Annotated in this window: 50 protein-coding genes and 1 pseudogene (1 of these 51 cut by a window edge); 38 read left to right on the top strand and 13 right to left on the bottom strand. The window is 69.5% G+C overall.

Annotation, left to right across the window (positions count from 1 at the left end; genetic code table 11):
- Window positions 1–13 precede the first annotated feature (13 nt).
- Window positions 14–1,945, top strand: coding sequence for an N-acetylmuramoyl-L-alanine amidase (locus FB475_RS34685; protein WP_141862453.1), 1,932 nt, complete (start codon window positions 14–16; stop codon window positions 1,943–1,945).
- 10 nt (window positions 1,946–1,955) lie between these two features.
- Window positions 1,956–2,693, top strand: coding sequence for a nucleotidyltransferase domain-containing protein (locus FB475_RS34680; RefSeq protein WP_141862451.1), 738 nt, complete (start codon window positions 1,956–1,958; stop codon window positions 2,691–2,693).
- On the opposite strand, the gene FB475_RS34675 is transcribed toward FB475_RS34680, so the two are convergent.
- Window positions 2,680–3,150, bottom strand: a complete 471-nt coding sequence (locus FB475_RS34675) for a YbaK/EbsC family protein (protein ID WP_141862449.1) — start codon at window positions 3,148–3,150, stop codon at window positions 2,680–2,682. The two genes, FB475_RS34680 and FB475_RS34675, sit on opposite strands and share 14 nt — an antisense overlap.
- 415 nt (window positions 3,151–3,565) lie before the next feature.
- On the opposite strand from FB475_RS34675, the gene FB475_RS34670 reads away from it, so the two are divergent.
- The 6 genes from FB475_RS34670 to FB475_RS34645 all read left to right on the top strand — a co-directional run bounded on the left by FB475_RS34670 (window position 3,566) and on the right by FB475_RS34645 (window position 7,257).
- Complete coding sequence (locus tag FB475_RS34670; RefSeq protein ID WP_141862447.1) at window positions 3,566–3,958, top strand: DUF6504 family protein; 393 nt, start codon at window positions 3,566–3,568, stop codon at window positions 3,956–3,958.
- Window positions 3,955–4,428, top strand: coding sequence for an SAV_6107 family HEPN domain-containing protein (locus tag FB475_RS34665; protein ID WP_141862445.1), 474 nt, complete (start codon window positions 3,955–3,957; stop codon window positions 4,426–4,428). Before FB475_RS34670 ends, FB475_RS34665 begins: the two co-directional genes overlap by 4 nt.
- Before the next feature lie 30 nt (window positions 4,429–4,458).
- Complete coding sequence (locus FB475_RS34660) at window positions 4,459–4,689, top strand: hypothetical protein (protein ID WP_141862443.1); 231 nt, start codon at window positions 4,459–4,461, stop codon at window positions 4,687–4,689.
- 10 nt (window positions 4,690–4,699) lie between these two features.
- The gene (locus tag FB475_RS34655; RefSeq protein WP_202878685.1) at window positions 4,700–5,905 is read left to right on the top strand and encodes a DUF480 domain-containing protein; all 1,206 of its coding nucleotides are present in this window, start codon (window positions 4,700–4,702) and stop codon (window positions 5,903–5,905) included.
- A 37-nt stretch (window positions 5,906–5,942) separates the two neighbouring features.
- Window positions 5,943–6,689 carry a class I SAM-dependent methyltransferase gene (locus FB475_RS34650; RefSeq protein WP_141862441.1) on the top strand — a complete coding sequence of 249 codons (747 nt, stop codon included), beginning with the start codon at window positions 5,943–5,945 and terminating at the stop codon, window positions 6,687–6,689.
- Window positions 6,690–6,855: 166 nt separating this feature from the next.
- Entirely contained in the window at window positions 6,856–7,257 is a 402-nt protein-coding gene (locus FB475_RS34645) for a DUF3040 domain-containing protein (RefSeq protein WP_238332624.1), read from the top strand.
- A gap of 112 nt (window positions 7,258–7,369) precedes the next feature.
- Here FB475_RS34645 and FB475_RS34640 read toward each other — a convergent pair whose 3' ends face one another.
- The 3 genes from FB475_RS34640 to FB475_RS34630 are packed head-to-tail and all read right to left on the bottom strand — an operon-like array spanning window position 7,370 to window position 11,970.
- On the bottom strand, window positions 7,370–9,742 hold the full coding sequence (locus FB475_RS34640) for a transglutaminase TgpA family protein (RefSeq protein WP_141862439.1): 2,373 nt from the start codon (window positions 9,740–9,742) through the stop codon (window positions 7,370–7,372).
- Window positions 9,739–11,025: a DUF58 domain-containing protein gene (locus tag FB475_RS34635; protein WP_141862437.1), complete on the bottom strand. Its 1,287-nt coding sequence runs from the start codon at window positions 11,023–11,025 to the stop codon at window positions 9,739–9,741. The genes FB475_RS34640 and FB475_RS34635 overlap by 4 nt, the downstream gene beginning before the upstream one ends.
- 6 nt (window positions 11,026–11,031) lie before the next feature.
- A complete protein-coding gene (locus FB475_RS34630; RefSeq protein WP_420359246.1) occupies window positions 11,032–11,970 on the bottom strand; it encodes an AAA family ATPase in 939 nt (312 codons plus the stop codon).
- 439 nt (window positions 11,971–12,409) lie between these two features.
- Between FB475_RS34630 and mraZ the strand changes: the two genes are divergently transcribed.
- The 13 genes and pseudogenes from mraZ to ftsZ form a co-directional block, all read left to right on the top strand.
- Window positions 12,410–12,841, top strand: a complete 432-nt coding sequence (mraZ, locus tag FB475_RS34625; RefSeq protein ID WP_141862435.1) for a division/cell wall cluster transcriptional repressor MraZ — start codon at window positions 12,410–12,412, stop codon at window positions 12,839–12,841.
- A 233-nt stretch (window positions 12,842–13,074) separates the two neighbouring features.
- The gene (rsmH, locus tag FB475_RS34620; protein WP_141863143.1) at window positions 13,075–14,040 is read left to right on the top strand and encodes a 16S rRNA (cytosine(1402)-N(4))-methyltransferase RsmH; all 966 of its coding nucleotides are present in this window, start codon (window positions 13,075–13,077) and stop codon (window positions 14,038–14,040) included.
- A complete protein-coding gene (gene ftsL, locus FB475_RS34615; protein ID WP_141862432.1) occupies window positions 14,040–14,672 on the top strand; it encodes a cell division protein FtsL in 633 nt (210 codons plus the stop codon). Before rsmH ends, ftsL begins: the two co-directional genes overlap by 1 nt.
- 448 nt (window positions 14,673–15,120) lie before the next feature.
- Window positions 15,121–16,902 (top strand): peptidoglycan D,D-transpeptidase FtsI family protein, encoded by a 1,782-nt coding sequence (locus FB475_RS34610; protein WP_141862430.1) that lies wholly within the window; start codon window positions 15,121–15,123, stop codon window positions 16,900–16,902.
- 62 nt (window positions 16,903–16,964) lie between these two features.
- The gene (locus FB475_RS34605) at window positions 16,965–18,491 is read left to right on the top strand and encodes a UDP-N-acetylmuramoyl-L-alanyl-D-glutamate--2,6-diaminopimelate ligase (RefSeq protein WP_141862428.1); all 1,527 of its coding nucleotides are present in this window, start codon (window positions 16,965–16,967) and stop codon (window positions 18,489–18,491) included.
- A complete protein-coding gene (locus FB475_RS34600) occupies window positions 18,488–19,879 on the top strand; it encodes a UDP-N-acetylmuramoyl-tripeptide--D-alanyl-D-alanine ligase (RefSeq protein WP_141862426.1) in 1,392 nt (463 codons plus the stop codon). The genes FB475_RS34605 and FB475_RS34600 overlap by 4 nt, the downstream gene beginning before the upstream one ends.
- A 29-nt stretch (window positions 19,880–19,908) precedes the next feature.
- On the top strand, window positions 19,909–20,943 hold the full coding sequence (gene mraY, locus FB475_RS34595; RefSeq protein WP_420359245.1) for a phospho-N-acetylmuramoyl-pentapeptide-transferase: 1,035 nt from the start codon (window positions 19,909–19,911) through the stop codon (window positions 20,941–20,943).
- Window positions 20,940–22,373, top strand: a complete 1,434-nt coding sequence (gene murD / locus FB475_RS34590; RefSeq protein ID WP_141862422.1) for a UDP-N-acetylmuramoyl-L-alanine--D-glutamate ligase — start codon at window positions 20,940–20,942, stop codon at window positions 22,371–22,373. Before mraY ends, murD begins: the two co-directional genes overlap by 4 nt.
- Before the next feature lie 4 nt (window positions 22,374–22,377).
- Window positions 22,378–23,625, top strand: coding sequence for a putative lipid II flippase FtsW (ftsW, locus tag FB475_RS34585; RefSeq protein WP_141862420.1), 1,248 nt, complete (start codon window positions 22,378–22,380; stop codon window positions 23,623–23,625).
- Between the two features lie 34 nt (window positions 23,626–23,659).
- Window positions 23,660–24,748, top strand: a complete 1,089-nt coding sequence (gene murG / locus FB475_RS34580) for an undecaprenyldiphospho-muramoylpentapeptide beta-N-acetylglucosaminyltransferase (protein ID WP_141862418.1) — start codon at window positions 23,660–23,662, stop codon at window positions 24,746–24,748.
- A complete protein-coding gene (gene murC / locus FB475_RS34575; RefSeq protein WP_141862416.1) occupies window positions 24,745–26,205 on the top strand; it encodes a UDP-N-acetylmuramate--L-alanine ligase in 1,461 nt (486 codons plus the stop codon). Before murG ends, murC begins: the two co-directional genes overlap by 4 nt.
- An 18-nt stretch (window positions 26,206–26,223) precedes the next feature.
- Window positions 26,224–26,964, top strand: coding sequence for a cell division protein FtsQ/DivIB (locus tag FB475_RS34570; RefSeq protein WP_141862414.1), 741 nt, complete (start codon window positions 26,224–26,226; stop codon window positions 26,962–26,964).
- Window positions 26,965–27,123: 159 nt separating this feature from the next.
- Window positions 27,124–28,497 (top strand): annotated as a pseudogene (gene ftsZ / locus FB475_RS37960) (cell division protein FtsZ); the annotation flags it as partial.
- Window positions 28,498–28,729: 232 nt separating this feature from the next.
- Here ftsZ and FB475_RS34560 read toward each other — a convergent pair.
- Complete coding sequence (locus FB475_RS34560) at window positions 28,730–29,236, bottom strand: ArsR/SmtB family transcription factor (RefSeq protein ID WP_141862409.1); 507 nt, start codon at window positions 29,234–29,236, stop codon at window positions 28,730–28,732.
- 56 nt (window positions 29,237–29,292) lie between these two features.
- Between FB475_RS34560 and FB475_RS34555 the strand changes: the two genes are divergently transcribed.
- The 6 genes from FB475_RS34555 (at window position 29,293) to FB475_RS34530 (ending at window position 33,637) form a co-directional block, all read left to right on the top strand.
- On the top strand, window positions 29,293–30,288 hold the full coding sequence (locus FB475_RS34555) for a S41 family peptidase (protein WP_141862407.1): 996 nt from the start codon (window positions 29,293–29,295) through the stop codon (window positions 30,286–30,288).
- 9 nt (window positions 30,289–30,297) lie between these two features.
- A complete protein-coding gene (gene pgeF / locus FB475_RS34550; RefSeq protein ID WP_141862405.1) occupies window positions 30,298–31,026 on the top strand; it encodes a peptidoglycan editing factor PgeF in 729 nt (242 codons plus the stop codon).
- Entirely contained in the window at window positions 31,023–31,736 is a 714-nt protein-coding gene (locus FB475_RS34545; RefSeq protein ID WP_141862403.1) for a YggS family pyridoxal phosphate-dependent enzyme, read from the top strand. The genes pgeF and FB475_RS34545 overlap by 4 nt, the downstream gene beginning before the upstream one ends.
- Before the next feature lie 79 nt (window positions 31,737–31,815).
- Window positions 31,816–32,394 (top strand): cell division protein SepF, encoded by a 579-nt coding sequence (locus FB475_RS34540; protein ID WP_141862401.1) that lies wholly within the window; start codon window positions 31,816–31,818, stop codon window positions 32,392–32,394.
- Between the two features lie 50 nt (window positions 32,395–32,444).
- The gene (locus FB475_RS34535) at window positions 32,445–32,750 is read left to right on the top strand and encodes a YggT family protein (RefSeq protein WP_141862399.1); all 306 of its coding nucleotides are present in this window, start codon (window positions 32,445–32,447) and stop codon (window positions 32,748–32,750) included.
- 134 nt (window positions 32,751–32,884) lie between these two features.
- On the top strand, window positions 32,885–33,637 hold the full coding sequence (locus FB475_RS34530) for a DivIVA domain-containing protein (RefSeq protein ID WP_141862397.1): 753 nt from the start codon (window positions 32,885–32,887) through the stop codon (window positions 33,635–33,637).
- A 118-nt stretch (window positions 33,638–33,755) separates the two neighbouring features.
- On the opposite strand, the gene ileS is transcribed toward FB475_RS34530, so the two are convergent.
- Window positions 33,756–36,896, bottom strand: coding sequence for an isoleucine--tRNA ligase (gene ileS / locus FB475_RS34525; RefSeq protein WP_141862395.1), 3,141 nt, complete (start codon window positions 36,894–36,896; stop codon window positions 33,756–33,758).
- A 537-nt stretch (window positions 36,897–37,433) separates the two neighbouring features.
- Between ileS and FB475_RS37955 the strand changes: the two genes are divergently transcribed.
- The 4 genes from FB475_RS37955 to FB475_RS34505 are packed head-to-tail and all read left to right on the top strand — an operon-like array spanning window position 37,434 to window position 40,549.
- Entirely contained in the window at window positions 37,434–38,141 is a 708-nt protein-coding gene (locus tag FB475_RS37955) for a TraR/DksA family transcriptional regulator (RefSeq protein ID WP_141862393.1), read from the top strand.
- Complete coding sequence (gene lspA, locus FB475_RS34515) at window positions 38,114–38,860, top strand: signal peptidase II (protein WP_238332623.1); 747 nt, start codon at window positions 38,114–38,116, stop codon at window positions 38,858–38,860. The genes FB475_RS37955 and lspA overlap by 28 nt, the downstream gene beginning before the upstream one ends.
- Window positions 38,857–39,801, top strand: coding sequence for an RluA family pseudouridine synthase (locus FB475_RS34510; protein ID WP_141862391.1), 945 nt, complete (start codon window positions 38,857–38,859; stop codon window positions 39,799–39,801). The genes lspA and FB475_RS34510 overlap by 4 nt, the downstream gene beginning before the upstream one ends.
- A gap of 55 nt (window positions 39,802–39,856) precedes the next feature.
- Window positions 39,857–40,549 carry a DUF998 domain-containing protein gene (locus FB475_RS34505; RefSeq protein WP_185759567.1) on the top strand — a complete coding sequence of 231 codons (693 nt, stop codon included), beginning with the start codon at window positions 39,857–39,859 and terminating at the stop codon, window positions 40,547–40,549.
- Here FB475_RS34505 and FB475_RS38240 read toward each other — a convergent pair.
- Both FB475_RS38240 and FB475_RS34500 read right to left on the bottom strand, forming a co-directional pair.
- Window positions 40,543–40,914 carry a response regulator transcription factor gene (locus FB475_RS38240; protein ID WP_202878682.1) on the bottom strand — a complete coding sequence of 124 codons (372 nt, stop codon included), beginning with the start codon at window positions 40,912–40,914 and terminating at the stop codon, window positions 40,543–40,545. The two genes, FB475_RS34505 and FB475_RS38240, sit on opposite strands and share 7 nt — an antisense overlap.
- Window positions 40,881–42,113 carry an HD domain-containing phosphohydrolase gene (locus FB475_RS34500; protein ID WP_202878681.1) on the bottom strand — a complete coding sequence of 411 codons (1,233 nt, stop codon included), beginning with the start codon at window positions 42,111–42,113 and terminating at the stop codon, window positions 40,881–40,883. Before FB475_RS34500 ends, FB475_RS38240 begins: the two co-directional genes overlap by 34 nt.
- An 86-nt stretch (window positions 42,114–42,199) precedes the next feature.
- On the opposite strand from FB475_RS34500, the gene FB475_RS34495 reads away from it, so the two are divergent.
- From FB475_RS34495 to FB475_RS34475, 5 genes are all read left to right on the top strand, one after another.
- The gene (locus FB475_RS34495) at window positions 42,200–44,536 is read left to right on the top strand and encodes an ATP-binding protein (protein ID WP_141862387.1); all 2,337 of its coding nucleotides are present in this window, start codon (window positions 42,200–42,202) and stop codon (window positions 44,534–44,536) included.
- A 264-nt stretch (window positions 44,537–44,800) separates the two neighbouring features.
- On the top strand, window positions 44,801–48,349 hold the full coding sequence (dnaE, locus tag FB475_RS34490) for a DNA polymerase III subunit alpha (protein WP_141862385.1): 3,549 nt from the start codon (window positions 44,801–44,803) through the stop codon (window positions 48,347–48,349).
- Between the two features lie 23 nt (window positions 48,350–48,372).
- A complete protein-coding gene (locus tag FB475_RS34485) occupies window positions 48,373–49,002 on the top strand; it encodes a hypothetical protein (protein WP_238332622.1) in 630 nt (209 codons plus the stop codon).
- Between the two features lie 47 nt (window positions 49,003–49,049).
- On the top strand, window positions 49,050–50,681 hold the full coding sequence (locus tag FB475_RS34480) for a DUF3352 domain-containing protein (protein WP_141862383.1): 1,632 nt from the start codon (window positions 49,050–49,052) through the stop codon (window positions 50,679–50,681).
- Window positions 50,682–50,802: 121 nt separating this feature from the next.
- Window positions 50,803–51,183 carry a VOC family protein gene (locus FB475_RS34475; protein ID WP_141862381.1) on the top strand — a complete coding sequence of 127 codons (381 nt, stop codon included), beginning with the start codon at window positions 50,803–50,805 and terminating at the stop codon, window positions 51,181–51,183.
- On the opposite strand, the gene FB475_RS34470 is transcribed toward FB475_RS34475, so the two are convergent.
- On the bottom strand, window positions 51,180–51,881 hold the full coding sequence (locus FB475_RS34470) for an SDR family oxidoreductase (protein WP_141862379.1): 702 nt from the start codon (window positions 51,879–51,881) through the stop codon (window positions 51,180–51,182). The two genes, FB475_RS34475 and FB475_RS34470, sit on opposite strands and share 4 nt — an antisense overlap.
- A 101-nt stretch (window positions 51,882–51,982) precedes the next feature.
- Here FB475_RS34470 and FB475_RS34465 point away from each other — a divergent pair, with 101 nt between their 5' ends.
- Together FB475_RS34465 and FB475_RS34460 are read left to right on the top strand one after the other, a co-directional pair.
- A complete protein-coding gene (locus FB475_RS34465) occupies window positions 51,983–52,852 on the top strand; it encodes a LysR family transcriptional regulator (protein WP_141862377.1) in 870 nt (289 codons plus the stop codon).
- Window positions 52,853–52,871: 19 nt separating this feature from the next.
- Entirely contained in the window at window positions 52,872–54,011 is a 1,140-nt protein-coding gene (locus FB475_RS34460; protein WP_141862375.1) for a serine hydrolase domain-containing protein, read from the top strand.
- Here FB475_RS34460 and FB475_RS34455 read toward each other — a convergent pair.
- The 4 genes in view from FB475_RS34455 to FB475_RS34440 are tightly spaced (at most 35 nt apart) and all read right to left on the bottom strand, a layout consistent with a single transcriptional unit that may run on beyond the window.
- On the bottom strand, window positions 54,004–54,363 hold the full coding sequence (locus FB475_RS34455) for a dihydrofolate reductase family protein (protein WP_141862373.1): 360 nt from the start codon (window positions 54,361–54,363) through the stop codon (window positions 54,004–54,006). The genes FB475_RS34460 and FB475_RS34455 overlap by 8 nt on opposite strands.
- Window positions 54,364–56,196, bottom strand: coding sequence for a DNA helicase RecQ (gene recQ, locus FB475_RS34450; RefSeq protein WP_141862371.1), 1,833 nt, complete (start codon window positions 56,194–56,196; stop codon window positions 54,364–54,366).
- Window positions 56,197–56,206: 10 nt separating this feature from the next.
- A complete protein-coding gene (locus tag FB475_RS34445) occupies window positions 56,207–57,064 on the bottom strand; it encodes an AraC family transcriptional regulator (RefSeq protein WP_141862369.1) in 858 nt (285 codons plus the stop codon).
- A 35-nt stretch (window positions 57,065–57,099) separates the two neighbouring features.
- On the bottom strand, window positions 57,100–57,671 hold the 3' portion of the coding sequence (locus FB475_RS34440) for an SAM-dependent methyltransferase (RefSeq protein WP_185759566.1). Its footprint extends 448 nt past the window's final position; only the last 572 of its 1,020 coding nucleotides appear in the window; its start codon lies off the right edge, out of view — the gene reads right to left on this strand; it ends in the stop codon at window positions 57,100–57,102.

Raw genomic sequence — 57,671 nt, 5'->3', positions numbered from 1 at the left:
TCAGGAGATCATCATGCTGCGTCGTCCGAAGATTCTTGCCGCACTCGCTGCGGTAGCGCTGCCGACCGCGGTGGTCGGCGTGTCGTTGGGAAGTCCACCGGCCCAGGCCTCGCCGCCCGGCGTCGTCAGTAGCGCGAGCGCCGACGGCACCGCGGCGTACAGCGCGGCGGCCGCGAAGTACGGCGTACCGGAGTCCGTCCTGCTGGCCGTCTCGTACGCCGAGTCGCGCTGGGACGACCACGCCGGCGCGCCGAGCACCACCGGCGGGTACGGCCCGATGCACCTCACCGGTCTGGGTGCCTCCGAGGTGGCCGACCTGTCCGGCAAGCAGAAGGTCGCCACCGCCGAGTCGCTGCAGACGCTGAAGAAGGCGTCCGACCTGACCGGCATCGACCAGTCCACGCTGCGCACCGACACCGGAGCCAACATCGACGGCGGTGCCGCGGTGCTGGCGTCGTACCAGAAGTCGCTCGGCCTGCCGGTCGGTACGAGCACCTCACCGGCCCAGTGGTACGGCGCGATCGCGTCGTACGCCGAGGCCTGGGACAAGGTCGGCGCCGGCGGCTTCGCCGACGACGTCTACGCGATCATGGCCAAGGGCGCCGCCCGAACCACGAACACCGGCCAGCAGATCGTGATGCCGGCGCTCGCGGTCACGCCGGACAAGTCGCAGCTGAGCAAGCTGTCGCTGCCGGCCGGCGTCCAGCCGTCCAAGTCGGACGTGGAGTGCCCGCCGTCGCTCGGCTGCGAGTGGCTGCCGGCGCCGTACTCGACCTTCGGTACCGACGGCGACTACGGCAACCACGACCTCGCGAACCGGCCGAAGACCGGGAAGATCGACTACATCGTCATCCACGACACCGAGGGCACCTGGCAGGGCGTGCTGAACCTGGTGCAGGACCCGACGTACGTCAGCTGGAACTACACGATGCGGTCCAACGACGGCCACGTCTGGCAGCACGTGAAGGCCAAGGACGTCGCCTGGCACGCCGGCAACTGGTACGTGAACATGCACAGCATCGGCATCGAGCACGAGGGCTTCGCGCCGCAGGGTGCCACCTGGTTCACCGAGTCGCTGTACCGCAACTCGGCCAAGCTGGTGCGCTACCTGGCCGCGAAGAACGACATCCCGCTCGACCGCGCCCACATCATCGGCCACGACCAGGTGCCGGGCACGGTCCCGTCCACGGTCCGCGGCATGCACTGGGACCCGGGACCGTACTGGGACTGGGAGCACTACTTCGACCTGCTCGGCGCGCCGATCTGGGGCCACTCCGTGCTGCCGGTGAAGGCCGGTTCGATCGTCACGATCAAGCCTGGCTTCGAGGGCAACGTCCAGGTCGTCAACAGCTGCGACACTCCGGGTACGCCGTGCACCCCGCAGGGCACCAACTTCGTCTACCTGCGCCAGGCGCCGGACGACAACGCACCGCTGGTCAAGGACATCGGCCTGCACCCGGACGGCTCCAACGGTACGACCGAGGTGTCCGACATGGGCTCACGGGCCGCAGCGGGTTCGCAGTACGTCGTCGCCCAGCGCCAGGGAGACTGGGTGGCCGTCTGGTACCTGGGGGCTCTCGGCTGGTTCAAGAGCCCGGCCTCCGCGCCGGACGCGTTCGCCAAGCCCGGCCTGGTCGTGAAGCCGAAGGCCGGTCTCACCTCGGTACCGGTGTACGGAAGGGCCTACCCGGAGGCGTCGGCGTACCCGGCCGGGATCCCGTACCAGACGGTGACGCCGTTGCAGTACTCGATCGGTGCGGGTCAGGCCTACCCAGTCGGTGACCTGAACATCGAGACCGACTACTACCGGGCCGTGACGTTCGACGGGCAGCCGCCGACCGACCACGTCCAGGTGCTCGGCAAGGACAAGTACTACGAGATCTGGTTCGGGCACCGGATGGCCTACGTACGGGCTGCCGACGTGGACGTCCGCCCGGCCGTCTAGTCTTGCCTGGGTGATCGACGAAGCCGTCCAGCCGTTGCTGGACGGCTTCGTCCGTTCTGTCCGCTCTGCCGCCCCTGTCGTGGCCGTCTGGCTGCACGGCTCGCTCGCGCTGGGGGACTACCAGCCCGGGCGTAGCGACCTGGACGTGATCGTCGTGGTCGCGAAGCCACCCTCGTCGGCCGTTGCCGACGTACACCGGAAGCTGATCCGCACTGACCCGCTGGCGGCCAAGCTGCACTGCTCGTACATGGCGATCGGCCGGTTGGCTGATCCGTCGATCCGGCACCCGACCTTCGCCCACGGGCGGTACTTCGACCGCCCGGTGACGCCGGTGACCCGCCGCGAGCTCGCGATCGGCAACCGGACGCTGTTCGGGCCGGCGCCCGTGGAGTTGCTGCCGGCAACGACCGACGAGGAGCTGTTCGCGTTCGTCCGCCGGGACCTGCGCGAGTTCTGGCTGCCGGCGACCCGCAAACGCAGGCCCTGGTACGCCGACATCTGGGTCGACCTGAGCCTGCTCACGATCGCGCGGGCGCACGTGACGCTGGCGACCGGAGACCTGATCACCAAGCGCGCCGCGTTCGACGTGCTGCCCCGGCTCGGGGCGCCGGCGGACGTCGTCGAGGACATCCGGCGGCGCCGGTACACCGACGGGGTCCGGACCGGGCCGTGGTGGCGGCACACCCGCGCCGGGCTGACCCGGCGCTTCGTGCGGACCGCCATTCCACGGGTGCTCAGTTCACCGTGATCTCGGAACCTTCGGTCAGCGTCAGCAGCTCGGCGTAGCTGGTCGGGAAGACCGAATGCGGGATGCCCGCCGCGGCCCAGATCACCGGGTACTGCTCGAGGGCGCGGTCGACGTACGTCGGAACCGGGCCCGGGTGGCCGACCGGGGCGACGCCGCCGATCGCCTGACCGGTGTGCTCCTTGACGAACTCCGGCGTGGCCCGCTTCAGCTTCCCGATCCCGAGCTCGGCGGCGACCTTCGCGGTGTCCACGCGGTGCGCGCCCGAGGTCAGGATCAGCACCGGGGCGCCGTCGCCGTCGAAGATCAGGCTGTTCGCGATCGCGCCGACCTCGCAGCCGAGCTCCGCCGCGGCGGCCGCCGCGGTCGGCACCGCCTCGTCCAGGATCACGATCTCGCCGGTCGCTCCGGCCGCCCGCAGCGCGGCGGCCACTTTCTGCACATTGGGATGACTGCTCACCCCGGTGAGCTTAGGCGGCCCGGCCCCCCGATCCGGGCGCTGTCCGGAAATTGTCGGTGGCGTCGTCGACGATGACGTCATGGAGATCGGAACCGTGCTCAGCCGCCGGGCGCCCGGGCCTGCCCGGATCCCGGTCCACGGCGCGCCGATCCCCGCTCCCGTTGACGACTGTCGGCGGACGGCGATACGCTTCCAGTGTTCGAACAGATGTTCGATTGCTTCGGTCCCGGTTTCGTCGGGAGGCCGGCCCGGGGCGGATCGGACAGCTGAACGGCTCCGGTGCGGAGTTGCGGCCGCATCGGAATCCGGTGGCCCCGGCGGGCCGGGCACCGGGGTGGTCCTCGACCCCCACCCCGGTGCCACCCGCCGGGCCGCCGGCCAGGGGAAGCGTTCGGAGCGCAGGAGGAGATGGACCATGTGGGAGTTCGACGACGCCGTCGAGGTGCACTCGGTGAACGTTGACGGTGTGCTGACCCCCGACCAGTTCCTCTGGCGCGGCCGGTTGTGGCGGGTGCGCGCGGTCAGGTCGCAGTGGACCGAGACCGCCGCCTGGTGGGAGCGCGGCGTGATCGGCACCGGCCGGACGTACGACTCGCTCGCCCGGATCGACGCGACCACCGTCGCCGAGGTCTGCTCGGCGGCCCGGACGCCCGCCGCCACCGGCGTGCTGGACGCGGAATGGGGACCGGAGCGTTCGGTGTTCCGGGTGGAAGCCGGCTGCGGCCGGTTCGGGCAGCAGGAGATGTTCGATCTCGCCCACGACCCGGATTCGGGGCGTTGGCAACTGGAGAGGGTGACCGACCGATGACAGTTTCACCGGTGTCGCCGGCTGCGGCCGGCGCGGCCAGCCGCGAGCTGTTCCGTGCCCGGGCCGCGCTGGCCGAGGCAACCGAGACCAACGACCACCTGATCCGCTACTCGAGCGCGCATGTCGCGGCGCTCCGGGTCGCGGCCGCGGTGCTGGCCGTCCGCGCCCGCCCGGTCCGCTCGGGCAGCCGGCGGCGGGTCCAGCGCAACGCCTGGGTGCTGCTCGCCGAGGTCGCGCCGGAGTTCGGCGAGTGGGCGACCTTCTTCGCCGCCGGTGCCGCGCAGCGCGCCGCCGCCGAGGCCGGCCTGGAGCGTGCCGTCAGCACCCGCGAGGCCGACGACCTGGTCCGCGCGGTCGAGACGTTCTACACCCAGGTCGAAGCGAGCCTGCGGTTGTCCACCAGCCCGGTGCTGACCGCGACCACCGACCCGCAGTCCGTTCTCACCCAGTCCTGGATGCAAGCCAGCTGACGCACCACCGCACCTGAGGAGATCCCGACCGTGAGCGAACCCACCCGAGGCCTGGGCAAGGACCTGTGCGGTCGCGTCCACGCCGTCACCGGCGCCGAGTGCTACCTGCCCGACACCCACTACCCGCGGCCGCACCAGGCCCTGTCCGGCGACTCCTGGCACGACGGCCTCTGTAGCGAGTGCGCGGGCTCAGGCCTGGTGTCCGACATTCTCTGTCCGTCCTGCAACGGCACCGCGTTCGAGCCCCTCACGCCGTACTAGGGTCAACCGGGTGAGCGGACTTCCGGTATTGGATGTCGAGGAGCAGCGGGTTCTGGGGAGCTTGCTGGAGAAGCAGTTGACCGTGCCGGCGTCGTACCCGTTGACGGCGAACGCGTTGCGGACCGCCTGCAACCAGACCAGCAACCGTGAGCCGGTCGTGGACTACGACCAGGGCACGGTCGAGCGGGTCGCGCGCGGACTCCGCGATCGCGAGCTGGTGCGGATCGTCTGGGCGGACACGGGTCGCCGGACGCTGAAGTACCACCAGATCCTCGACGAGAAGCTCGAGCTCGCCGAGGACGAGCGGGCGTTGATCACCGTCCTGCTGCTGCGCGGGGCTCAGGCGCCGGGGGAGTTGCGGACGCGGACCGAGCGCCTGCACCGGTTCGACGACCGGGCCGACGTGGAGGCGTGCCTGCAGCGGATGGCCGCCCGCCCCGAGCCGCTGGTGCGTGAGCTCGAACGCCGGGCGGGGCAGCACGACCGGCGGTGGATCCACCTACTCGGCCCGGTGCCGGAGGTCGAGGCCGTCGCGGCGGTTGAGACGGTCGACCGCGACGCGGTGATCGCCGACGGGGCCGAGGCGCGTGACGCCCGGGTGCGTTCGGCGTACGACGCGGTCGCGACGGCGTACGCGGACGAGCTGCTCGACGAGCTCGACGGGCTGCCGTTCGAGCGGTGGCTGCTCGACCGGGTGGTTGCCCACGCGGACGGCCGCCCGGTGGTCGAGGTCGGATCGGGTCCGGGCCATGTGACGGCGTACCTCGCCGCTCGGGACGCGGATGCGACCGGAATCGACGTGTCGCCGGAGATGGTTGCCGAGGCACGCCGGCGGTTCCCCCAGCTGAACTTCGAGGTCGGCGACCTGCGCCGGCTCGGTCGCCCGCCGGCGAGCTCCGGCTGGTCGGCCGTCCTCGCCTGGTACTCGCTGATCCACCTCGCCGCTTCCGAGCTGCCCGGCACGATCGCCGCGCTGACCCGGCCGCTGGACCCTGGCGGCTGGCTCGTCCTCGCCGTCCACGCCGGTGACGAGGTGCGGCACGTCGAGGAGTTCCTCGGCCACGAGGTCAGCCTCGACTACGTGCTGCACAACCCCGCGCAGCTCGTCCAGCTGCTCGAATCCGCCGGCCTGACCGACATCGAGTGGTACCTGCGCGGTCCGCTGGCGTCGCACGCGGAAACCACCAACCGCTTGTACGTCGTCGGGCACAAGTAAGGTGTGGCGCGGCGGACTCGGCAGGGCTGGAGGCTTGATGGTGGAGCGGCGGCGGCGCGGTGTGCGGACGGCGTTGGTGGGTGAGGCGCTGCGCGTTGCGCTGGCGGCGCGCGAGCGGACCGATCCGGGCGCCGGGCTGGACATCGTCGACCTCGGCGGAGGTACCGGCGGGTTCGCCGTCCCGCTCGCGGTCGAGGGTCACCGGGTGACCGTTGTCGACCCGAGCCCCGACGCACTGGCCTCGCTCGAACGTCGGGCCCGCGACGAAGGCGTCAGCGAGCTGGTCCGCGGCGTCCAGGGTGATGCGGCCGAGCTGCTCGGCCTGGTGGGGGAGTCGAGCGCTGACGCCGTGCTCTGCCACGGTGTGCTCGAGGTCGTCGACGACCCGGCACAGGCGCTGCAGGCGATGGCCTCCGTACTGCGCGAAGGCGGCGTGCTGAGTCTGCTGGTTGCCCAGCGCAACGCGGTCGTCCTGGCGCGGGCGCTGGCCGGGCACCTGGCCGAGGCACGAGTTGCGCTGCAGGATCCGGACGGCCGCTGGGGCGCGACCGACCCGATGCCGCGGCGGTTCGACGAGGCCGGCATCATCGGGCAGCTGGCCGACACCGGGTTCATGGTGCACACGGTGCACGGCGTCCGGACGTTCGCCGACCTGGTGCCGTCCGCGTTCGTCGACTCCGAACCGGGCGCGGCCGACTCGCTCGCGGACCTCGAGCGTGCGGCCAGCCAGCACCCGGCGTTCCGGGCACTCGCGACCCAGCTGCACATCCTCGCCACTCGCTGAGCGGTCGCCACGGAGCGTGACGACGGCGCGTTGGTACGGCGCCTTGAAACGGGGCAGTTGCGGGACCGTGACGCGCTGGACAGGCGGTCAGGGTTTCGTGTGACGCGAGGGCGGCCTAGACTGAAGGCGGCCTATCGAGATCGCGCTCATCATGGAGGGATCGACGGTGCCCCTCTCGGAAGAAGAGCAGCGCCAGTTCGAGCAGCTCGAACGTGCCCTTGCTGCGGAAGACCCGAAGTTCGTTTCCGCCATGCGTGGGACAAATGTGCGCTTGTACTACCGGCGCCGCGCAGTGCTTGCCGGCGTTGGTTTCGTGCTGGGCATCGCGGTGCTGATGACCGGTGCCATCATTCCCAACACCATCATCGGAGTCATCGGCTTCGTGATGATGGTCGCCTGCTTGTACATCGCGGCGCTGAGCATGAAGCGGATCAGCAACGCGGGGGAGTCCGACGACATCCCACCGCCTCCGCCGACCAAGCGGCACCGGACCAAGCACGACTCCTCCGGCAGCTTCATGGAGCGCATGGAAGACCGCTGGCGCCGCCGCCGCGAGGAAGACCTCTGACGCTCAAAGCCTGATACCGACCACACCCGCGCCCTGCTGGGCCGGGTGTGGTCGTTTCTACACCGGCGGCATGACGCCCGGCTCTACGACCAAGTGGCGGAGAACCGGGGGTTCATCCTCTATGGGATCCCGTTGTAGGGCGTTTCGGGAGGACTAGCGAGCGCAGGCGGGCTAGTAGTAGGTCGAACTCGTCGAGGAGGTCCGAGGCTTCGTTGGTGCCGCGGCTGAGGTACCAGCGCCAGGACGGCGGGAGGAGGCGCGCCCGCCAGCGGCGGCGGGTCGGGGCCTGGGTCCACAGCGCCTTGCGTACGTCGGCCGCGTCGGCGCGTAGGTCGATCTCGCCGTACTCGTCACCGGCGTACCGGAGTGCCTCGATGCCACGGGCCAGCCGGCGGGCGGCCGGATGGACTTCCTCGGGGAGCTTCGACGCCAGCCACTGCCCGGACTGACGGGGGGTGGAGATTTCGGACCAGTCCAGGCCGAGGTCCCGGGACGTGTCCCGGATCTCCGCCCACAACCCTTCGGCCCCCGCCCGGCCCGGAGGCCGCAGGAAGCGTCGTCTGCGGGTCAGCGTCCGGATCAGCCACGGGACGCACAGCAGCAGCAGGACGCCGAGACCGATGGCGATCGCCTGCCCGCCGCCGCGGGTGAACCAGTTGCCGCCGCCGGCGGTCGTGATGCCGGTCTGATCGGGCAGGTTCGGGTCGTGCCGCGGCTTGTCGATCGGCCCGGTCGCCTTGTCGCCCGGCGTGGTCGGGCCGCTGGTCGGCGCCGTCGACGGTGTGTTCGACGGCTCGTTCGCGGCCACCGTCCAGCCCGGCGTCGTCGCGACCCGCGCGGACGGCGTCGGCTCGAACCGGACCCAGCCGACACCCTGGAAGTACAGCTCGGGCCAGGCGTGCATGTCGTGCATGCGGACCGTGTACAGGCCGTCCTTGTCGGAGGTGCCGGGCAGGAAGCCGATCCCGACCCGGGCCGGGATGCCGAGGATCCGCGCCATCAGCGCCATCCCGGTGGCGAACTGCTCGCAGTACCCCTTCTTGCTGTTCAGCAGGAAGTCCTCGATCGCGGACATCCCGCTGCCCTTGACGTTCTCCGTGCTGTACGTGAACTGGCCGCCGCTGCGGAACCAGTTCTGCAGCAGCACCGCGGCCTCGAACTTGTTGCTCTTGGCCGACTCCGTGAGGTTGTACGCGAGACGTTTGATCGAGTCCGGCGTCTTGTCCGGCACGATCATCGTGTACCGGTCCGGCGCGCCGGTGGTGATCGAGTCGTGCAGCTGGTCCGGCGTCGGCTCCAGGTCGTACGCGGTCAGCTTGTACTTCTTGCCCGCGATGATCCCGCCGTTGCTCGACATCACGTCCAGCGCACCGGAGTCGAACTGCCAGTCCTTCTTCAGCGAGATCGACTGCAACGGGTAGGGCACCGGGACGAGTTGCGAGCGCAGGTCCCGGGTGACGTTGATCTCCATCGAGGTGACCGGCACCTTCGACAGGTCGCCGTTGAAACCGGGCGGCGGCGTCAGGGTGCCGTTCAGTTTCTGTTCCTCGCCGCGCGGCGCGATCCGCCAGGTGTTGCCGTCGAACAGGTCGAGCGCGGTCAGCCGCAGGTACGTACCGCCGGTCGGGCCGCCCTTGTAGGTGAGCGCCACGACGTTGTCGCCGCGCTTGAGGTTGCGGCCCATGTCGAGCATCGGGTCGGTGGAGGAGATCGAGGCCCCGATCCCGGTACCGTCGCTGCCGCCGGCCAGACCGTTGCCGATCACACCTTCCGGCAGGGCCGGCAACAGGGCGGGCAACAGTGCGGCGATCGCGACCACGGTCAGCCCGATCCGGCGGCCGGCCTGGCCGAGCGCCGACGCCTCGACGGGCTCGGCCGCGTCGAGGTGTGAGACCCCGGAGATCCGGCGGCCCCAGCGGCTCAGCCGGCTGCGCCCCTCCGAGGACAGCAGCACGATGTACCCGATCGCCGGCGGGATGAACAGCAGCCACGGCAACCCGCCGTGCACGGTCGCGGCCGGCACCGTGTACATGATCAGCAACAGCAGCCCGGACCACGCCGCCTGACGGAGCTGTACGGCGATCACGTGGATCAGGAACCCGGTCGCGCAGATCACCGACACCGCGAACAGCGTCAGGTGCGGGTCCGGCGGCAGCGGCGCGCTGAACCGGTTGATCGAGTCCATCGCGTCGACCATCCGCGCGTTGAACTCGATCGCGGTCGCCCGCCACGGGATCAGCCCGAACTTCATCGTGCCGTGCAGGAAGAACAACGACAGCAGCTCGACGAGCACGAGCAGCTGGACGATCGGGACCACGATCCGCGGGATGCGCAGGTTCTGCAGTCCGACGCCGACCCCGGTGATCAGCGCACAGAGGAACGCGCTGATGAACAGGAACGGCCCGGAGAACACCGGGGTCAGCACCAGCGACCCGAGCGCGGTCGCGCCCCAAGCGGCTATCGAGATCCTCGCGTGTCCAGTCATGCGATTCTTCCGCTTCGTAGTCCGAGACCGGACCATACCGTCGGGAGGTGGTCGCCGCGGCGGACTCTGGCTACTCGCCAGCCGTTGCGGCGCAGTTCGTTCTCGGTGGCGTCCGTGGCGGCGGACAGGCGGGCCGCCTTCTCGGTCGCCTCGGCGCCGACCGCCCAGCTGGCCGCGTCCAGGACCAGAGCGACACCGGTCGCCTGGCTGGTCCGCCAGCGGTTCAGGGCGATCACGTCATCGGTACTGCACGCGCCGAGGATCGCGATCACCAGGCTCGGCTCCTGCGGGTGCCGGTCGACGGTCAGCAGCGGACCGATCTCGGCGTACCGGTGTTCCTCGACGGTCGCGCACTCGGTCAGCAGTTCCTGCTGCGAGAGCGGCTGATGCACGGCGGCCGATGTCCGGTGCGTGATCGCCGACAGCGTGGTCGGCCCGCCGAGCATCGTGGTGACGTACCCGCGGCGGATCCGGTCGATGCCGACCGACGCGGCCGCGCTGACCGCCCACTCCAGGCTCGACGACGGGCCGTGCCCGTGGTGCGAGATCGTGCGTGCGTCCAGGAACAGCGCGCACCGGCTCTGCCACGGCTGCTCCTCGCGGCGGACCATCAGCTCGCCGCGGCGGGCGGTGGACCGCCAGTGCACCCGGCGCAGGTCGTCACCGTCGCGGTACTCGCGGACCGTCGCGTCCTCCTCACCCGCGGACGCGATCGCCCGCGGCCGGTTCTCGCCGGCGCCGGCCCGGTCCGCGCCGAGGCGTACCTCGGGCAGCTTGAACACCCGTGGCGTGACGAGCAGGTGCTGGCTGCGGGTGAACGTCCGGCTGGTCTCCACCAACCCGAACGGGTCGGCGACGGTCAGCATCAGCGGTCCGACCTGGAACAGCCCGCGGACGTCGGACTTCACCGGATAGGTGACGGTACGGCGCCAGTTCGGGCTGACGCGGTCGACGACGAAGCGCGGGCGGTGGCCCAGTACATAAGGAATGCGGTCCTCGAGCAGCAACAGTCCGGCCGGCATCCGGCCCTGGTTGCTGAGCGTCAGCTCGACGGTCGCCTGCGTCCCGACCGGGACCTGGTCCGGTGCGAGGCTTCGGCGTACCTGCAGGCGGAGCCGGGTGCGGCCGACCACCAGTGCCGCGACGACCGGCAGCGCGGCCAGCAGAATGCCGACCCGCAGCAGGTCCTTCTGGCCGAGCAGTAGTGCGCACAGCGATGCAGTGATCCCGGCCGCGACGAACGCCCGCCCTCTGGTGGTCAGTCCGCGCAGTGCCTGCCGCATGTCGTCTCAGTCCCGACGAGTACGGGGGAGCGGCACCGTGGCCACCAGTCCGGAGATGATGTCGGACGCGCCGCGCCCACCGAGATGCGCCTCGGCCGCCGGTAGCACGCGGTGCGCGAGCACCGGTACCGCGAGCTCCTGGATGTCGTCCGGCAGCACGAACTCGCGGGAGTCCAGTGCGGCGGCCGCACGGGCGGCCCGGATCAGGTGCAGCGTCGACCGCGGGCTCGCGCCCAGCCGGAGCTCCTGCGAACGGCGGGTCGCGCCGACGAGCGCGACGGCGTACTCCTTCACGGACTCGGAGACGTGGACCGACTGCACGGTCTTGACCAGGCGGAGGATCTGCTGGCCGTCGGTGACCGGCTGCAGGTTCGCCAGCGGGTCGTCGGCGGCATGGCCGTCCAGCATGCGCAGCTCGGCGGCGGGCTCCGGGTAACCCATCGAGACCCGGGCCATGAAGCGGTCGCGCTGGGCTTCCGGCAGCGGGTACGTGCCTTCCATCTCGATCGGGTTCTGGGTCGCGATCACCATGAACGGCGCGTCCAGCGTGTACGTCGTGGTGTCGACGGTGACCTGGCGCTCTTCCATCGACTCCAGCAACGCGGCCTGCGTCTTCGGCGAGGCGCGGTTGATCTCGTCACCGACCACGATGTTCGCGAAGACCGCGCCGGGCTTGAACTCGAAGTCGCGGATCTCCTGGTTGAAGACCGAGACGCCGGTGATGTCGGAGGGCAGCAGGTCCGGCGTGAACTGGATCCGCCGCACGCTGCAGTCGATCGACTTGGCCAGCGCCTTGGCCAGCATCGTCTTGCCGACGCCCGGCACGTCCTCGATCAGCAGGTGGCCCTCGGCCAGCAGGACCGTGACGGCGACCTCGACGACGTCGGGTTTGCCCTCGATCACCTGCTCCATGGCGCGGCGGACGCGTCCCGCCACCTCGGACAGCTCGTCGAAGTCCCCGGCTCCTGCCAGCGGCGAGCTGGTCGCGGTGGTGCTCACTCTGAGTCCTCCCCATTCGTTGACTGCCGACACATTCTCACCCTGCGTAGGGGTCGGGCCAAGAGTCTGGTCGGTTGGCGGTTCGATCGTCACGGCGCACGCCCTCAGGGTCGGTAGTCGTCCCTCCAAGCGTACGGGCGGCACCAGCGGCGTGTCGGGCGTACGACGCCGCGAACCGGTACCTGGTTCACGCGTGGGCCGGGCCAATGGTTCATGGAGGACTCAACGACACGCGGGCGCCGGGTGCCGATTCACGCGGCACGGGAGCGGAATGGAGCGGAAGTTGGTTGACGGTGGTGGAAAGTGGAGTAAGGTGGAGCGCAGTGGAACTGAAGTGGTGGAAACACTCGCCTGAGTCGGAGAGTCCGCAACGGGGAGGTGGAGCGTGTTCCTCGGAACTCACTTCCCCAAGCTCGACGACAAGGGCCGGCTGTTCCTGCCGGCGAAGTTCCGGGACGAGCTGGCCGACGGTCTGGTGATCACGCGTGGACAGGAGCGATCGCTGTCCGTGTGGCCGGAGCGCGAGTTCGTCCAGCTGACCGAGCAGTTGAAGCAGGCTCCGATCACCAACAAGGGTGCCCGGGACTACCTACGGATGTTGTTCGCCGGTGCCTCCAACGAGGTCCCGGACAAGCAGGGCCGGGTCACCATCCCACCGATGCTGCGCGACTACTCAGCACTTGACCGCGACTGCGTCGTCATCGGGGCGATGAACCGGGTGGAGATCTGGAACACGGAGAACTGGAACCGGTACTCCGCGGAGCAGGAGCAGGCGTTCGCCGATCTCTCCGAGGAAGTGCTGCCAGGCATCTTCTAAAGCTGAACAGTGTGCGTGGACCGAGAGACACCGACCGTCCGGTGAGATCACGGGTCCGACTTCCGACCTGGAGTGTTGGCGTCACTTCCCCGGCGCCAAGACCGAGCAGGTACTTCCCCGGAAGGCGTACCCGCGATCTGACCGGACGGTGCTGTCTACCCACGTATCACAGCTGACCTGCGGGGGCAGGGGTCGTTTCCCGCAGCTGTAGGGAAATGACGGGAAGGGTCGAGATGGACGCTGCGGAGCGGCATGTGCCGGTGATGCTGGAGCGCGTGGTCGCGCTGCTGGCACCGGCGCTCGCACGTCCCGGCGCGGTCTTCGTCGACGCGACCCTCGGCCTCGGTGGTCACTCCGAGGCATTCCTGCAGCGGTTTCCCGAGGTCCGGTTGATCGGCCTCGACCGGGACCCGAACGCGTTGCGGCTGGCCGGTGAGCGGCTCGCGCCGTTCGAGGAGCGGCTTACGCTCGTGCACGCGGTGTACGACGAACTGCCGCGGGTACTGGCCGACCTCGGCGTACCGGCGATCGACGGGATCCTGTTCGACCTGGGCGTCTCCTCGATGCAGCTGGACGAGGCGGACCGCGGGTTCGCCTACGCGCAGGACGCGCCGCTGGACATGCGGATGGATCCGACCGGCCCGACCACGGCCGCGGACATCGTGAACACCTACAGCGCGGCCGATTTGGCCCGGATCCTGTTCCAGTACGGCGAGGAGAAGTTCGCCCGCCGGATCGCGGACCGGATCGTCCGGGAACGCGAGACCGAGCCGTTCACGAACAGTGCGCGGCTGTCCGAGCTGGTCCGGAACGCGATCCCGCAGGCGGCCCGGCGGACCGGTGGGCATCCGGCGAAGCGGACGTTCCAGGCGTTGCGGATCGAGGTGAACGGCGAGCTCGACGTACTGCGCCGGGCGCTGCCCGCCGCGCTGGAGGCGCTCGCGCTGCACGGCCGGATCGTGGTGATGAGCTACCACTCGCTCGAGGACCGGATCACCAAGCAGGCGTTCGCGCCGGGCACCAAGTCCGACGTACCCGACGACCTGCCGGTCGTCCCGGCGGGGTACGAACCGTATCTGAAGCTACTGACCCGGGGTGCCGAACGGCCGACCGAGCAGGAGGTCGCGGTGAACCCGCGCGCCGCGTCTGCTCGCGTGCGGGCGGCCGAGCGAATCCGGGAGAGGGGACTGGTGGCCTGATGAGTACCGTCTTCAGCCCGCAGAAGGCGCGGGTGACGCCGGCCCCCGGCACCACAGGCGCGAAGAAGGAGCAGCCACGGCTGCGGGTGGTGTACGGCGCGCCGTTCCGGCCGCCGCGGATGCCGTTCGTGATCTTCGTGGTGTCGCTGCTGGCCGCCGGACTGGTCGGACTGCTGCTGCTGAACACGCAGCTGCAGAGCGGCACGTTCGACATCACCAAGCTGAACAGCCAGGCGAACGACCTGCGCGATCAGCAGCAGCAGCTGGAGAAGCAGGTGCGCGCGCTGGAGTCGCCGCAGAACCTGTCCGACCGGGCGCTGCGGATGGGCATGGTGCCGAACCCGAACCCGGTCTTCCTGCGGCTGTCCGACGGGCGCGTGCTCGGCGTACCGGCCGAGGGGAAGGCCGGCGCCGGAACGGCGATGTTCGGCCCGCAGACGCCGACCACCAAGCCGGCCACCAAGCCGGTGGTGAAGCCGACCACGCCGGTGAAGCCGGCTACCGGGACGACAGCCGCGACCACGAAACCGCCGACCAGCACTACCAAGCCGCCCACCAGCACGACCAAGCCGCCGACCGGTGCCACGAAGCCGGCTACGACGAAGAAGCCCGCCACGACCACACGGGGATGATCGGATGACGGACCGACGGGGAAACGAGCCACCACGCAAGCGTGGTGCCACACCGGGCCGGGACAACCCGCCCCGCAAGGCTCAACCCCGTCGTCCACCCGCTACCGACAGTACGCGCGCCAACCCCCCACGCCCCGAATCCACCCGAGACCGCCTCCTCCGCAAAGCCGAGGAGGAGAAGCACAGCGCCGCCCGCCGCCCGTCGCCCAGTGATGCGGCCTCCGGCCGCACGCGTGGGAGCGCGGCTGCGCCGCGCGCGGCGGCGGCTGGCCGTGGCGCTGGTGGCGCGGGGCGGCAGTCGCCGGGTACGAAGGCTGCTGGCGCGGGGCGTGCTGGCGGGGCTAAGAAGGGTGCCGCGAAGCGGCCGGTCAAGAAGGGGGCGGCTAAGCGGCCTCCGCAGAATCGGCCTCGGGCTCGGCCTAAGCGGCGGGTCAAGAAGGCGCCGCGGATGTTGCGGTTGGGGCGGCCGGCGTTGCGGTTGCGGTTGACGTTCGGGGTGATGGCGTTCGTGCTGTCGCTGTTCGCCGGGCGGCTTGTGCTGTTGCAGGGTGTGGACCCGGACAGCTACGCGGCCGCGGCGACCAAGGAGAACGCGCGGTCGTTCGTGCTGCATGCGGACCGCGGGACGATCGAGGACCGCAACGGCGTGGAGCTCGCGGTCACCGAGGATGCGGTCGCGATCACCGCGGACCCGCAGCAGACGAAGCCGGTCGCGCAACAGCTGGCTGCCATCCTCGCGCCGAAGATCCCCGGTACGACGACCGCGAAGCTGGTCGCCGCGATGTCCGGCACCGGCCGGTTCGCGTACGTCGCACGCCAGGTGAGCCCGACGGCGTGGAGCGCGATCCAGGCCGAGATCAAGGCCGCGAACCTGCCGATCGCCGCCCAGAACAAGGGCAAGCCCAAGGAGCAGCAGGCACCGCTGCTGACCGGCCTGTACACCGAGGAAGACCCGATCCGCAGCCACCCGAACGGGAGCATCGCCGCCACCCTGGTCGGCGTCACCGGTGCCGACGGCAAGGGCCTGTCCGGGCTCGAGTACGGCCTGAACGACAAGCTGTCCGGCGTCGACGGCAAGGCGGTCTACGAGGTCGATGCCCGCGGCAACCAGATCCCGAACGCGAACCACACCGTCCAGGAGCCCAAGCCCGGCGTCGGCGTCCAGTTGACGCTCGACACCGACCTGCAGTTCTTCGCCGAGAAGCGGATCCAGCAGGCCGTCCAGCAGTACAAGGCGAGCGCCGGCACGGTCGTGGTGATGGACGTGAAGACCGGCGAGCTGCTCGCGCTGGCGAACTACCCGTCGTTCGACCCGAACAAGCCGTACACCTCCAAGGACCTGAACAACCCGGCCCTGGAGCGCAGCTTCGAGCCCGGCAGCGTGCAGAAGGTCGTCACGATGGCCGCCCTCGCCGACGCCGGCAAGATCAACCTGAGCACCAAACTGCAGGTCCCGGGCAGCATCGAGGTCCAGCGCCGGATCATCAAGGACCACTGGTCGCACGACACGATGAACCTGACCATCTCCGGGGTGATCGCGAAGTCGTCGAACGTCGGCACGATCATGGCCGCGCAGCGGATGCCGATCGCGCAGTTCGTGAAGTACCTGCACAACTTCGGCTTCGGCGAGCCCACCGGGCTGAACTTCCCCGGTGAGACGAACGGCCGGTTGGCGCCGGGCGACGAGTGGCCGGAGATCACCCGGTCGAACGTCGCGTTCGGCCAGGGCCTGTCGGTGAACGCGGTCCAGGAGGCCGCCGCGGTCAACGCGGTCGCGAACGGTGGCGTGTACGAGCCGCCGAAGCTGATCCGCAACTACATCCAGGCCGACGGCACCCTGACGCCGAACCAGTCCGCACCGGCCCGCCGGGTGGTCAGCGAGCAGGCCGCCAAGGAAGTCACCACGATGATGGAGTCGGTGACCGCGAAGAAGGGCACCGCGCCGCAGGCCGCGATCGACGGCTACCTGGTGGCCGGCAAGACCGGTACGGCGCAGCAGGTCGTCCCCGGCACCGGGAAATACGGCAACTGGGCGACTTCTTTCGCCGGATTCGCCCCGGCCGACAACCCACGGTTCGTGACGTACGTCGTACTCCACGATCCCCAGGGTGCCCGGGGTGGTGGTCTGCAAGGAGGACCGGTGTTCCGAGACGTGATGAGCTACGCGCTGCAGAAGTACGTCGTCCCGCCGACGGGGGCGGCGCAGCCGAGCATCCCGCTCACCTGGTGATGCAACTGGTGACGCAGGGTCAGGTAGGAGTCACGGGGCCCGGAGCGGTAGCCTCAGGGCCCGTGTCCACCCCTACCGCCGCCGGCGGCGCGGTCGCAGCGATCAGGCCACGGCACGTCGTGCCCGTAGCCCTCGCGGACCTGGCGAACGTCGCCCACACAGAGCTCCCGGCAACGTCGCCGGTGAGCGTGACCGGCGTCTCCCTCGACTCGCGTTCCGTCCTCCCCGGCGACCTGTACGCCGCACTGCCCGGCGCGGTCACGCACGGCGCCGAATTCGTCGCGAAAGCCCAGCAGGCGGGCGCCGTCGCCGTACTGACCGACCCGGCCGGCGCCGAGCGGGCCAAGGCCACCGGGCTTCCGGTGCTGGTCGTCGACAAGCCGCGCAGTGTGCTCGGCGCGGTTGCCTCGCGGATCTACGGAGAGCCGACGAGTGAGCTGCGGCTGCTCGGCGTGACCGGGACGAACGGCAAGACCACGACCAGCTTCCTGCTGGATTCGGTACTGCGGCAGCTCGGCCCGTCGGCGCTCATCGGCACGATTCAAACGCGCGTTGGCGACGAGGTCGTGAAGAGCGTCCGGACCACTCCGGAAGCCACCGATCTGCAGGCGCTGTTCGCAGTGATGCGCGAGCGGGCCGTCGCCTGGTGCGCGATGGAGGTGTCGAGCCACGCGCTGGCGCTGGGCCGCGTCGACGGCGCGCGCTTCGCGGTCGCGGGGTTCCTCAACCTGACGCAGGACCACCTGGACTTCCACAAGACGTTCGAGGACTACTTCCAGGCGAAGGCCTCGCTGTTCACCCCGGAGCGCTGCGATGTCGCGGTGGTGACGATCGACGACGAGTACGGGCGCCGCCTGGCCGCGCAGACCGTCGTACCGCTGGTCACCGTGTCCACCAAGGGTGACGCCGACTGGACCGTCGCGCACCGGCACCGTTCCGAGCACGGGACGACCGTGCTGGACATTCAGGGGCCGGGGGAGACGCTGACGGTCGAGATCGGGCTGCCCGGTGACTTCAACGTCGCCAACGCGTTGCTCGCGACCGCGATGCTGCGGCAGCTCGACGTACCGGCCGAGGCGATCGCCGCCGGGCTGCGGACCGCCAGCGTGCCCGGGCGGATGGAGACCTTCACCCGGCAGGACGGGCTGGCCGTGGTCGTGGACTACGCGCACACGCCCGACGCGGTGGCGCTCGCCCTGAGGGCCGCGCGGACGGCGACCAAGGGCCGGCTGTTCGCGGTCGTCGGCTGCGGTGGCGACCGGGATCCGGGGAAGCGGCCCGCGATGGGTGCCGAGGCGGCGAAGGCGGCCGACGTCGTGATCGTCACCGACGACAACCCGCGCAGCGAGGACCCGGCCGCGATCCGGGCGGCCGCGATCGCCGGCGCGCGGGCCGCCGTACTGGACGTGAACCTGCACGAGATCGGCGATCGGCGGCAGGCGATCGCGTCCGCGATCGAGCTGGCCGGACCGGGCGACACCGTCGTCGTGCTGGGCAAGGGCCATGAGACAGGCCAGGACGTCGGCGGCGTGATCCACCCGTTCGACGACCGCGAAACCGTGCGTGAGCTGTTGGAGGCAGACCGGTGATCCCTGTCAGTTGCGGCGAGATCGCCGACGCCGTTCGCGGCGAGCTCGTGGGCGTCGAGCCCACGGCTGTCGTCGACGGCGCGGTGGTGATCGACTCACGAGTCGCCGAACCGGGCGGGTTGTTCGTCGCCGTGCCCGGTGAGCACGTCGACGGTCACGACTTCGTCGGTACGGCGACCGCGGCGGGCGTCACCGTCTCGCTCACCACGCGGCCGGTCGAGGGCTGCCCTTGCATCGTGGTCGACGACACCCAGCGCGCGCTCGGTGACCTGGCCCGGCACGTGATCGCGAAGCTGCCGGACCTGACCGTGATCGGCCTCACCGGTTCGACCGGGAAGACCAGCGCGAAGGACCTGATCGGCCAGCTGGTCCGCCCGTACGGCGAGACCGTGGCGCCGGAAGGCTCCTTCAACAACGAGCTCGGGCATCCGCTGACCGCGCTGCGGGCGACCGCGGCGACGAAGTACCTGGTCGCCGAGATGGGCGCCCGGCACATGGGCGACATCCGGTTCCTGAGCGCGATCACGCCGCCGGCGGTCGGCCTGGTACTGAACGTCGGTACGTCGCACATCGGCGAGTTCGGATCCCAGGACAACATCGCGATCGCGAAGGGCGAGCTGATCGAGGCCGTGCAGCCCGGCGGTACGGCGGTTCTGAACGCCGACGACCACCGGGTGGCCGCGATGCGGAGCCGGACGCGGGAGAAGGTGCTGACCTTCGGTCAGGCGCCCGAGGCGGACGTCCGGGCGACGGACGTGAAGATCGACGGCGAAGGCCGGCCGGCGTTCACGCTGCACATCGGCGCGTTCAGCGGCAACGTCCAGCTGCAGCTGATCGGTGAGCACCACGTCTCGAACGCGCTCGCCGCCGGAGCCGTCGCGCTCGCGGTCGGGCTGACGCCGGAGCAGATTGCCGACGGGCTGAACGCCGCCCAGCGGGTGTCCGCGGCGCGGATGGAGCTGACCGAACGCGCGGACGGCGTGACGATCATCAACGACGCGTTCAACGCGAACCCGGACTCGACCCGCGCGGCGCTCAAGTCGCTGGTCGCGATCGGCCGTTCCCGCGGTGCCCGGACCTGGGCGGTGCTCGGCGAGATGCTCGAGCTCGGCGACACCTCGCAGGAGGCGCACGACGCGATCGGCCGGCTGGCCGTCCGGCTGGACGTGAACCGGCTGGTCGTGGTCGGCGAGGGCGCGAAACCGATGCACCTCGGTGCCTCGCTGGAAGGTTCGTGGGGCAACGAGTCCGTGTTCGTCGAGACCATCCCGGAGGCGCTGGAGTTGCTGCGCGCGGAGCTCCGCGCCGGTGACGTCGTACTGGTGAAGTCCTCGAAGGCGGCCAAGCTGCGCAGCCTCGCCGACGCCCTGCTGGAGGAACAGCAGTGATCTCGATCCTGTTCGGCGGTGCCGTCTCGATGGTGCTGACCCTGCTCGGCACCCGGTACGCGATCAAGTGGCTGGCCCGCCGCGGCTACGGCCAGGAGATCCGCGACGACGGCCTGCAGTCACACATGATCAAACGCGGTACGCCGACCATGGGCGGCACCGTCTTCATCGTCGCGACCATCGTCGGGTACTTCGCGGCGAAGCTGTTCACGATGACGCCGCCGACCGCGTCGGCGCTGCTCGTGCTGTTCCTGTTCGCCGGGATGGGCGTGGTCGGCTTCCTGGACGACTTCATCAAGATCTTCCGGCAGCGCAGCCTCGGCCTGCGCAGCAAGGCGAAACTGGCCGGCCAGACGATGGTCGCGGTGATCTTCGCGGTGCTCGCGCTGCAGTTCCCGGACGACCGCGGTCAGCGGCCGGCCTCGCCGTTCATCTCGTTCATCCGCGACATCGGCTGGCTCGAACTGCCGTCGATCCTGGTGATCATCTGGATCCTGCTGCTGATCGCGGGGATGTCCAACGGTGTGAACCTCGCCGACGGTCTGGACGGTCTCGCCACCGGTGCGTCGATGATGGTGTTCGGCGCGTACACGCTGATCTGCATCTGGCAGTTCAACCAGAGCTGCGCGACCGAGCGGGGCGTCGGCGCCAAGTGTTACGAGGTACGCGATCCGCGTGACCTGGCGGTCGTCGCGGCCTGTCTGACCGGGGCGCTGTTCGGATTCCTGTGGTGGAACGCGTCGCCGGCGAAGATCTTCATGGGCGACACCGGTTCGCTGTCGCTCGGTGGTGCGCTGGCCGGGATGGCCGTGATGACCCGCACCGAGCTGCTCGTGCTGCTGCTCGGCGGCCTGTTCGTGCTGATCACCGCGTCGGTCATCCTGCAGGTGGGCTACTTCAAACTGACCCACGGCAAACGGTTGTTCCGGATGGCGCCACTCCATCACCACTTCGAGATGCTCGGCTGGGAACAGGTCAATGTGGTGATCCGGTTCTGGATCATCCAGGGCCTCTGCGTCGTGATCGGGCTCGGAGTCTTCTACGCGGAATGGGTCACCGGATGAGCCTGACAACACGCACCGACGACGGCTGGGACACGACCCGGTTCGTCGTCCTCGGCTTCGGTACGGCGGGCTACGCCTGCGCCGACTCCCTGCTCCAGGCCGGCGCCGAGCACCTCCTCGTACTCGACGACCGGGACAACGAGGCACTGCGCGAAAAGGCGCAGATCCTGGAGACGCTCGGCGCCACGATCACGCTCGGCCCGGGAAGTACGCAGGAACTCCCGAAGGACGTCGACGTCGTCGTGACGTCGCCCGGCGTACCGCCGCACGCGCCGCTGCTCGCGCAGGCGGCCGAGCGGGACGTCCCGATCTGGAGCGAGATCGAGCTGGCCTGGCGGCTCCGCGACCCGGCGCACGCCGCGCCGTGGCTGTGCATCACCGGTACCAACGGCAAGACCACGACCGTGCAGATGCTGACCGCGATGCTGCAGGCGGCCGGCCACCGAGCCGTTGCCGCGGGCAACGTCGGGCTGCCGCTGCTGGAAGCCGTGATGGACCCCGAGCCGTACGACGTGATCGCGGTCGAGCTGTCCAGCTACCAGTTGCACTTCACGCACTCGCTGTCCGCGCACTCGGCCGCGGTCCTGAACATCGCCCCGGACCACGTCGACTGGCACGGCTCGCTCGACGCGTACGCCGCGGCGAAGGGCAAGATCTTCGAGAACTGCCAGGTCGCGTGCGTGTACAACGTCGCGGACCCGGTCACCGAGCGGCTGGTCGAGGAAGCGGACGTGATCGAGGGCTGCCGCGCGATCGGTTTCACCCTCGGTACGCCGGGACTCTCGATGCTCGGTCTCGTCGACGACCTGCTCGTCGACCGCGCGTTCATCGAGCAACGGTCGACGTCCGCGCTCGAACTGGCCACGATCGACGACGTCAACCCGCCCGCACCGCACAACATCGCGAACGCGCTGGCCGCGGCCGCGCTGGCCCGGTCGTTCGGCGTACCGGCGAACGCGGTGCGCGACGCGTTGCGCGGATTCCATCCGGACAAGCACCGGATCGCATACGTCGCGGACGTTGCCGGAGTCAACTATGTCGACGACTCGAAGGCCACGAATCCGCATGCCGCACAGGCGTCCTTGCTCGCCTACGAGCATGTGGTCTGGATCGCCGGCGGCCAGGCCAAGGGCGCGACCTTCGACGATCTCGTGGTGGCGGCCCGCGAACGGTTGCGTGCCGTCGTACTGCTCGGCCAGGACAAGGCGGTGATCGCCGAAGCTCTCGAGCGACACGCACCGGATGTCCCGAGGATCGTCGTCGAGTCAACCGACACTGGTGCCATGGAGATCGTGGTGGGGGAGGCGGCGAAGCTCGCACAGGTGGGTGACACCGTGCTGCTCGCCCCTGGCTGCGCGTCCTGGGACATGTTCGCCAACTACGGAGCCCGCGGCGACGCCTTCGCCGAAGCCGTACGCCGGCTGGGGTGATCGCGTGACGTCGGTCGCAGATCAGCAGGAAGGCCGCAGGAGCGACGAACGCCCGTGGATCGCCGCGATCCGGGACGTGCTGGACCGCCCGCTGACGTCGTACCACATCGTGCTCGGTGCGACCGGCCTCCTGCTGGTGCTCGGCCTGATGATGGTGCTGTCCGCGTCCAGCGTGCTGTCGTTCCGCGCGTACGGCAGCAGTTACACGATCTTCACCCGGCAGCTGATCTGGGTCGTGGTCGGCCTCCCGATGGCGTACGTCGCCTCCCGGATGACGCCGCGGCACTTCCGGATGCTCGCGTACGTCGCGTTGCTGGGCTCGACGTTCCTGCTCGTGCTGACGTTCATCCCGGGCCTCGGCGTCGGCGTGAACGGCAACACCAACTGGCTGCGGCTCGGCGGTCCGCTGCAGATCCAGCCGAGCGAGTTCGCCAAGCTCGCGATGGTGATGTGGTGCGCGGATCTGTACGCCCGCAAGGAGAAGCTGCTCACCCAGTGGAAGCACCTGCTGGTCCCGATGGTCCCGGTCTGCGGTCTGGTGATCGCCCTGGTCGTCGGCCAGCACGACCTGGGCACGGCGCTGGTCCTGATGGCCGTGATGATCGGCATGATCTGGGTGGTCGGCGCACCGACCCGGTTGTTCGTCGCGACCATCGGCGCGGTCGGGATCGTGGCGACGTACTTCGTCAACGCCGAGCGCTACCGGATGCAGCGGGTGACGTCGTTCCTGGACCCGTTCGGCGATCCGTCCGGTGTCGGCTGGCAGGCGTACCACTCGTTCTACGCGCTCTCGACCGGCGGCTGGTGGGGCGTCGGGATCGGCAACAGCCGGCAGAAGTGGGGCAACCTGCCCGAGGCGCACACCGACTTCATCTTCTCGGTGATCGGCGAGGAACTCGGCCTGGTCGGGTCGCTGACCGTGATCGCGCTGTTCCTGCTGCTCGCCTACGCCGGGGTCCGGATCGCGACCCGGAACACCCAGCCGTTCGTGCGGTACGCGGCCGCCGGGATCACCGTCTGGATCATGGCGCAGACCGTGGTCAACCTCGGCGCGGTGATCGGACTGCTACCCATCGTGGGTATCCCGCTCCCGCTTTTGTCGTACGGTGGTTCCGCACTGCTGCCGACGCTGATCGCGATCGGCATGCTGCTGTCCTTCGCGAAGGCCGAGCCCGGCGCGCAGGCCGCCCTGAACGAAACCCGGCGACCTCGTTTCGGCTGGCTGTCCTCGCGACGAGCTTCGCCCAGATGAAAGACAAGTGAACCCCGCGGGAGCGTTGAAAGCTGTGCCCAGCATCGTTCTGGCCGGTGGCGGTAGCGCCGGTCACACCTCACCCCTGATCGCCACGGCGGACGCTCTGCGCCGGATCGACCCGACCATCGAGATCCTCGCGCTCGGCACCGAGCGCGGCCTGGAGACCCGGGTGGTGCCCGAGGCCGGGTACCGGCTGGAGCTGATCCCGCCGGTGCCGTTGCCGCGCAAGCCCACCCCGGCGCTGTTCGCCGTACCGGGCAAAATGCTCGCCTCGGTGAGCGCGGCCCGCAAGGCGCTCGACGAGGCCAAGGCGGACGTCCTGGTCGGCTTCGGTGGTTACGTCTCCACCCCGGCGTACGTCGCCGCCTGGCGGCGGAAGACGCCGATCGTTGTTCACGAGGGCAACGCGGTGCCGGGGATCGCGAACAAGTTCGCCGCGCGGTACTGCACCGAGCACGTCAAGACGTCCTTCCCCGGCTCCGACCTGCCGCACGCGGAGTACGTCGGCCTCCCGATCCGGCGGTCGATCTCGACGCTGGACCGGGCCGCGTTGCGTGCCGAGGCCCGGCGGTTCTTCGGCCTCGACCCGAACGCGCCGACGCTGTTCGTGACCGGCGGCTCACAGGGCGCACAGCGGATCAACGAGTCCGTCTCCGGCGCGGCGGCCGACCTGCAGGCGGCCGGTATCCAGGTACTGCACGCGATCGGCCCGAAGAACACCCTCGACGTGCCGCAGACCGGCCCGCTGCCGTACGTCGTGCTGAACTACGTCGACCGGATGGACCTCGCGTACGCCGCCGCCGACCTGGTGGTCTGCCGCTCCGGTGCGAACACCGTCACCGAGGTGTCCGGCGTCGGCCTGCCGGCGATCTACGTCCCGCTGCCGATCGGTAACGGTGAGCAGCGGCTGAACGCCAAACCGGTGGTCGACGTGGGCGGCGGCATCCTGATCGACAACGCCGACCTCACCGTCGACTGGGTTCGCGCGAATGTGCCCCAACTTCTGCTCGACCGCGAGCGTCTGACAACTATGTCCACTGCTGCGACCGGGGTGATCCGGACCGACGCCGACGAGCGATTGGCGCGGATCATCCTCGATGTGGTGAGGTCTGCCTCGTGATCGTCACCGCACCTGACACGCTGTTGCCTGCCGAAAAGCTGGGCCGCGTGCACTTCGTCGGTATCGGCGGCGCCGGGATGTCGGGGATCGCCCGGATCATGGCGTCCCGCGGTATCGAGGTGTCCGGCTCCGACGCCAAGGACGGCAAGGTGCTGGCCGCGTTGCGCGCGCTCGGCGCGACCTGCTGGGTCGGCCACGCGGCCGAGCACGTCAAGGACGCCGACACCGTGGTGGTATCGACCGCGATCCGCGAGACCAACCCCGAGGTGGTCGCCGCCCGCGCGGCCGGGATCCCGATCCTGCCCCGGGCCGCGGCGCTCGCCTCGGTGATGGTCGGCCGCCGCACGCTCGCCGTCGCCGGTACGCACGGCAAGACCACGACCACGTCGATGCTCACGGTCGCGTTGCAGCACTGCGGTGCCGACCCGTCGTACGCGATCGGTGGGAACCTCAACGAATCCGGGTCGAACGCCCACGACGGCAACGGCGACCTGTTCGTCGCCGAGGCCGACGAGTCGGACAAGTCGTTCCTGACCTACTCGCCCGAGGTGTCTATTGTCACGTCGGTCGAGCCCGACCACCTGGACAACTACGGCGACGAGGCCAGCTACCGCAAGGCGTTCGAGGAGTTCTGCGCGCGGGTGCTGCCCGGTGGGTTCATGGTGATCTGCCACGACGACGCCGGCGCCCGCAAGCTCGCGTCGTACGCTCGCGAACGCGACATCGACGTACGGACGTACGGCGAATCCGAAGACGCGGACCTGCAGGTCACGGAGATCACCGCGACCGGTGCGACCCAGTCCTTCGTACCGGTGTACCGCGGGCGGAAGCTCCCGGTGGTGCGGCTGCAGCAGGCCGGCAAGCACAACGCCCTGAACGCGTCCGCGGCGCTCACCGTCGGGCTCGGACTCGGGTTTTCGGCGGCCGATCTGGCCGAGGGGCTCGCGTCCTTCACCGGGACCGGGCGGCGGTTCGAGTTCAAGGGTCTCGAGGACGGCGTCCGGGTCTTCGACTCCTACGCACACCACCCGACCGAGCTGGCCGTCGACCTGACCGCGGCGCGTCAGGTGGCGGGGGAGGGGCGTGTGATCGCCTGCTTCCAGCCGCACCTGTTCAGCCGGACGCGCATCTTCGCCACCGAGTTCTCCGAGGCGCTGGCGCTGGCCGACGAGGTCGTGGTGATGGACGTCTTCGCGGCCCGCGAGGACCCGGAGCCCGGCGTCACCGGGGCCCTGATCGCGAACCACGTTCCGCTGAAGCCCGAGCAGGTCCGGTTCGAGCCGTCCTGGTCCGCCGTACCGCAGCTGGTCGCGGACCTGGCCGAGCCGGGCGACCTGGTCGTCACCCTCGGAGCCGGCGACGTCACGCTGATCGGCCCGGAAGTCGTTGGTCTGCTGGCCGAACGCGCCGCTACCCGCGAGCCTTCGAAGCCAACGCCCGTTGCTGTGGTGGAGTAATTGGGTGGGGTTTGTTGAATGAGCCAGAGCGTCGATCTGGCTCGGGCACAGCAGCGGTTCGCGCGCCGGCAACGGCTGGTGCGCCGGCGTAGCTGGCTGCCCTGGGCCATCGGCGGCGGGCTGGTCGTACTGGCCGGCCTGGTCGTCTGGTTGTTCTATTTCTCCTCGGTGTTCGCGGTCTCCGGGGTCCGGATCAGCGGTGCCGACACGGTGCCGGTGGCAACGATCGAGCAGACCGCGGCCGCACCGGTCGGAACCCCGCTGGCAAAGGTGGATCTGCGCGCGATCGCGGACCGGGTCCGGACCATCCCGGCGGTCGCGGACGCGCAGGTGACCCGGGCCTGGCCGCGCAAGATCGTGATCGTGGTCACCGAACGGGTCCCGGTCGTGGTGGTCACCGACGGCACGCGGTTCGAGCTGGTCGACGCGACCGGAACGTCGTACCGCACGGTGCCGGACCGTCCCGCCGGGCTGCCGGAGGCGAAGGTGACCGGCGTCCGGCGCGACGTCACGATCCATTCGGTGGTGACGGTTTCGGCCGCGTTGCCGGACACGCTGCGGACTCAGGTCGGGACGATCTCGGCGACCTCGCCGGACTCGATCACGCTCAACCTGAGCTCCGGAGTGAAGGTTGTTTGGGGTAGTTCCGATGACAGTGCGCGCAAGGCCGAGGTACTGAGCGTGCTGATGAAGCGCGACGCCAAGGTGTACGACGTGTCGGCGCCCGATCTCCCTGTGACCAAAGGGGAAAGACGGTGACAGGTCACATGACGGGATGTGCGGCGAGGCGCGTGGACTTCGGCCGGGAGCCTCACGTAGCGTTCCGCGTAATCTAAAGTTGACATAAGTCTAAGCATCCACTTGAGGTTCAGTCTTTTCGCTGGACAACGGGAAAGCAACGAGGCGAGAGGCGCGGACGTGGCGGCACCGCAGAACTACCTGGCACTCATCAAGGTCGTCGGCATCGGCGGAGGCGGCGTCAACGCCGTCAACCGGATGATCGAGCACGGTCTGAAGGGCGTTGAGTTCATCGCCATCAACACCGACGCCCAGGCGCTGTTGATGAGCGACGCGGACGTCAAGCTCGACATCGGCCGCGAAGAGACCCGTGGTCTCGGCGCCGGCGCGAACCCGGCGATCGGGCAGAAGGCCGCCGAGGACCACTCGGAGGAGATCGAGGAGGCGCTGAAGGGCGCCGACATGGTCTTCGTCACCGCGGGTGAGGGTGGCGGCACCGGCACCGGCGGTGCGCCGGTGGTCTCACGGATCGCCCGTTCCCTCGGCGCGCTGACCATCGGCGTGGTCACCCGCCCGTTCTCGTTCGAGGGCAAGCGCCGCGCGACCCAGGCCGAGGAAGGCATCGCGGCGCTCCGCGAAGAGGTCGACACGCTGATCGTCATCCCGAACGACCGGCTGCTGACCATCTCCGACCGCGCCGTGTCCGTGCTGGACGCGTTCAAGCAGGCCGACCAGGTGCTGCTGCAAGGTGTTTCCGGTATCACCGACCTGATCACGACGCCCGGTCTGATCAACGTGGACTTCGCGGACGTCAAGGCGGTCATGTCGAACGCCGGCTCCGCGCTGATGGGTATCGGTTCGTCCCGCGGCGAGGACCGCGCGGTCGCGGCGGCCGAGGCGGCGATCTCGTCTCCGTTGCTCGAGGCAAGCATCGAGGGCGCGCACGGCGTCCTGCTGTCGATCGCGGGTGGTTCCGACCTGGGCCTGTTCGAGATCAACGAGGCCGCGCAACTGGTGTCCGAGTCGGCGCACTCGGACGCGAACATCATCTTCGGCGCGGTGATCGACGACGCGCTCGGTGACGAGGTCCGGGTCACGGTGATCGCGGCCGGCTTCGACGGCGGCATGCCCAAGCGCCGCGAACAGGCGATGAACCAGGCCCGGCCCCAGACGACCCGCCCGGCCCCGCAGTCGTACTCCCAGCCGATGACGGTCACCAACCCGACCCAGACACCGCCGCCCCCCGCGCATCAGCAGCCCGGTGGTGGCCAGGGCGGCTTCGCCCAGCCGGGTGGCGGGCAGGCGGGTGCCGCGCAAACCGGTGGCACGCAGACCGGTGGCACCCAGCCAGGTGGCATCCAGGCGGGGAGCACGCAGGGCGGCGGTCAAGCAGGCGGTGGCCAGGGCGGCTCGGCCCAGCCGGGTGGGGGGCAGGGCGGCTTCGTCCAGCCGGCCCCAGGCTCGCCCGGTCACCCTGGTACGGGTGCTCCTCAATCGGTCCCGGGCCAACAGGGCATCCCCGCTCAGCCGACCGACGACACCGTCCCGGTGCCGGCCCCGACTGAGCCACGCGCTGGCACGACCAACTCCGCCCGCCCCCAAGAAGGCGTGCGCACCGTCCAGAACGGTCAGCAGTCGGCGCAGCCCGCTCCGCACACCCCGGCGTCGCCGACGACTCAGCACTCCTGGCCCACAAACGGCCCGAGCAACTCGGCGAGTAACAGTGGCGCTGGTCAGGTGAAGAAGAAGCCAGAGCCTGAGGAAGACCTCGACATCCCGGACTTCCTCAAGTAGTCCCACGGGGCCGGTACACCGACACCACCACGCCGTACCGCGCCTCGTCCGGTCCGGCGTCGGTGAGGCCGTCGACCAACCGGCTCAGTGTCTCGGCGAGTTCTTCCGCCTGAGCCGCGGTCAGCCGCAGGTTCCGGACCGTCAACAGCGGGTCGTCCTCGGCCGTTTCGAGATCGGCCGCGACCGCTTGCAGCGCAACGGTGTTGTTCGCCCGGGCGCCAACACCTGCGAACCCGAACCGCCGGACCGAGCGGCGGTAGTACTGCTCCGTCCCGCCACGCACCTGCCGCGTTTCCGCGACATGCACCATCCCGGCATCGCGTAACACCCCCAGATGATGTGCGACGTTGCCCTTCGCCGTACCGAGCGCGGCGGCCAACTGGCTGATCGTCGCCGCCTCCTGCCCCAGCGCGAACAGCAGACGATGCCGCAGCGGATGCCCGAGCGCCTTGAACTGGGCAGCGCTCGACACCTCCAGGTGATCAACGATCTCGGCCATGACTAAAGCGTCGAGAATTCTTGACGCTTTGTCAATCGAGATGGTCTACTCCCGGCATGGAAACCGAAGAGATCAGGTCCGTGCTCGGCCGGTTGGGGGCGTTGGTCGGCGAGCACTACGTCTTCCCCGACGTCGGCGCCGAAGTTGCGGACCGCCTGGCGACAGCGGTCGCCGACGGCCGGTACGACGAACTCCACACGCCGGCGGAACTGGCCGAAGCGGTCACGGCCGACCTGCAGTCCGGCAACAACGACAAGCATCTGCGGCTGATCTTCCGTCGCGACGGGCTGCCGGACGAGACGGACCCGGTGGCGGAGGAAGCCCACTGGCGCCGGCGAGCCGCGCTCGACGCCGGTGGGATGGCGCGGGTCGAACGGCTCGCCGGTAACATCGGGCTGCTCGAGATCCGCCCGTTGCTGTATGCGCCAGAACACGCCGCCCCCGCGGTAACGGCAGCACTGTCGCTGCTGGCGTCGACCGATGCGCTGCTGCTCGACCTGCGTCGTTGCCTCGGCGGATCACCGGATCAGGTCGCGTTCATCTGCAGCTACCTGCTCGACTCCGACGAGCCGATCCACCTGCAGGACCTGGTCACCCCGGCCGACGGGACGACGCGGCAGTTCTGGACGGCGCCGTACGTACCGGGTCCGCGGTTCGACCGGGCCAAGCCCATCTGGGTGCTGACCAGTACGGCGACCTTCTCCGGCGGCGAGGAACTCGCGTACAACCTGCAGCAGTTCAAGCGGGCGACGATCGTCGGCGAACGGACCGGTGGCGGCGCCCATCCGCGCCGCGGCTTCAAGCTGCACGAGCAACTCGAGGCTTCGGTACCGGTGGCGCGTTCGGTCAACCAGGTCTCCGGCACCAACTGGGAGGGCACCGGTGTCGCTCCCGAGCTGGAGGTTCCGGCGGAGCAGGCGTTCGACGAGGCGTATCGGCGGGCGGCCGAGCACGTCCTCGGGCTGCAGGGGGACCCGGAGCGCAACGGTGTGACGGACGAGGCGCGGACCGTGCTGGGTCCGGTGGCTGCGGCTGTGGGTACGGCTGGATAGCCTTTGGTCGTGTTCGGCTACGACGAGGTTCTCTCCGCCGCCCGGGTCGCCTTCACCGATCGGTACGGCGGCGCCAGCAAACCGCCGTACGGCGAACTCAACCTGGGCAGCGCCTCCGGCCCGGACGCCGACGGTGTGATCGCCAACTTCGCGTTGATCGCCGGCGAGTTCGGCGTACCCGCGGACCACGTGGTGCGGGTCAGCCAGGTGCACGGCCGTGACGTCCATGTCGTCCGGCCGGACGACGTACTGCCGGCCCGGCCGATGCCGAAGGCCGACGGTCTGGTCACGACCCGGTCCGACGTCGTACTCGCCGTCCGCGCCGCCGACTGCCTGCCGGTGCTGCTGTCCGGCGACGGAGTGATCGGCGCCGCGCATTCCGGCCGCAAGGGCATGTACGTCGGGATCGTCCCGGCAACCGTCGACGCGATGCGCGAACTCGGCGCCGCGAACATCACCGCGGTGCTCGGCCCGTACGCCTGCGGCAAGTGCTACGAGGTCCCGGACGAGATGCGCGCCGAGGTCGCCGCGCAGGTACCGGCGTCGTACTCCGAGACGACCTGGGGTACGCCCGCGATCGACGTCGCCGCCGGTGTGAAGGCGCAACTGGCCGAGCTCGGTGTCGAGGTCGTCGACGCCACCGCGTGCACGATCGAATCCGAGAACCTGTACTCGTACCGCCGCGAAGGACCTGAGAGCGGCCGGATGGCTGGACTGATCAAGCTGGTCACGCCATGACCGATCGCGCCGAGGAGCTCCGGGGCAATCTGGAACAGGTGCAGGAGCGGATCGAGAAGGCCTGCCAGGCGGCCGGCAGGGCCCGGGACGAGGTGACCCTCGTCGCGATCACCAAAACCTTCCCAGTCAGCGATGTACGGGCGCTGGCGGACCTCGGGATCACCGATGTCGGCGAGAACCGTGAGCAGGAGCTCAAGGTGAAGGCGCCGGACTGTCCCGACCTCACCTGGCACTTCGTCGGGCAACTGCAGTCGAAGAAGTCACGCTCGGTCGCGAAGTACGCGTCGGTCGTGCACTCCGTCGACCGGCCGTCACTCGTCGACGCGTTGTCGAAGGCGGCCGTCGCGGAGGAGAAGTCGTTGCGCTGCCTCATCCAGGTGAGCCTGGCGGCGTACGGCTCCGCGGACGCGGCGACCGGCGCGAGCCGCGGCGGTGTCGAGCCTTCCGACGTACTCGCCCTGGCCGCGGCGATCGCCGGCGCGGACGGCCTCGAGATCGGTGGCGTGATGGCGGTCGCACCACTCGGGTCGGACGCGGGCGACGCGTTCGCGGGGCTGCGCGAGGTAGCGTCGCGGCTACGCTCCGAACACCCGGGCGCGGACTGGATCTCGGCCGGGATGACCGGTGATCTGGAGGCCGCGATCCAGCACGGTGCGACACACGTTCGGCTCGGGCGCGCATTACTCGGTACGCGCACTCCACTGGGTTAGTGTCGACATCGAGCGGGTTTGCTTCCTGCTCATCGTGTTGCCGAGTTGTCGTCGAACCGGATCGAGGTGCTGAGGGGCCATGAGCGGCGCACTGCGCAAGATGGGTGTGTACCTCGGCTTGGTCGAGGACGGGGAGCGCTACAACGCCCGCTACGACGACACCTACGACGATGAATACGACGAGTACGACGAAGACGTCGACGGGGACGCCCAGGAGACCGAGCCGGTACCCGCCGGCCGGGAGAACCGTGAAGCTCGCGAGCACCGCGAGGAGCGCCAGGACCGTTCCGAGCGTTCGGACCGTGCGGACCTGGGCGGCGCCACGGTCAGCAAGTTCCCAGACCGGCGCGGGGTCGCGCCGTCCCCGGAGGTTACCGAGTTGGCCCGCATCACCACCGTGCACCCGCGCAGCTACAACGAGGCGCGCGTCATCGGTGAGCACTTCCGCGACGGCACGCCCGTCATCATGAACCTGACCGAGATGGACCACGCCGACGCGAAGCGGCTCGTCGACTTCGCCGCCGGCCTGATCTTCTGCTGCCGCGGCTCGATCGAGCGGATCACCACCAAGGTGTTCCTGGTCTGCCCGCCGAACGTCACGGTGGCCGCCGAGGAGAAGGAGAAGATCGCCGCGGACGGGTTCTACAACCAGAGCTGAGGCTCTGGTTCGCGACCTGGCTTCCGGGGTCTTCTACACTCGTTCTCGACATGGATGCTCTAGCGCTCGTCCTCATCGTTCTTTACTGGGTGCTGCTCGCCTTCTTCCTGGTGCTGGTGGCCCGGTTCGTGCTCGGTCTGATCGTGATGTTCGCGCCGCAGTGGCACCCGAAGGGTCCGCTGCTGCTGTTGTTCGAGCTGATCTACTCGATCACCGACCCGTTCCTGAAGCCGTTGCGGCGGATCCTGCCCCCGATCGGGGCCGGTGGAGTGCGGATCGACCTGTCCACATTGATGCTGTTCGTCATCGTCTCGGTGGCCATGGCGATCAACTCGACGGCCCTCCGATCGTTGTGAGCATGAGGGTCTTCAGGAGTGGGTAGGTAGAGCCCGGATTCCGTTCTAAGACAACGAAGCGATAACGTGATCTACTGAGTCGCCAAGGCGAGACCACGGGGACTCCGCCAAGACACAGACAAACGAGGTGAAAGATGCCGCTGACGCCGGATGACGTCCGCTCGAAGCAGTTCACGCCCGTCCGACTACGGGAGGGCTACGACGTCACAGAGGTCGACTCCTTCCTCGACGAGGTGGAAGCCGAGCTCGAGCGACTTCTCGCCGAGAACGAGGAGCTGCGGGCCAAGCTCGCGGCGGCCCAGCGCGCGGGCGCGGACCAGCAGCGGCCGGTCGACCAGACCGCCGCGCTGCCGCCGGTCGTGCAGCAGCCGAAGCCCCCGGTCGTGGTCGAGAAGCCCGAGGAGCCGAAGCCGCCGGTCGCGGTTCCGGGTGCGGCCGCAGCGGCCGGCACGGTCGGTGACGCCTCCAGCTCCGCTGTGCGGCTGCTGGAGATGGCCACCAAGCACTCCGACGACCTGGTCCAGGAGGCGAAGGACACCGCCGACAAGATCATCGGCGAGGCCCGGGCCAAGGCGGAGCGGCTGGAGAACGAGGCGCGCGGCAAGGCCGACCGGATGACCGGTGAGGCCCGGGCCCGGGCCGAGAAGCTCGACGGGGAGATCGCCGAGCGGCGCGCGCAGATGCTCGGCACCCTGGAGAAGCAGAAGGGCCAGCTCGAGCGCACCATCGACGACCTGCACGCCTACGAGCGCGAGTACCGCAGCCGCCTGAAGACGTACTTCACCGAGCAGCTGAAGGCGCTCGGCAACGGCGACGACACGCTCAGCCCGCGGAACGGTTTCCGTCCCGAGGCCCGCGCCCAGGCGCACGGCGGCCACGGGGTCTGACAGTCTGCAACGAAGGGGCGGTGCTTTCCGGCGGCACCGCCTCTTCGTCATGTCTGGACCCGATTGACTGGCTGTCCCTTTCCGGTGACAGCCAGTCAATCCCAGGCCATCGTCAGGCTCAGGCCTTGGTCAGCCAGTAGGTCAGCTGCAGGTCCTCTTCGGTGCCGGTGGCAACATCGGACTCCGACGGCGCGGACTGGTTCAGCTCGACGGCCAGGACCTCGCGGGCGATCTCGTCGGCGTGCTTGCCGAGCGCATCGGACAACTCGGTGTCGGTCGAGGTCAGCCAGACCTTGATCCGGTCCGACACCTCGAGGCCGGCGTTCTTCCGGGCCTCCTGCAACGTGCGGACCACTTCGCGGGCCAGACCGGCCTGCTTCAGCTCCGGCGTCACCTCGAGGTCGAGGGCAACGGTCTCGCCCTGCTCGTTGACCACCGACCAGCCTTCCTTCGGCCGCTCGGACACCAGTACTTCGGACTCGCTGACCTGGACGTCCTCGCCGTCGACCACCACGGTCGCCGTACCGGACTCCTTCAGGGCAGCGGCCAGAGCGCCGGCATCCGCCGCCGCGATCGCGGCCGCGACCACCGGGGTCTGCTTGGCGAACCGCTTGCCGAGCTCCCGGAAGTTGCCCTTGGCCGAGAACTCGACCAGGTCCGCACCCGCCGAGGACAGCGGCGCGACCGAGCCGACGTTCAGCTCGTCCGCGATCTCCCGCAGCAGCTCCGGCGACAGGTCCGCGATCGCTGCCGAGCCGACCAGCGCCCGCGCCAGCGGCTGCCGGGTCTTCACCTTCGCCTCGGCGCGCGCCGACCGGCCGAGCTCGACGACCCGGCGGGCCATCGACACGTGTTGCGCCAGTACGTCGTCGATCAGCGTCTCGTCGTACGTCGGGAAGCTGGTCAGATGGACCGACTCCGCCAGGCCGGGCGTGACCGGGCGGAACACGTCCTGCCAGACGCGTTCGGTGACGAACGGCGTCAGCGGCGCCATCACCCGGGTGAGCACCTCGAGCGTCTCGTGCAGGGTGGCCAGCGCGCTCGCGTCACCGGACCAGAACCGGCGGCGGGAGCGGCGGACGTACCAGTTCGAGAGCACGTCGACGAACGAGTTGATCAGCAGGCCGAGCCGCTGCGTGTCGAACGCGGCGTACGCCTCGTCGGTGTCGCGGACCAGCCGGTGCGTCTCGCTGACCAGCCAGCGGTCCAGCACCGAACGGTCCTCGACCGCCGGGGCATCAGCCGGTGACCAGTCCGCCAGCCGGGCGTACAGCGCGTGGAACGCGACCGTGTTCCAGTAGGTGAGCAGCACCTTCCGGACGATCTCGTTCAGCACGTTCGGCCCGATGCCGCGGGCCTTCCACGGCGACCCCGACGCGGCCATGAACCAGCGCACCGCGTCCGCGCTGTGGTCGTCCATCAGCGGGATCGGCTCCAGGATGTTGCCGAGATGCTTGGACATCTTCCGGCCGTCCTCGGCCAGGATGTGCCCCAGGCAGACCACGTTGCGGTACGACGACTCGTCGAACACCAGCGTGCCGATCGCCATCAGCGTGTAGAACCAGCCACGGGTCTGGTCGATCGCCTCGGAGATGAAGTCCGCCGGGTAGGTCGCCTCGAACTTCTCCTTCGAGCCCTCCACCCACGGGTAGCCCCACTGCGCGAACGGCATCGAGCCCGAGTCGTACCAGGCGTCGATCACCTCCGGCACCCGGCGCGCCTCGGCACCACAGGTCGGGCAGTCGAACGTGATGTCGTCGACGTACGGCCGGTGCGGGTCGGTGCTGCTCAGGTCGCGGCCGGCCAGCTCGCCGAGCTCGGCCAGTGAGCCGACGCAGACCTGGTGGTCCTCACCACAGCGCCAGATCGGCAGCGGCGTACCCCAGTAGCGGGAACGGGAGACAGCCCAGTCGATGTTGTTGCGCAGCCAGTCGCCGTACCGGCCCCACTTGACCGACTCGGGGAACCAGTTGGTCTTCTCGTTCTCACGGAGCAGCGCGTCCTTCACCTGGGTGGTGCGGATGTACCAGGAGGGCAGCGCGTAGTACATGACTGGGGTGTGGCAGCGCCAGCAGTGCGGGTACGGGTGCTCGTACGGCACGTGCTTGAACAGCAGGCCGCGCTCCTTGAGGTCCTTGAGCAGGTCCTCGTCCGCCTTCTTGAAGAACTGCCCACCGACCAGCGGTACGTCGGTGTTGAAGTGGCCGGTCGTGTCGACCGGGTTCACCACCGGCAGGTTGTACGCGCGACCCACCGCGAGGTCGTCCGCGCCGAACGCGGGGGACTGGTGGACCAGACCCGTACCGTCCTCGGTGGTGACGTACTCCGCGAGCACGACGTAGTGCGCCGGCTCGTCGAACGGCACCAGCTCGAACGGCCGCTGGTACGTCCAGCGCTCCATCTCGCGGCCGCCGTACTCACCGGTGACCGTCCAGCCCTCACCGAGCCGGTCGAGCAGCGGCTTGGCCACCACCAGCGACTCGTTGCCGTCGGTGGCGACGACGTACTCGACGTCGGGGTGTACGGCGACCGCCGTGTTCGACACCAGCGTCCACGGGGTCGTCGTCCAGACCAGCAGCGACGCCTGACCCGCCAGCGGGCCGGAGGTGAGCGGGAAGCGGACGTAGACCGACGGGTCGACGACCGTCTCGTAGCCCTGGGCGAGCTCGTGGTCGGACAGGCCGGTGCCACAGCGCGGGCAGTACGGCGTGATCCGGTAGTCCTCGACGAGCAGGCCCTTCTCGTGCACCTGCTTGAGCGACCACCAGACCGACTGGACGTACTCCGGGTCCATCGTCTTGTACGGGTGCTCGAGGTCGACCCAGTAGCCCATCCGGACCGTCAGCTCGTTGAACGCGTCGACGTGCCGGAGCACCGACTCCCGGCACTTCGCGTTGAACTCGGCGATCCCGTACGCCTCGATGTCCGGCTTGCCGTTGAAGCCGAGCTCCTTCTCGACCGCGACCTCGACCGGCAGGCCGTGGCAGTCCCAGCCGGCCTTGCGCTCGACCCAGAAGCCCTTCATGGTCCGGTAGCGCGGGAACACGTCCTTGAAGACGCGGGCCTCGATGTGGTGCGTGCCGGGCATCCCGTTCGCCGTCGGCGGGCCTTCGTAGAACGTCCACGGCGTACCGCCCGCGGACTGCTCGAGGCTCTTGGCGAAGGTGCCGTGCTCGTCCCAGAGGGTGAGCACCTCGCGCTCCATCGCCGGGAAGTCGACCTGTGCGGGAACCTGCCGCCAGGGAGTATGTGCCGCCATCCGTTCGTCCTTCGTCGCGTCCTGCTGCTGGGGACGAGGGACGAAGTAGCCGGTGTGGCCGGTTACCGCGCGGTACCACCCTCCTTGGTGACCCAGAGTCCGGTCACCCACTTCCTTAACGAGACGCTGCCGGTTCTAATAGGTCCCTGCGGACCGTTCTTCCGGCGGCTCCGGGGTGATGGCCCCATCATTGCCTTGCGGTTCTCGGTCGTCAGTGTACGGCGTTGTACCAGGCGACTACGAATCGTTAATCGGTGGTGCGGCACGAAGTCGGCCAGCAGAATTCTCTCGGCGGCCGAGGTGGGGAGGAGAACGAGGTCCGGGGACGGCTCGAGCGACTAGTGGCCTGACCTGGGAAGTGTTACGGACAGTGATGTCTGCAACACGGTTGTGACGTTGGGAACATCGAGCGGACTTGAAGAACCGACTACCTTATGTCCACGGTCTGCGCGTCAGGCTGGCACGTAATGGGCACGTGTCCTAAGGTCTTGCGACCAGTCCGCTCCAGTCTCCGACGAAGGCAGGGGGTAGCTGACCATGGCTACATCGGCACCCAAGAAGTCCGCCCCCCAACGCACCGCCGCGGCCAAGAAGAGTGCCGCCGAACACAGTGCCGCCAAGAAAGCCGAGCCGGTTCAGAAGACAGCGGCCCGGAAAAGCCCGGCGAAGACCTCGCCGGCCAAGAAGACCACCGCGGTGAAGAAGTCGGCAGCGACTTCAGCGACCACCGCGGCGAAAAGCACGGCGGCGAAGAGCCCTGCCAAGAAAGCTCAGACGAAGAGGGTGGCCATGAAGACGAACGAGAACAGGACCCCGGCGACGGCGCCGGCCAAGTCCGCGGCACACACGGCCGAGAGCTTCAAGGTGAAGCCGGGCGAGGATCCGTGGACCGCCGCGGAGCTCGCCGAGCTGCGGGCCGAGCTGGAGGGTGAGGTCGAGCACCTCAAGGAGGAGATCCGCGAGGCCGAGCAGGAGATCGTCGGCCTGTTCCGCGACGGCAGCGACGGCGCCGGCAACGACCAGGCGGACGTCGGCTCCACCACCCTCGAGCGGTACCACGAGCTGACGCTGGCGAACAACGCCCGCGACATGCTGAACCAGATCGAGTTCGCGCTGACCCGGATCGACGACGGCACGTACGGCGTCTGCGAGAACTGCGGCAACGCGATCGGCAAGGGTCGGCTGCAGGCGTTCCCGCGTGCGACACTGTGTGTCTCATGCAAAGAACGCCAGGAACGCCGCTGAACAACCCCGCCCCGCCAAGCGAGGCGGACGAACCAGCCACCCCTGAGCCGGCCGACAACCCGTCGGCCGGTTCGCTGTCGTCCCCACCCGGCGCGAGCCTCGGATCGCCTTCCGGGGCCGATGTCGCCGAAGGCGGCGAGGCCGAGTCGCCGGGTGGGATTGATGGCTCCGGCTCCTCCGCCTCCTCGGCCGATGTCGCCGCCAACGGCGGCGAGGCCGGGGGTGGGCGGTCGTGGAAGTGGACTGTGCTGTTCGGTGGGGTTGGGTTGGTGGTGTTGTTCCTCGATCAGTTGACGAAGGCGCTTGCGCTGGCGCATCTGACGCCGGGGGAGCCCGTCAACGTGATCGGGAGTCTGCTGAAGTTCAACCTGATCCGGAACCCGGGCGCCGCGTTCAGTCTGGGTGTCGGTTACACGCCGTACATCAGCGCGATCCAGATCGTCGTCGCGGTCGGGGTGGTCTACCTGTCCCGCAAGCTCGGTTCGGCCGGCTGGTCGGTGGCGTTCGGGTTGCTGTTCGGCGGTGCCGTCGGGAACATCCTGGACCGGATCTTCCGTGAGCCGTCCCCGTTCCACGGGCACGTGGTGGACTTCCTGCAGACGCCGCACTGGGCGATCTTCAACGTCGCGGACATGGCCGTGAGCTCGGCCGCGATCCTGCTCGTCATCCAGACCCTGCGCGGGATCAAGCTCGACGGCACCCGGGAGCAGCGGCGGTGACATCGGGACCATCTGGGACAGCCCGGACCGTCATCGTGCCGGACGGTCTCGCGGGGGAGCGGCTGGACGCGGCACTGTCCCGGCTGTTCGGCGTGTCCCGGACGAAGGCGGCCGAGCTGATCGAGTCCGGTCTGGTCCAGGTGGACGGCGTACCGGCACCGAAGTCGTCCCGGGTCGCCGCCGGCGTACTGCTCGACGTCGAGCTGCCCCCGCCGCCGTCCGAGGTGACCGTGGTCCCGGAGACCGTGGACAACCTGCGGATCGTGTACGACGACGACGAGATCGTGGTCGTCGACAAACCCGTCGGCGTCGCCGCGCACCCCTCACCGGGCTGGACCGGTCCGACGGTGATCGGCCACCTGGCCGGAGCCGGGTTCAGCATCTCCACCAGCGGCGCCGCCGAGCGCAAGGGCATCGTGCACCGCCTGGACGTCGGCACGTCCGGGCTGATGGTGGTCGCGAAGACCGAGTACGCGTACACCGTGCTGAAGCGCGCCTTCAAGGAGCGCACGGTGAAGAAGATCTACCACGCACTCGTCCAGGGTCACCCCGATCCGTTCACCGGCACGGTCGACGCGCCGATCGACCGGCACCCGCACCACGACTACAAGTTCGGCGTGGTGGCCGGCGGCAAGCCCAGTGTCACGCACTACGAGACCCTCGAGGCTTTCCGGTACGCGACTCTGCTCGAGATCACCCTCGAGACCGGCCGGACACACCAGATCCGTGTGCACATGTCCGCGATCGGGCACCCGTGCTGCGGTGACCTGACGTACGGTGCCGACCCGGTGCTCGCGGAACGCCTCGGCCTCACCCGCCAGTGGCTGCACGCAATGCGCCTCGGCTTCACCCACCCGGGCACCGGCGAGTACGTCGAGTTCACCTCGCAGTACCCCGAAGACCTCGACCACGCCCTGGATCTCCTGGTCGACGCGGTCTGATCCGATGGGGTGAATGCCTCATGTTGCCGGAGCGGTCCGGCGAGACGCTGCCGGCATGAACAGACACCTCACCACAGGACTCGCTGCCGCGGCCGTCGCCGCGCAACCGTTGTTCGTCGCCGGATGGGCGATCCTCGGCGCGCTCGAAGGCCACGGGTACGACGCCGGCCGCCACGACATCAGCGACCTGACCGCGCTGACGGCCCACCACGCGACGCTGGCCCGCCTCGGCACCGGCCTCCCCGGAGCAGCGACCATCGCCTTCGCGCTGCTCGCGCTCCGCCCGGCCCTGCGGACCCAGGACGGCCGCGGATCGATCGGGCCGTGGCTGCTCGCATTGTCGCTCCCCGGCTGGGACGGACTGAGCGACGCGTTCTTCCGGCTCGACTGCCGGGCCGCGGACGCCGGGTGCTCGCCCGCCGACGCGTTCGGATCCTGGCACGCCAAGGTGCATCTCCTGTCCTTCGTGATCGCGGCGCTCGCCACGATCGCCGCGCCGTTCGTGCTGTCCCGCAGGATGCGACAGGTCGACGGCTGGCAAGACCTGGCACGTCCGACACGCATTGCAGGCTTCGCGGTGATCGCACTGCTGCTCATCACCGGCGTGACCTCGGGTACGGCGATCCAGGGCTGGACGCAACGCGGTGCTGCCGCGCTGGTCTCGTCCGGTGTCGCACTACTCGCCTGGCGGATGCTGCAGTTGCAGAGCAGACCACTGCGAACAGCCACGCTGGCCGCGGGTCACTGACCGTCCGCCTCGAAGCCCCCGAGCAGTCCGTGCCGTGCCGCGAACAGGGTCGCCGCAGCACGACTCCCGACACCCAGCTTCGTGTAGACGTGCTCGACGTGGTTGGACACGGTCTTGGGTGCCACACCGAGTTCCCGGGCGATCTGCTTGTTCGTCTGCCCGCGGGCCAGCAGTGCAAGGACCTCCAGCTCGCGAGAGGTCAGCCCGGCCGGCTGTTCGCGCCGTACCTGAGTTCGCAGACCCGCAGCACGGAGTACGGCGTTGACCGCGTCGCCGTCCAGCCGTCCGGCTCGTACGTCGTCCCGCAGCCGCCCGGCAGCGGTGTCGGCACTCAGCGCCGGGCGGTACGGCCGCGGTTCGAGCATCGCGTGGTACGCGTCGCTGCCGCCAACAGACGATCGGCCGGTGTCAGAGCAGCGGCGGTCAGGCCGCGGGGATAGCCGGAGCCGTCGAGCCGTTCGTGGTGGTTCGCGGCGATGTCGCGACTGCGGGACAGCGCGCCGACGCGGCGCAGCATCCGGTCGGTCAGGTAGGGGTGCAGCCGGGTCCGTTCCCGCTCCAGGTCGCCGAGTGGTCCGCGCCGGTCCCAGATGGAGTTCGCGATCCCCAGCCGGCCCAGGTCGTGCAGCAGGCCGGCGCGGAACAGCTCACGCTGCTCGGCCGGCGGCAGGCCCGACAGCTGCCCGGCCTTGGCCGCGAGGTTGGCCACGCCGCGCGAGTGACCGGCCGAGCACGGCGACTTGATGTCGACGAGATCGGCCATTGCCGCCAGTACCTCGTCGAGCGCGTCCCCGGCGACGCTGCGGATCGGACCGGGCTCGAGCGCGAGTACGGCGTCCCAGCCGGCAGCGGTCTGGAGATCGTCGAGTACGGCGTCGGCGTGGTCGGCGAACGCGGTGACGACGTCGGGGTCGTAGAGCGTCCCGGCATGCCGCTGCGCTGTCTCGACGGCACGGTCGACGCCGTGCCGTCGGCTGACCACCTCGATCGGCCCGGCGAACTGCACCAGCCGGGAGGGGAGCGCGATGGACGTCCCACGCAGGTGCCGCGGCGTTCCCTTGCCGTCCCACTGTTCGTACGCCTGCTGCAGCGAGGTGACAGTCGCCGCACCCAGGCCGACGCTCTCCGCGAAGCGGCTGCCGAGCAGGGCGTGAGTGGTCAGCCACGACTCGACGGTCCGCTGACCAGCGAGCGGGAAGACGGCCACCCGACGTACCCGCTGCCACGCGGTGCCGTGCGAGGCCACGCGCCGCAGCAGAAACGCCGCGGTCTGGACCGTGCTCATCCCGAGCATCTCGTAGCTGTCTGCCTTGAAGGAGATGTCGTCACCGAACCACTGCGACTGCTCGGCGGCGTCCGCGTGACAGTAGGCGTTCATCAGCAGGCCGAGGTAGTACGTCGCAGCGCGGTCGGCGGGGTCCGCTCCGGTCAGGTCGGCGAGGCGGAGCGCGATCACGGTCTGGCGCAGGCAGTGCTCCAGCGGCTGGCCGAGCCCGAGGTCGGCGGCGTACGACAAGGTCGCCACCAGCTCGGCGATCCTGACGCTGCCGGGTACGCCACCCATGTCCCGAGTGTGCGCCGAACCCGATCGAGTTCGGAATAGTTGCCGTCGAAGCGCACCGGCCGCCGCATCCGGCCGTACGCTGAGGCATGGGCGAGGCCAGGCCCGCGGCAGCAGGCAAGGGGCGGCTGCCGGCCGAGGTGACGAGTTTCGTCGGACGGCGGCGTGAGCTGGCGGACACCAGGCGGTTGCTGGCCGGCAGCCGCCTGCTGACCCTGCTCGGCGTCGGCGGGGTCGGCAAGACCCGGCTGGCGCTGCGGATGGCCGCAGAGGTACGGCGCACCTTCACCGACGGCGTGTGCTTGGTCGAACTGGCCGCGCTGCGCGACCCGGCACTGCTGGGGCTCACGCTGGCCGAAGCGCTCGAACTGAGCCAGGTGTCGGCCGATCCGACCGCTGATCTGGCGGAGTACCTGGAGGACAAGCAGCTGTTGCTCGTGCTCGACAACTGTGAGCACCTTGCCGAGGCTTGCGCCGTACTCGTCGGGAAACTTCTTGCGGCCGCGCCTGGGTTGCGCATCCTCGTCACCAGCCGGCACGTGCTGGGTGTCGAAGGCGAGCAGGTGCTGCCGGTGCCTCCGCTGTCGACGCCGCCCGCGGAGGCTCCTGGCGACGGCACCGGCCAGGACACCGACCAGTACGAATCGCTCGTGCTGTTCACGGATCGCGTGCGGTCGGTGCTGCCCGAGTTCCGGATCGACGACACCAACCGGTGCCAGGTGGTCGAGGTCTGCCGGCGGCTGGACGGCATCCCGCTGGCTCTGGAGCTCGCGGCGGTGTGGATGCGGACGCTGTCGCTGCCGCAGATCCTCGATCGGCTCGACGACCGGTTCCGGCTGCTCGCCGCCGGCCGGCGTGCGGCACCGCCGCGACAGCAGGCGCTCGAGGCCGCCGTCGAGTGGAGCTACGACCTGTGCTCGCCGGCCGAACGACTGCTGTGGGAACGGCTCTCGGTGTTCTCCGGCGGCTTCGATCTCGACGGTGCCGAACAGGTGTGCTCGGGCGACGGCATCCCGCGCGACCACGTACTCGACCTGGTCGCCGGCCTGATGAACAAGTCGATCATCACGCGCACCATGGCCACCAGCCACACCGTCGCGTGGTACGACATGCTCTCCACCATCAGCCAGTACGGCGGGATGCGGCTCGCCGAGGCGGGCCGCACCCGCGAGTTCCAGTTCCGGCATCGCGACTACTACCGGGAGCTGGCCGCGCGATGGGCCGCCGAGAGCTTCGGGCCGCGGCAGTCCGACTGGTACATCCAACTGCGCCGCGAGCACGACAATCTCCGGGCGGCCCTCGACTTCTGCCTGGCGGAGCCGGGGGAGGCGGCTGCCGCCCTGGAGATCGCGGCGCCGATCTGGAACTTCTGGTTCGCCGGCTACCTCCGCGAGGGGCACCGCTATCTCAGCCGAGCGCTCGACGCCGCGCCCGAGCAGACCGAGGTGCGGGCGCTCGGTCTGTGGGCGGGTAGCTATCTGGCGATGTTCCTCGGCGAGGCCGGACAGCTCGCGACCTTGCTGGCCGAGTGCAAGGAACTGGCTGAGCGGTACGACGACGACCGGCTCCGGGCCCGCATCGCCGAGGTGTCGGGCCACGCCCTGATCTACCAGGGCGAGCTGGCGGCGGCCGTCGGGATACTGGAGCGCGGGCTGGCCGGCTTCCGCGCGGTCGGCGACGAGCTGGGTCAGTTCGACGTATTGATTCTGTTGTCGGCAGCAACGTTCTTCTCGGGTGACCCGCGGGTCGAGGAATTCAGCCGGCAGGCGCTGGAGCTGGCGTCGGCCCGCGGCGCGGACTCCTCGAAGGCGTATGCGCTGTGGGCGGTCGGCATCGTGCAGTGGCGCGACCACGATCAGTGCGAGGAGGCGACCCGCTCGTTCCGGGAAGCCATCCGGCTGTGGATGCCGCTGAACGACCGGACCGGGATCGGCTTCTGTGTCCAGGCCTTGTCCTGGTGCGCCGGCTCGGCGGCGCCGGACGAGCGCGCGGCCCGGCTGATGGGCGCGTCCCGTGCGGTCTGGCGGTCGAGCGGCGCTCACGTCGACGAGACGACGCCGTACAGCCGGTTCGACGAGATGACCGAGCAGCGGATCCGGGCCCGGACCGGCGACGCGGTGTTCGACGGCGCGTTCGCGGTGGGTGCTGCGTACTCGTTCGAGCGGGCCGTCGCGCTCGCGCTGGGGGAGGAGCGTGCGGCGGCGCCGAAGTCCGGGCCGGCCGGGCGGCTGACGCGGCGGGAGCACGAGATCGCGGCGCTGCTCGGCGAGGGGCTGAGCAACCGGGAGATCGCCGCCCGGCTGGTCATCTCCCAGCGCACGGCCGAGACGCACGTCGAGCACATCCTCGGCAAACTCGGCTTCAACTCCCGCGCCCAGGTGGCCCGCTGGATCGCCGAGCACCGGACCGGCGACGTGTCTACGTAGTCAAATCCGTAGGTCTCCCGATGTCCGTGGGCGGCGAGGCCGACATGCTTACCAGGTCTGCTCCTCCCAGACCGGCGGACCTGGCGTCCTGAGACCCCTGCTCGGCGCCAGGTCTGCCGTTCCATCCGGCTGCGCGGACCGGCGTCCTTGACCGGATACCGGGCGCGTCGGGGACTCGACGGAGAGCCCATTCGGAAACTGTCCCAGGGCCCGACTAGGCTGCTCCAGTCACCCTCACTCGCGCCCTGGGAGGTCTGCGTCGACATGGCGTCCAGCGACAGTTTCGTGCATCTCCACGTGCACACCGAGTACTCGATGCTGGACGGCGCCGCGCGGATCGACGAGTTGTTCAGGACCGCCCAGGAGATGGGCCAGCCGGCCATCGCGACCACCGACCACGGGTACGTGTTCGGTGCCTACGAGTTCTGGAAGACCGCGAAGAAGTACGACGTCAAGCCGATCATCGGTGTCGAGGCGTACCTGACCCCGCACACCCACCGCTCCGAGCGCAAGCGGGTCAAGTGGGGCGACGCGAACTCGGGCCGCGACGACGTCTCCGGCTCCGGTGCGTACACGCACATGACGCTGCTGGCGAAGAACACCTCCGGCATGCACAACCTGTTCAAGATGAGCTCGCTGGCCAGCCTCGAGGGGTATTACTTCAAGCCCCGGATGGACCGCGAGCTGCTGAACACCTACGGCCAGGGCCTGATCGCCACCACCGGCTGCCCCTCCGGCGAGGTGCAGACCCGGCTGCGCCTCGGGCAGTACAAGGAGGCCGTCGAGGCCGCCGCGGAGTTCCGCGACATCTTCGGCAAGGAGAACTTCTACTGCGAGCTGATGGACCACGGCCTCGGCATCGAGCGGGACATCCAGAAGGACCTGCTCAAGCTGGCCCGGGAGCTCGGCCTGCCGCTGGTCGCGACCAACGACCTGCACTACACCAAGCCCGAGGACGCGACCGCGCACGCGGCGCTGCTCTGCGTGCAGTCCGGCTCGACGCTGTCGGACCCGAACCGGTTCAAGTTCGACGCGAACGAGTTCTACGTCAAGACAGCGGCCGAGATGCGCGAGGTCTGGAAGGAACTGCCCGAGGCCTGTGACAACACGCTGCTGATCGCCGAGCAGTGCGATGTCGGTTTCACCGAGGGCGAGGGCCGGTTCATGCCGCGCTTCCCCTGCCCGGAGGGGCACAACGAGGAGTCCTGGTTCGTCTCCGAGGTCGAGACCGGTCTGCACCTGCGCTACCCCGACGGGATCCCGGACGACGTCCGCAAGCGGACCGACTACGAGATCGAGGTCATCGTCTCGAAGGGGTATGCGGGTTACTTCCTGGTCGTCGCCGACTTCATCAACTGGGCGAAGAAGAACGGCATCCGGGTCGGCCCGGGCCGTGGTTCCGGTGCCGGTTCGATGTGTGCGTACGCGATGAAGATCACCGACCTCGACCCGCTGCTGCACGGTCTGTTCTTCGAGCGCTTCCTGAACCCGGAACGCATGTCGATGCCCGACTTCGACATCGACTTCGACGACCGCCGCCGCCCCGAGGTGATCCGCTACGTCACCGAGAAGTACGGCGACGACCGGGTCGCGATGATCGTCACCTACGGCACGATCAAGGCCAAGCAGGCGATCAAGGACGCCGGCCGGGTGCTGGACTACCCGTTCGCGATGGGCGACCGGATCACCAAGGCGATGCCGCCCGCGGTGATGGGCAAGGACGTCCCGCTGTCCGGCATCTTCGACCCCTCGCACAAGCGGTACTCCGAGGCCGGTGAGTTCCGCCAGCTGTACGAAGCCGACCAGGACGTCCGCAAGATCGTCGACACCGCCCGCGGCCTGGAGAACCTGAAGCGCCAGTGGGGTGTGCACGCGGCCGGCGTGATCATGTCCAGCGAGCCGCTGATCGAGCTGATCCCGATCATGCGCCGCGAGCAGGACGGCCAGGTGATCACCCAGTTCGACTACCCGAGCTGCGAGACGCTCGGCCTGGTCAAGATGGACTTCCTCGGCCTGCGCAACCTGACGATCATGGACGACGCGGTCAAGAACATCGAGGCCGCGCACGGGATCCAGATCGACCTGGACAAGCTGAGCAAGGACCTCGACGACAAGCCGACGTACGACCTGCTCGCGCGCGGTGACACGCTCGGTGTGTTCCAGTTCGACGGCGGGCCGATGCGGGCCTTGCTGCGGCTGATGAAGCCGGACAACTTCGAGGACATCTCCGCGAGTACGGCGCTCTACCGACCGGGCCCGATGGGTGCGAACAGCCACACCAACTACGCCCTGCGGAAGAACGGCCAGCAGGAGATCAGCTACCCGCACCCCGAGCTGGCCGAGGCCCTCGAGCCGGTGCTCGGTGTCACCTACGGCCTGATCGTCTATCAGGAGCAGGTGATGGAGATCGCCCAGCGCCTGGCCGGCTACTCGCTCGGCAAGGCGGACCTGCTCCGCCGCGCGATGGGCAAGAAGAAGCGCGAGGTCCTGGACGCCGAGTACGTCGGCTTCTCCGAGGGCATGAAGGCCAACGGGTACTCGGACGAGTCGATCAAGGCGCTCTGGGACATCCTGCTGCCGTTCTCCGACTACGCGTTCAACAAGGCGCACTCCGCGGCGTACGGTCTGGTCTCGTACTGGACGGCGTACCTGAAGGCGAACTACCCGGCGGAGTACATGGCCGCGGTCCTGACGTCGGTGAAGGACGACAAGGACAAGATGGCCATCTACCTGAACGAGTGCCGCCGGATGGGTATCAAGGTGCTGCCGCCGGACGTCAACGAGTCCGACTCGAACTTCACCCCGGTCGGCACCGACATCCGCTTCGGTCTGTCCGCGATCCGCAACGTCGGCGTGAACGTGGTCGCCGAGATCGTCGCGGCCCGCGAGGAGAAGGGCCGGTTCACCGACTTCGTCGACTTCATCGACAAGGTCTCGCTGCCGGTCTGCAACAAGCGGGTGATCGAGTCGCTGACCAAGGCCGGCTCGTTCGACTCGATGGGACACGCCCGGCGTGCGGTCGTCGCGGTGCACGAACAGGCCGTCGACGAAGCGATCGACCTGAAGCGGAACGAGGCGCACGGCCAGTTCGACCTGTTCTCGATGGGTGACGACGACACCGACGAGGGCGAGGGCAACAGCCGGCTCACCGTCACCGTCCCCGAGATCGAGGAGTGGGACAAGGCGACCAAGCTGGCGCACGAGCGCGACATGCTCGGGCTGTACGTGTCCGACCACCCGCTGTTCGGCGTCGAGCACGTGCTCACCAACGGTTCGGACTGCACGATCGGTCAGCTGCTCGCCGACGAGGACCGGCCGGACGGCAGCCGGGTGACGATCGGTGGCCTGGTCACCGCGGTCCAGCGGAAGGTGAACAAGCGCGGCGACATCTACGCGATCGTCACGATCGAGGACCTCGAAGGTTCGATCGAGGTGATGATGTTCTCCTCGGCGTACCAGCTGCACGCGCACCTACTGACCAACGACGCGATCATCTTGATGAAGGGCCGCGTCCGCCGTCGCGAGGACCGGCTGGAGCTGAGCGGCGACGAGGTCGTCGTCCCCGACCTCACCGAGGGGCCGAGTGGTCCGGTCGTCCTCACCATGCCGGTGAACCGCTGCACGCCACCGGTGGTCGACTCGCTCCGCGACATCCTCCAGTCCCACCCGGGCATGACCGAGGTCCACCTCCGGCTCCAGGCCCGGCAGAAGACCACCGTGATGCGCATCGGCGACCGCTTCCGGGTGACCCCCACCTCGTCGCTGATGGCCGACCTCAAAGCGCTCCTCGGCCCCTCCTGCCTGGCCAGCTGACAGGCATGCGTCACACTGGCGTCGTGAGTCAACCGGAGTCTTCGCAGCCTGTGCCTTACGGGGCGCCGTCGTCGGGTGGTTCGTTCGGGGTGCCGGCGGTGCCCGCGACGGCGGAGCCGCGGATGCCTTGGGCCAAGGCTGTGCTGGTGACGGTGGTCGTGTTCCTGGTGGCGGGCGTCGTTGCCGGGTGGGCCTGGCAGCAGTTCTCTCCGTTGGCGAAGTACACGGTGGACGATCGCGGTGGCTCGCTCGGCGAGGAGCAGATGACGCGGCTCTTCGGGCCGGACGGGACGTTCACCGCGATCGGGTTCGTGGCCGCGGTGGTGCTCGGCGCCGCGCTGTTCTGGTGGCTGCGGAACTACGGCCCGTGGTCGGTCGCGATCGTGGTGCTCGGCGCCTGCCTCGGGTCGGGGGTGTCGTGGGGCGTCGGGATGCTGCTCGGTCACGATCCGCTGGACGCGCGGCTGCGCGCTGCGCACCCGGGTGACCTGGTGGCGGCGCCGCTGGAGCTGCACACCTGGACGCCCGCGGCCTCGTGGCTGGTCGGTGCGGCGCTGGCGTGCGCGATCATCGCGGCCGCCTCCTGGCGGGCCGATCCGGTGGCAACCACTCCGCACTCTGCTGCGTCGGAACCTGGACCGCCGGTCCACTAACCTTTGCTGGTCCGGCGGTGAGGCCACCGGCGCCAGCGAGGGAGCATATGTCCGACCAGAACCAGCCACCGAGGTACCCAGGTCCCGGTGGTCAGCAACCACAGAACTTCCGCCCCCAGCAGGGTCAGCCGTACGGCGGCCCGCAGCAAGGTGCACCCCAGTACGGCCAACCTGGACCCTATGAGCAACTGAACATAGGTGGGGGTCCCGGGTACGGACCGCCGCAGCAATGGCAGCCGGCGCCGAAGAAGACGCGCGGCAAACTGATCCCGATCGTCGCGGCACTCGCGATGGTGCTGGTGGTCGCCGGCGGCGGAATCTTTGCCTACGGCAAGCTCGGCGGCGGCGGCAAGCAGCCCGCCGACGTGCTGCCCGGCACCGCGGTCGGGTACGCCCGCGTCGACCTGAACCCGTCCGCGGGCCAGAAGGTCAACGCGATCCGGTTCCTGATGAAGTTCCCGTCGGTGAAGGACAACCTCGGCCTGACCGGCGACCAGGACGACTTGAAGCAGAAGCTGTTCGAGCAGATCAAGAAGTCGGCCGGGGACGATCTCGCGGACGTCGACTACGCCAAGGACATCAAGCCGTGGCTGGGTGACCGCGCCGGGTTCGCCGCGCTGCCGCCGGCCGAAGGCAAGAGCGACCCGGTCCCGATCGTCGCCGTCCAGGTGAAGAACCAGGACGCCGCGAACAAGGGCATGGACAAGCTCCTCGCCAAGGAGGACGACAAGCCGGGCCGCGCGTTCACCGACGGCTACATGATCCTCGGCGAGAACCAGGCGACCGTCGACTCGGCCGTCGCCGCCGCGAAGGACAACCCGCTGAGCAAGAACGCCAAGTACAAGGCGGACATGGACAAGCTCGGCGAGCAGGGCTTCGTCTCCGGCTGGGCGGACATGAAGGCGATCGCGTCGCTGAGCGGCAAGGTCGACTCCAGCCAGTTGGCCGGTCTCGGCGACGCCAGCGCCGCCGTGGCGCTGCGGTTCGATTCGTCGTACGTCGAGCTCGAGGGCATCGCGCACGGCGACAAGAGCGTCAAGGTGGGCTCCGCCGACGCCGGTGAACTGGTCACCAAACTGCCGGACAGCACGGCCGGCGCGATCGCGATCTCCGGTGGCAACAGCCTGATCGACGCGGCCTGGACGCAGATCAAGAAGACCGGCGGCGACAACGTGCAGCCGATGATCGACCGGATCGCCGAGGAGACCGGCCTGAAGCTGCCGGACGACCTGAAGACGCTGGCCGGCAAGAACGTCGCGGCCGTGATCGACAAGGAGACCGACAGCGGCCCGAAGGTCGCGCTGCGGATGGAGACCGACCCGTCGCAGGCCGAGCCGGTGGTGCAGAAGCTGACCACGCTGCTGCGGGAGCGGTCGTCGGCGGACGTTCCGATCGAGACTGCGAAGGACGGCGACTCGCTGGTCGTCGCGACGAGCAAAGACTACGCCGAGCAGGTGCTCAAGGGCGGCAACCTCGGTTCGACCGACAGCTTCAAGCAGGCGCTGCCGGACACCAAGAACGCGGTGATGATCGGGTACGTCGACTTCGGCGCGCTCGGCACCTTCAGCCAGCGGCTCGGCGAGAACAAGGATCTGGCCGCGCTGAAGTCGGCCGGTGTCGTGGCCCGCTCGACCGGCGACGGCGAGGCCGAGTACACGATGCGGGTCGTCGCGAAGTAACCGGATACCCCGAAGAACCCCGGACCAGGCGGTCCGGGGTTTTTCTTTTGCCGACCGATGTCGAAAACGCCGATGTGGCTTCTACCTCTGAGTGAAAGCACCCCCTGAGAGGAGCAAGACCATGAACCACATCAGCGAGATCCGGACCGTCGGCGTACCGGTGAGCGACCAGGACCAGGCGCTGGCGTTCTACACCGGGACGCTGGGTTTCGAGGTACGGCTCAACGTGCCGCTGCCGCAGTTCGGTGGGCGGTGGCTGGTGGTCGGACCGGCGGGTGCCGGTGAAGACGGTGCGACGATCGCGCTCGTACCGGCGAGCGACGGCAATCCGGCCGGTGTCGACACCGGGATCCGGATGGGCAGCCCGGACGCGAAGGCCGCGCACCAGCACTTCCTCGACGCCGGTGTCGACACCGACGAACTGCTCGAGTGGCCGGGGATCCCGCCGATGTTCAGCCTCCGCGACCAGGACGGCAACCGCCTCTACGTCTCCGGGTTCTAAACCAGGACATGTCCGCCGTCGACGCTGACGATCGAGCCGGTCGCGTACGGCTGGTTCATCAGGTAGACGTAGGCGGCGGCGATGTCCTCGGGTTCGCCGACCCGCTGCACCGGGAGGTGTTCGGCAGTCGCGTCGTAGTCGAGCGCATCGCGCCACAGCGGCGTACGCACGACGCCCGGTTTGACCGCGTTGACGCGCAGTGGGGCGAGTTCGACGGCGAGCGCGCGGACGAGCGAGTCCACCGCGCCGCAGATGCTGGCGGCGACCGACCACCCCGGTCCGGGGCGGTCGCCCGCCGCGCCGGTCGTCAGCACGACGGATCCGCCCGGTCGCAGTCGCGGTACGGCGGCACTCACCGCGCCGAGCGCACCGAAGTACCGCAGCTCGAACGCCTGTCGCGCCTGCGCGAGATCCATCGTGCGGACCTCCAGCAACGTGAGCGCCTCGCCGGCGGTGTAGACGAGGTGGTCGAACGGCTCCAGTCCGGCGAAGAACGCCGCGACGGCCGCGGAATCGGTGAGGTCCACGGCCTGTCCGGCCGCGGACGCGGGGAGTGCCGTCAGCGCCCGTTGCACGGACGACGGGTTGCTGGAGGCAACGATCACGCTCGCGCCCTGTTCGGCGGCGAGCTGGGCGGTGGCCAGGCCGATACCCGACGTACCACCGAGGATGACGACGCGCTGGTCCTGCAGAGTCACGGAAGTGCCTTTCGTGGGAACGGTTTCGGCTTCCACGATGCGGCCGCCCGGCTCGGCGCGTCCAAGACCTGTTCCCGCCGCTGTAATACCCTGAAGGTATTATGGACGTCGACCTCCGCAAGCTCCGGTACTTCGTCGCCGTCGCCGAGGAACTGCACTTCGGTCGCGCGGCGGAGCGCCTGCACATCGCGCAGCCGGTGCTGTCCCGGCAGATTCGCGCGCTCGAGGACGAGCTCCGGGCGCAGCTGTTCGTCCGGACCAAACGAGCGACCGAGTTGACCGCGGCCGGTCGCCAGCTGCTCGACGACGCCCGCCCGCTGCTGGCGGCCGCGGACGCGACCCGGCGCCGGGTGGCGCAGGCCGCTCGCGGGTCGAAGACGTTCACGATCGGCTTCATGCCGGGACTGACCGTGACCGAGGCAGTCCGCACGTTCGGCGCCACCCATCCCGGGGTAGAGATCGAGCTGATCCGGACCACGTGGGACGACCAGGTCGACGTACTGCACGACGGCCGGGTGGACGTCAGTGTCGTACGGCTGCCGATCGACCAGTCCGGTCTCACCGTGCGGCCGCTGTTCGAGGAGCCGCGGGTCGCGATGCTGCCCGCCGATCATCGGCTGGCCGGCAAACCGGTGATCGACATCGCCGACCTCGCCGACGAGCACCTGCTGCAGGACCCGGACGCCGTCCCCGAATGGCGGGACATCGCCGTCGAACTCCGCACCCGTACGGCGAAACCCGTGCCCGCGATGCGCAGTGTCGAGGAGAAGCTGGAACACGTCGCGGCCGGCCACGGCATCTCGGTCGTCCCGCTCAGCGTCGCAACCTTCTACCAGCGCCACGACGTGGTCGCGGTCCCGGTCGACAGCCTCGCGCCGAACACCGTCTGCCTCGCCTGGATCGCGAGCCGGCGTTCGCGATTGCTGCACGAGTTCGCCGATCTGGCGCCGACCGTCACCTGGACGCCGTAGTCGGTGCCATCATCGGAGCATGAGGTGGAGCGCAACCGCCCTGCTGGTGTTTGCGTTGGTGGGGTGCTCTGGCGGGGGAGAGGTACCGCTACCTGCGCCGCAGACGCCTGCCGCCTTTCCGCCGCCGGCCACGCGGACCCTCGCGCCGGACAAGGCGAAGGCGCTGCAGGAGGCGCTCGACCAGATCGTCGAGTTCCCGGACAGCCCGTCCGGTTCCCGTGGTGCCACCGCCGCGGTTGTCACCGACCACTGGACCTGGTCGGGCGCCGTCGGCACGGACAGCCGCGGTACGCCGTTGCGCCCCGACACGAGCATGGCCGTCGCCAGCATCACGAAGACGTTCATCGCAGCCGAGGTGATGTTGCTGGCCGGCAAGGGCGAGCTCAACCTCGAGCTGCCGATCGCGCGCTACGTCCCGCACCGGCTGACCGCGAACGACGCGACCGTACGCCAGCACCTGTCGATGACGGCCGCCCTACCGGACTACCAGCCCGCCGACTTCGCCCGGATGGACCGGGCCGCCGCCGCGGCGCCGGGCAAGCACTGGACGCTCGCCCAGTCGCTCGACTTCGCCGACGGTCACCTCGGTGAGCCGGGCCGGGCTTACAGCTACAGCAACCCGAGCTACGTACTGCTCGGCATGCTGATCGAGAAACTCACCGGGCAGCCACTCGCCACCGCGCTCCGCCGTGATCTGGCCACACCGGCCGGACTGCAGCACGCCGCCTTCCAGGACGGCGAGAAACCCCAACCGCCCGCGGCCGTCGACAACGACCAGGCGTGCGGGGCACCCGACGGATACCTACCGTGCCGAGCTTTCGCGAGCCTCGCCGCCGCACCCGGCGGGCTGGCGGCCGACGCTCCGACGGTGGCTCGTTGGGGCTACCAACTGTACGGCGGCCGCGTGATCCCCGCCGACCTGGTCAACCAGATGACCGACGGCGATGGTCAGTACGGCCTCGGCACGATGCTGTTCACCCAGCAGTTCGGCCTCGGCCAGGCCTTCGGCCACCGCGGCGACATGCCCGACCACACCAGCCTGCTGATCGTCATCCCCGCCAAGCGGCTCTCCATCGCCCTCCTGCTGGCCAACGGCGGCCGGAGCATCGACCGCCGCATGACCGACCTCACCAACGCCGTCGCTCCGCTACTCAGCTGACCCGGTAGCGAATGTGGGTTGCCTGCGGGGTGTCGATGACCCGCACGATCTCGAGCTCGATGCGGCGGGGGAGAACGTCGAACAGCCGCATCCCGCTGCCGAACAACACCGGCACCTGGCTGATCTGCAGCTCGTCGAGGACACCGGCCGCCAGGGCCGTCCGGGCGGTGACCGCGCCGTGGACCGGCGGCGGGTTGTGGCTGACGACGAACAGCGGTACGCCGTGGTGCTCGCCGCCGTAATAGTCGACCTGCTCCGCCGTCCGCCGGCCGACGACAACCGCCCCCGTCGCGTTCAACTCGTCCCAGATCTCACCAGCCTCCCCCTCAGGGCGGCCCGGCCGAATCGACACCTACTCTGCGGCGAGTGTCTCCAGGACGCCGTCGCCGTACTTGGCGAGCTTGTTCTCGCCGACGCCGCTGATCTTGCCGAGCTCGGCCAGCGAGGACGGCAGGTCGGTCGCGATCTGGCGCAGCGTCGCGTCGTGGAAGATGACGTACGCCGGTACGCCCTGCTCCTTCGCGACCGCGCCGCGCCACGCGCGCAACCGCTCGAACACCGGCGCCGCCTCGGCCGGCAGGTCCGCGGCCGCCGCCTTCTTGGAACCACCGGAGGACCGGGTGCGGGTCCGCTCCGGCTCGCGGCGCATCATCACCTCGCGCCGCCGCCCGAGCACCTCCGCGCTCTCCTCGGTCAGCACGAGCGTCCCGTAGTCGCCCTCGACCGCGAGCAGCCGCAGCGCGAGCAGTTGCCGGACGACACCGCGCCACTCCGCCTCCTTCAGCTCGGTGCCGATCCCGAACACGGTCAGCTGGTCGTGCCGGAACTGCTTGACCTTGTCGGTCTCCTTGCCGAGCAGGATGTCGATCAGCTGCCCGGCGCCGAACTTCTGCCCGCGCTCGTGCTGCAGCCGGTACACCGTGGAGAGCAACTTCTGCGCGGCGATCGTGCCGTCCCAGGACTCCGGCGGCGTCAGGCAGGTGTCGCAGTTCCCGCAGGTGTCACCGTGCTGACCGAAGTACGCCAGGAGTTGGGAACGGCGGCACTCCACGGTCTCGCACAACGCCAGCATCGCGTCGAGGTGCGAGCTCAACCGGCGCCGGTGCGCCAGGTCGCCCTCGGACGTGTCGATCATCTTTCGTTGCTGGACGACGTCCTGGAGGCCGTACGCCAGCCAGGCCGTCGACGGCAGCCCGTCGCGCCCCGCGCGGCCGGTCTCCTGGTAGTAGCCCTCGACCGACTTCGGCAGGTCGAGATGCGCGACGAACCGGACGTCAGGCTTGTCGATGCCCATCCCGAACGCGATCGTCGCGACCACGACCAGCCCGTCCTCGCGGAGGAACCGGGCCTGGTTCGCCGCGCGGGTCCGGCTGTCCAGGCCGGCGTGGTACGGCAGGGCCTCGATGCCGTTCTGGGTGAGGAAGGCCGCGGTCTTCTCGACGCTGTTGCGGGACAGGCAGTACACGATGCCGGCGTCGCCCGCGTGCTCGGTCCGCAACAGGTCGAGCAGCTGCCGCTGCGGGTTGTCCTTCGGGACGATCCGGTACTGGATGTTCGGCCGGTCGAAGCTCGCGACGAAGTGCTTCGCCTGCGCGAGATTGAGCCGGGTCGCGATCTCCTGGTGAGTCGCCTCGGTCGCCGTCGCGGTCAGCGCGATCCGCGGTACGTCGGGCCAGCGCTCGTGCAGCTCCGACAACATCAGGTAGTCCGGCCGGAAGTCGTGGCCCCACTGCGACACGCAGTGCGCCTCGTCGATCGCGAACAGCGCGATCTTGCCCTGGTCGAGCAGCCGCACGGTCGCCTCGACCCGCAATCGCTCGGGCGCCAGGTACAACAGGTCGAGCTCACCCGCCAGGAACGCCTGCTCCACGTCACGCCGCTGCTCGAAGTCCTGCGTCGAGTTGAGGAAGCCGGCCCGGACACCGAGCGCGGTCAGCGCGTCGACCTGGTCCTGCATCAACGCGATCAGCGGTGAGATCACCACACCGACGCCGGATCGCACCAGCGACGGAATCTGGTAGCACAGCGACTTGCCCCCACCGGTCGGCATCAGCACCAACGCGTCGCCGCCCGCGACCACGGTGTCGATGATCTCGGCCTGCTCGCCGCGGAAGGATTCGTACCCGAACACCCGCCGGAGGACCTGAAGGGCTTCGGAATCGGGCAGCTCGGTCGTCTCACTCACCCCGGGGAGTCTAGTGAGATCCCGCGACCGCTGCTGGCACGATCGCCGGACCCTGTGGATTACGGTCGAAATCGGCCGGTAGCGCGGGCAGTTCCTCGATCATCCACTGCCGCGGCGAGCAGCCCGCGATCGCCCGGAACTCGCGGGTCAGATGCGCCTGATCGGCATACCCGGCGACGGCCGCCAGGTCGGCCAGCCGGGTGTCCGGACGCCGGCGCAGCGTCGCCGTGACGTACTCGAACCGGAGCACCCGCGATGCCACCTTCGGCGGCAGGCCGAACTCGGACCGGAACCGCTCGGTGAGGTGCCGCCGGCTCCACCCGACCTCCGACGCCAGCTCCTGTACGCCGATCGCGCCGCCTGCCTCGCACAACCGCAACCACGCCCATCCGAGCTCGGGGCGGACCGCAGCCGGCCGGCGTCCGTCGAGCTGCCGGAGCAACCACGCCTCGAGGAGGTCGAAGCGTGCCGACCAGGCCGGTGTGTCCCGGAGCTGCTCCACCAGTTCGCGTGCCGCGCGGCCGAGGAGCTGGTCGAGACCGATCACGCCCGCGAGCTCGCCCGGCGGAACGCCGAGCAGTACGCGCGCGGCGGCCGGCGTGAGACTGAGCTGGAGGCCGGCACGGCTGGGAGTCTGGCCGACGTGCACAGCGGTCGAGTGCAGTCCGCCGACGAGGGCGTCGTACTTCTCCACCGGGCCGCCCGGCTGGGCGACACCCAGCGGCTCGTCGAGCGTGACGATGATCGTCAGGTAGCGCGACGGCAGGCCGCGGTGCAAGTCCGGCGGATCCGCGTCGTACGCATACCCGATCAGGTCGCCGACGTACGGACGCAGCGCCAGGTGAACCGCGCGGGTCGCGTATGCCATGCAAGCAGGCTAGAACGGACCTCCGACAGTTGTGGTCAGTCCGGATGCCGCACGATCACGATCCGGCCGAAATCGGTCTGCGCCACCCGCACCGGCTGGAACCCGGCAGCCACGGTCTCGGCCGTCAGCTCCTCGGCGGTCCGGCCGAACGGGATCCCCTGAGCCTGGGCGATCAGCCGCCGCATGGTGTACGCGGGCCGGGCAGCCTCGTCCGGCACCGGCTCCATCTCCTGCAGGAACAGCAGACCTCCGGGGCGCAGCGCGCGCAGGATGGTCGCGAGCGCCGCGGCGCGGGTCGCCTCGGGAAAGAACGGCTGTGCCCAGAAAGCCCCGCCGAACGCGTCCTGCTCGTCGAAATCGCGTACGTCCATCGTCCGGATATCCACCCGGTCGGCCACACCCTGAGCCTCGGCCCGGCGCCGCGTCTCGGCGGCCACGGTAGGAACGAGTTCGAGCGCGACGGCCTTGAGCTCGGGGAACAATCCCGCCAGCGTCAAGGTGGATCCGGCGACCCCACACCCGACGTCGAGCCACGGTTCGGTGCGGACCACGTCGACGAGTTCGGGAAGCTTGGGCAGGAACAACCGGTCGAACAAGGCCCGGGTGA

This window comes from Kribbella jejuensis (assembly GCF_006715085.1).
Classification (GTDB): Bacteria; Actinomycetota; Actinomycetes; order Propionibacteriales; family Kribbellaceae; genus Kribbella; species Kribbella jejuensis.
The sequence above is the reverse complement of the archived record's forward strand: the minus strand, read 5'-3'. Positions and strand labels throughout refer to the sequence as shown.

What these genes read in the sequence shown, in the direction of transcription:
- FB475_RS34685 (WP_141862453.1), top strand. Translation starts at nt 14, where the DNA reads ATGCTGCGTCGTCCGAAGATTCTTGCCGCACTCGCTGCGGTAGCGCTG.
- FB475_RS34670 (WP_141862447.1), top strand. Translation starts at nt 3,566, where the DNA reads ATGTGGGAGTTCGACGACGCCGTCGAGGTGCACTCGGTGAACGTTGAC.
- FB475_RS34665 (WP_141862445.1), top strand. Translation starts at nt 3,955, where the DNA reads ATGACAGTTTCACCGGTGTCGCCGGCTGCGGCCGGCGCGGCCAGCCGC.
- FB475_RS34650 (WP_141862441.1), top strand. Translation starts at nt 5,943, where the DNA reads ATGGTGGAGCGGCGGCGGCGCGGTGTGCGGACGGCGTTGGTGGGTGAG.
- FB475_RS34640 (WP_141862439.1), bottom strand. Translation starts at nt 9,742, where the DNA reads ATGACTGGACACGCGAGGATCTCGATAGCCGCTTGGGGCGCGACCGCG.
- FB475_RS34635 (WP_141862437.1), bottom strand. Translation starts at nt 11,025, where the DNA reads ATGCGGCAGGCACTGCGCGGACTGACCACCAGAGGGCGGGCGTTCGTC.
- rsmH (WP_141863143.1), top strand. Translation starts at nt 13,075, where the DNA reads ATGGACGCTGCGGAGCGGCATGTGCCGGTGATGCTGGAGCGCGTGGTC.
- ftsL (WP_141862432.1), top strand. Translation starts at nt 14,040, where the DNA reads ATGAGTACCGTCTTCAGCCCGCAGAAGGCGCGGGTGACGCCGGCCCCC.
- FB475_RS34610 (WP_141862430.1), top strand. Translation starts at nt 15,121, where the DNA reads ATGTTGCGGTTGGGGCGGCCGGCGTTGCGGTTGCGGTTGACGTTCGGG.
- mraY (WP_420359245.1), top strand. Translation starts at nt 19,909, where the DNA reads ATGGTGCTGACCCTGCTCGGCACCCGGTACGCGATCAAGTGGCTGGCC.
- murD (WP_141862422.1), top strand. Translation starts at nt 20,940, where the DNA reads ATGAGCCTGACAACACGCACCGACGACGGCTGGGACACGACCCGGTTC.
- FB475_RS34570 (WP_141862414.1), top strand. Translation starts at nt 26,224, where the DNA reads ATGAGCCAGAGCGTCGATCTGGCTCGGGCACAGCAGCGGTTCGCGCGC.
- FB475_RS34560 (WP_141862409.1), bottom strand. Translation starts at nt 29,236, where the DNA reads ATGGCCGAGATCGTTGATCACCTGGAGGTGTCGAGCGCTGCCCAGTTC.
- FB475_RS34555 (WP_141862407.1), top strand. Translation starts at nt 29,293, where the DNA reads ATGGAAACCGAAGAGATCAGGTCCGTGCTCGGCCGGTTGGGGGCGTTG.
- FB475_RS34545 (WP_141862403.1), top strand. Translation starts at nt 31,023, where the DNA reads ATGACCGATCGCGCCGAGGAGCTCCGGGGCAATCTGGAACAGGTGCAG.
- FB475_RS34540 (WP_141862401.1), top strand. Translation starts at nt 31,816, where the DNA reads ATGAGCGGCGCACTGCGCAAGATGGGTGTGTACCTCGGCTTGGTCGAG.
- FB475_RS34535 (WP_141862399.1), top strand. Translation starts at nt 32,445, where the DNA reads ATGGATGCTCTAGCGCTCGTCCTCATCGTTCTTTACTGGGTGCTGCTC.
- FB475_RS34530 (WP_141862397.1), top strand. Translation starts at nt 32,885, where the DNA reads ATGCCGCTGACGCCGGATGACGTCCGCTCGAAGCAGTTCACGCCCGTC.
- ileS (WP_141862395.1), bottom strand. Translation starts at nt 36,896, where the DNA reads ATGGCGGCACATACTCCCTGGCGGCAGGTTCCCGCACAGGTCGACTTC.
- FB475_RS37955 (WP_141862393.1), top strand. Translation starts at nt 37,434, where the DNA reads ATGGCTACATCGGCACCCAAGAAGTCCGCCCCCCAACGCACCGCCGCG.
- lspA (WP_238332623.1), top strand. Translation starts at nt 38,114, where the DNA reads ATGCAAAGAACGCCAGGAACGCCGCTGAACAACCCCGCCCCGCCAAGC.
- FB475_RS34505 (WP_185759567.1), top strand. Translation starts at nt 39,857, where the DNA reads ATGAACAGACACCTCACCACAGGACTCGCTGCCGCGGCCGTCGCCGCG.
- FB475_RS38240 (WP_202878682.1), bottom strand. Translation starts at nt 40,914, where the DNA reads ATGCTCGAACCGCGGCCGTACCGCCCGGCGCTGAGTGCCGACACCGCT.
- FB475_RS34500 (WP_202878681.1), bottom strand. Translation starts at nt 42,113, where the DNA reads ATGGGTGGCGTACCCGGCAGCGTCAGGATCGCCGAGCTGGTGGCGACC.
- FB475_RS34495 (WP_141862387.1), top strand. Translation starts at nt 42,200, where the DNA reads ATGGGCGAGGCCAGGCCCGCGGCAGCAGGCAAGGGGCGGCTGCCGGCC.
- dnaE (WP_141862385.1), top strand. Translation starts at nt 44,801, where the DNA reads ATGGCGTCCAGCGACAGTTTCGTGCATCTCCACGTGCACACCGAGTAC.
- FB475_RS34480 (WP_141862383.1), top strand. Translation starts at nt 49,050, where the DNA reads ATGTCCGACCAGAACCAGCCACCGAGGTACCCAGGTCCCGGTGGTCAG.
- FB475_RS34475 (WP_141862381.1), top strand. Translation starts at nt 50,803, where the DNA reads ATGAACCACATCAGCGAGATCCGGACCGTCGGCGTACCGGTGAGCGAC.
- FB475_RS34465 (WP_141862377.1), top strand. Translation starts at nt 51,983, where the DNA reads ATGGACGTCGACCTCCGCAAGCTCCGGTACTTCGTCGCCGTCGCCGAG.
- FB475_RS34460 (WP_141862375.1), top strand. Translation starts at nt 52,872, where the DNA reads ATGAGGTGGAGCGCAACCGCCCTGCTGGTGTTTGCGTTGGTGGGGTGC.
- FB475_RS34445 (WP_141862369.1), bottom strand. Translation starts at nt 57,064, where the DNA reads ATGGCATACGCGACCCGCGCGGTTCACCTGGCGCTGCGTCCGTACGTC.